Origin of the sequence: Streptomyces sp. NPDC050422 (genome assembly GCF_044458665.1) — a bacterium.
Taxonomy (GTDB): domain Bacteria; phylum Actinomycetota; class Actinomycetes; order Streptomycetales; family Streptomycetaceae; genus Streptomyces.
Window position 1 is genome coordinate 1 of record NZ_JBITIE010000018.1, and the last position, 57,405, is coordinate 57,405.

A 57,405-nucleotide genomic window follows, 5' to 3' on the forward strand; every position below is an offset into this window, starting at 1 on the left:
GGGGGGGGGGGGGGGGGGGGGGGGGGGGGCCGCGGGCCGGGGGGGGGGGGGGGGGGGGGGGGGCCGCCCCCCCCGGCCCCCCGCCCCTCCCTCGACGACGTCTATCTGCGGTACGCCGGCCGCCGCTTCTCCGAGGCGGAGGCCACGATCCCGGACAGCTTCCCCGCCCCGGCCGCCGCAGGAGGCACCCGATGAGCAGTCAGGCATTCGCCCAGACCTGGTACATGACCCAGCGCCAGCTGACGGCGATCCTCAGGCAGCCGGTCTTCCTGGTGATCTCGCTGATCCAGCCGGTGATCTGGCTGTTCCTGTTCGGCAACCTCTTCAAGAAGGTCGTCGAACTCGGCGGCTTCGGCACCACGTCCTACCTGGACTACCTGATCCCCGGCATCGTCGTGATGAGCGCTCTGGGGTCGAGCATGTGGGCCGGCATGGGCACCCTGGAGGAGATCGAGCGCGGCACGCTCAACCGCTTCCTGACGACGCCCGTCAGCCGCAACGCGCTGATGAACGCCAACGTCGTACAGAACGGCATCAGCACGGCCGTGCAGTCCGTGATCATCGTCCTGCTCGGCCGGGCCGCGGGCGCCACCTACCCGGGCGGAGCGGGCGGGCTGCTGATCCTGGTCCTCGCCTCGATCCTGCTCGGCACGGTCTTCGGCGCGCTCTCCAACGCCCTCGGCATGCTGGTCCGCCAGCGGGAGTCGATCATCGGCATCAACACCTTTCTGCTTCTGCCGCTGACCTTCCTCTCGACCTCCTTCATGGCCGCGAGCCAGATGCCGTCCTGGATGCGGCACATCGCCGACTTCAATCCGGTCAACTGGGCGATGGTGGCAGGACGCTCCGCGCTCACGGCGGATCCGGACCGGAGCCTGGTGCTCAGCCGCGGGGGAGCGCTGCTGGTGCTCGCCGTGATCGCGGTCTGGTTGTCGACCCGTACCTTCCGCTCGTACCAGAAGTCCGTCTGACGGGCGGTCCCTCAACGGTCCGCCACCGCACGGCCCGCCCGGCCCGGGAGTCCGCTCCCGCGCCGGGCTCCGCGTTCCCGGGCCGCGCGCAGCACATCGATGTCCGGGCTGCTCACCGACGGGCGACTGAGCCCACGGGCGCCGCACTTCCCGTCACGGGCCCGGGGCCCCGGAGCGCATGACGGTGCCCCGGTCCGCGGACCGGGGCACTGTGGGGTTCGTCGTCAGGAACTACGCGGCGCGCTCCTGCTCGCGCTCCACCTGCTCGTTCCATTCGCGCTTGACGGAGCGCCAGGTGTCGTCGTTCTGGCCGAGCCGCCAGTAGCCGGAGATCGACAGCTGCGGCAGTGGGATCCCGCGGTCGAGCCTCAGGTGGCGGCGGATCTCCTTGACGAAGCCCGCCTCGCCGTGGACGAACGCCTGGACGTCGCCCGCGGGGAACTCCAGCTCCTTCACCGCGGCGGTGAGCGCCTCGCCGACCGGGCGCTCGCCCCGGTGCAGCCAGGTGACCTCGACGCCGTCCGGCGACGCGATCTTCTGCTCCTCCGAGGCGTCGGCGACCTCGATGAACGCGTGCGCCACCGCGCCCGCGGGCATCTGCTCCAGCGCCGCGGCCACGGCCGGCAGGGCGCTCTCGTCGGCCACCAGGAGGTGCCAGTCGGCCGAGGCGTCGGGGCCGTAACCGCCGCCGGGGCCCAGGAAGGTCACCTGGTCGCCCGCCGCCGCACGCGCCGCCCACGGGCCGGCGAGGCCCTCGTCGCCGTGCACCACGAAGTCGATCGCCAGCTCCCGGCTCTCCGGATCCCAGGAGCGCACGGTGTACGTACGCGTCGTGGGCCAGAGCTCGCGCGGGAACTCCTCGCGGATGCGGGCCATGTCGAAGGGGTGCGCGTAGTCGGCGCCCTCGGGGGCGAAGCAGAGCTTCACGTAGTGGTCGGTGAAGCCGGACAGCGTGAAGTCGGCGAGACCGTCACCGCCGAGCACCACCCGGATCATGTGCGGGGTGATCTGCTCGGTGCGCAGGACCTGCGCACCCTGCGCCTTGGGTGCCCGCCGCGCCGGTCGTTCTGCCACGAGGTTGTCTCCCTGCTCCGGATACCGGACCGATGGCCCATACACGGGATCATTGGCCTTAGGGTCACCTAACCTAACACTTCAGGCGGTGAGTGTGGAGAGCAGGCGCTGCAGCGCCCCGCCCAGTCCCCACTGGTCCGCAAGCGCTTCGAGCGTGGCGGGATCGCGGGGTTCGCGGGGCAGCGCGGGGTCGAAGTCCGGCAGCGGTACGTCACCGGCGACCCGGACCACGGTCGGCGCGACGGCCACGTAGTCACGGGCCTCGTCGAGCCGCTTGCGCTGCGAGGGCGTCAGCTTGGCGGCAGGGTCGTCGACCGCGGCCATGATCCCGGCCAGGTCGCCGAACGCGTCCAGCAGTTTCGCCGCGGTCTTCTCGCCGATGCCGGGAACGCCCGGCAGTCCGTCGCTCGGGTCGCCGCGCAACAGGGCCAGGTCGACGTATCCGGAGCCGTCCACCCCGTACTTCTCGCGGAGCCAGGCCTCGTCCGTCATCTGGAGGGTGCCGACGCCCTTCAGCGGGTAGAGCACCCGCACCTCGCGGGCGTCGTCCACCAGCTGGTAGAGGTCGCGGTCGCCGGTGACGATGTCGACCGGGCCGGTCGCCAGGCCGGTCAGCGTGCCGATCACGTCGTCGGCCTCGTATCCCGCGACGCCGACCCGGGCGATGCCCAGGGCGTCGAGGACATCCGCGATGACCGGCACCTGCGGGGCCAGCGTGTCGGGTGTCTCCTCCTCGTCCGGCAGCCCGGCGCCCGTCTCCACCGCGACACGGTGCGCCTTGTACGAGGGGATCAGGTCGACCCGCCACTGCGGCCGCCAGTCCGCGTCCCAGCAGGCGACCAGATCGTCCGGCCGGTGGTCCTGGACCAGCCGGCCGATGAAGTCCAGCAGCCCGCGCACGGCGTTGACCGGCGTCCCGTCCGGTGCGCGCACCGAATCGGGCACCCCGAAGTAGGCGCGGAAGTAGAGGGAGGCGGTGTCGAGGAGCATCAGGCGTCGCGTCACACCCCGATGATGCCGCACCCCACCGACAGTGGCCGCCGCGGACGCGGTTCCCGAACTCCGGCCGGTCTTTTGTGAGCTGGGTCACTCTTGCGTTTGCTTCACGTAAGCGGGGGCAGGCGCGCCACCGGAGCGGACCACGTCGCATTTTCAACTAGTGCACGTGCCATGCGGACCGAATCCGCACCGCTCCACGGTCTGCCGGAGGGGGTGGCAGACCGTTTTCGGTTCAACGCGTGAGGTGTATGTGTCAAGGCTGCAAGCCGAACACTTGTACAAAGTATTTGGCAGACGACCCGATCAAGCCGTGCAGAAGCTCGAAAGCGGCACGGACCGCGAAGCGCTGCGCGCCGACGGAACGACCGCAGCGGTGATCGACGCATCGTTCACCGTGGAACCGGGCCAGATCTTCGTCGTGATGGGTCTGTCCGGGTCCGGCAAGTCCACGTTGCTGCGCATGCTCAACGGGCTGCTGGAGCCCACCGCCGGCAAGGTGCTCTTCGACGGCCAGGACCTGACCGCCCTGAGCCCCGCCGAGCTGCGCCATGTCCGCTCCACCAAGATCAGCATGGTGTTCCAGCACTTTGCGCTCTTCCCCCACAGGAGCGTCCTGGAGAACGCCGGCTACGGCCTCGAGGTGCAGGGTGTGCCGCGTGCCGAGCGCAACCGCCGCGCCACCGAAGCGCTGGAGATGACCGGCCTCGCCGGCTGGGAGAAGTCCTGGCCCGACGAGCTGTCCGGCGGGATGCAGCAGCGCGTGGGCCTCGCCCGTGCGCTCGCCACCGACGCCGACCTGCTCCTGATGGACGAGTCCTTCAGCGCGCTCGACCCGCTGATCCGCCGCGACATGCAGGACCAGCTCCTGGAACTGCAGAAGCGGCTGAAGAAGACCATCGTCTTCATCACCCACGACCTCAACGAGGCCATGCGCCTCGGCGACCGCATCGCCGTGATGCGCGACGGCGAGATAGTCCAGCTCGGCACCGCCGAGGACATCCTCGTCACGCCGGCCAACGACTACGTCGCCTCCTTCACCCAGGACGTCGACCGCTCCCGGGTGCTGACCGCGGGCGCCATCATGGCCGAGCCGCACACCGTGATGGGCACCACGACGGACGACGGCAAGGAACTGCGTACGCCCGCCGACGTCCTTCGGGAGGCACCGGCCACCGTCGTCGAGTCCACCCCGATCATCGAGCTGTTCACGCCCTGCTCGCAGAGTGGTGTCGCGGTCGCCGTGACCGACGACAAGGGCAAGCTCATCGGCGTCGTGCCCCGCGCCCGGCTGCTCGCCGTGCTCGGTGAGCCGATGACGCCCGCCGAGGCTCCTGCGGACGCCCAGACCACGCTGAAGAAGGTGGCCAGTGTTTAGGCTCCACCTCGGCGACTGGGTCGACTCAGCCGTCGACTGGCTCCAGACCCACCTGGCCTGGCTCTTCGACGCCATCAGCTCCATCGTGAGCGGCATGTTCGACGGCATCGCCGCCGTTCTCTCCGCCCCCGCCCCCCTGCTCTTCGCGGGCATTGTCGCCGTCATCGCCTGGTGGCTGCGCGGCCTGCTCGCCGGTGTGCTCGCGTTCGTCGGCTTCGCCCTCATCGACTCCGTCGAGTTGTGGGACGAAGCGATGGACACCCTCACCCTGGTGCTCGTCGCGACCATCGTGACGCTGGTCCTGGCGATCCCGCTCGGAATCTGGGCGTCCCGCTCGAAGACCGTCAGCGCGGTGACCCGGCCGGTCCTCGACTTCATGCAGACCATGCCCGCCATGGTCTACCTGATCCCCGGCGTCATCTTCTTCGGTGTCGGCGTCGTCCCCGGAATCATCGCCACCATCATCTTCGCGCTGCCCCCGGGCGTCCGGATGACCGAGCTCGGCATCCGTCAGGTCGACGGTGAACTCGTCGAGGCGGCCGAGGCGTTCGGCACGACCTCACGCAACACCCTGCTGCGGGTGCAGCTGCCGCTCGCGCTTCCCACGATCATGGCGGGCATCAACCAGGTCATCATGCTGGGCCTGTCCATGGTGGTCATCGCCGGCATGGTCGGCGGCGGCGGCCTCGGCGGCTCCGTCTACCGCGCCATCGGCAACGTCGACGTGGGCCTCGGCTTCGAGGCAGGCGTCTCCATCGTCGTCCTGGCGATGTACCTGGACCGCATGACCAGCGCCCTGGGCCGCGAGGTCTCCCCGCTCGCCCGCCGCGCACTCGCCAAGGCGCAGTCGGTGACCGGCGGACTCAAGGTGTGGAACTACCGCCCGCAGCCCGTCGTCGCCATGGTCGGCATCGTCGTCCTCGCGCTCGTCGCCGGCGGCATGGGCATGTTCGGTTCCTCGGACTCGGACGACACCGCGAGCTCCGACCCCAAGAACATCGGGGCCGGCAAGAAGATCAGCATGGGCTACATCCCGTGGGACGAAGGCATCGCCTCCACCTTCCTGTGGAAGGAGCTGCTGGAGCAGCGCGGCTTCGAGGTCGACGTCAAGCAGTACGAGGCCGGCGCGCTGTACACCGGCATGGCGGGCGGTCAGATCGACTTCGAGACCGACTCCTGGCTGCCGGTCACCCACGCCTCGTACTGGAAGAAGTACAAGGACCGCCTCGAGGACATGGGCTCCTGGTACGGCCCCACCTCGCTGGAGCTCGCCGTCCCCTCGTACGTGAAGGGCGTCGACTCCCTCGACGACCTCAAGGGCAAGGCGTCCGACTTCAAGGGCCGGATCGTCGGCATCGAGCCGAGCGCCGGTGAGACGGGCCTGCTCAAGGACAAGATCCTGCCGGGTTACGGCCTGGACAAGGAGTACAAGGTCGTCGACGGCTCCACGCCGGCCATGCTGGCCGAGCTGAAGCGCGCGTACGCCAAGAGGGAACCGATCGTCGTTCCCCTCTGGTCGCCGCACTGGGCGTACAACCAGTACGACCTCACCAAGCTCAAGGACCCCAAGAACCTCTGGGGCAAGGGCGACGGCATCCACACGCTGACCCGCAAGGGCTTCGCGGCCGACAACCCCGAGGTCGGCAACTGGCTCAAGAGCTTCAAGATGACCGAGGACCAGCTCACCAGTCTCGAGGCGCAGATCCAGAAGAGCGGCTCGGGCAAGGAGCAGGAGGCCGTCCAGACCTGGCTGAAGGCCAACCCCGGCGTCGCCGACAAGTGGACCCCGGTCAAGAAGGCCGCCTCGTCCAAGGGCGCGAACGGCAAGGACGAGCGTGACCGTGCCGTGGAGATGGCCTGGTTCCCCTGGGAGGAGGACATCGCCGCCACGTACCTGTGGAAGGCAGTCCTGGAGGACCGCGGCTACAAGATCAACCTCAAGCAGTTCGAGGTCGGCCCGATGTACGCCGCGATGTCCCGCGGCCAGATCGACGTGCAGTTCGACGGCTGGCTGCCGTACACCCAGAAGAACTACTGGGACAAGTACGGCACCAAGCTGACCGACATCGGCTCGTGGTACGGCCCGACCTCCATCGAGATCGCGGTGCCCGACTACGTCAAGGACGTGAAGTCCCTGGCGGACCTGAAGGGCAAGAGCTCGCAGTTCAAGGGCCGGATCATCGGCATCGAACCGGGCACCGCCACGATGGAGAACCTCAAGAAGAACGTGCTGCCGAGCTACGGCCTGGACAAGGAGTACGAGGTCGTCGACGGCTCCACGCCGGCCATGCTGGCCGAGCTGAAGCGCGCGTACGCCAAGAAGGAGCCCATCGCCGTCGTGCTGTGGACCCCGCACTGGGCGTACAGCGAGTACAAGATGACCAAGCTCCAGGACCCGAAGAAGGCCTTCGGTGACGGCGACCGGCTGCACACCATCGCTTCCAAGGCCTTCCCGGAGAACTACCCGCAGCTCACCAAGTGGTTCAAGGACTTCAAGCTCAGCGAGGACCAGCTCGCCGGCCTGGAGAACCAGATCCAGAAGCACGGTGCGGGGCACGAGGAGGAAGCCGTGAAGGCCTGGATGGACAAGAATCCGGGCATCGCGGACAAGATGGCGCCTCAGCAGTAACGGCGCCGGCGCCCCCGCCAGGGGGTGTGACACGCAAAGGGGTGGGCCCCGCCGACGGCGGGGCCCACCCCTTTCCGGCTGTCCGGACGACTCTTTCCCGGCCGACCTCGCGTAACGGAGTGCGTAAGGTGCTCGCAGCCGGAAGGATGGCGAGTCGGGAGGGAGCCGGACATGGACGACAAGGAAACACTCCGGGTGGGCGCCGCGGTCCGCCGACAGCGCAGATCCCTGGGACTCACCCTGGCCGCGGTCGCCGCACGCAGCGGTCTGTCCGTACCGTTCCTCAGCCAGATCGAGAACGAACGGGCCAGACCCAGCGCCCGTTCCCTGGACCGGGTCGCCGACGCCCTGGAGACCACCACCGCCCGCCTGCGCGCCGCCGCGGACTCCGCACGCGCGGTCGATGTCGTGCGCGGCGGGCAGGAGGACGGCGTACGCAGGGTGGTGCGCGGCCGCCATCAGCTCAGTGCCCTCGAGTTCACCGGGGAACTCGACCTCGGGCGCGAGTTCCAGCACCGCAACGACGAGGTGATGTACGTCGCGGAGGGCGCCGCCGAGGTGGAGGCCGAGGGACAGGCCTACCGGCTGGAGCGCGGCGACACGCTGTTCCTCTCGGGCGGGGTGCGCCACCGCTGGCGGGCCACCGTACCCGGCACCCGCCTGCTGGTGGTCGCGGTCGCCGAGCACATCGACGCCACGTTCGACCCGCGGCGCTGAGGCGTCCCCGGCGAGGCGGCGCTCAGACGGCGGGGACCGCCACCGGCGCAGGCTTCTGCGGCGCCGCGAGCAGCACCCCGCTGAGCAGCCCCCGTACCGTGCGCGCCCCGGCCACGGCCCAGGCCGCGACCAGCAGCACGTAGAGGGCGACGGTCAGCCAGGTGAACGCCGTCAGACCGGTGTGCCGGGCCAGACCGGCGGCCCCCGTCACACACGTACCGACGGGGAAGGTGAAGCCCCACCACGTCATGGAGAACGTCATCCCGCCCCGCACCGCCCGCACCACCAGGGCGACGGACAGGGCCAGCCACATCAGGGCGAACCCCATCACCGGCACCCCGTACAGCACGGCGAACGCACCGAACGCGGAGGCGTACGGGGTCTGGATCGCACCCGGTGCCACATCGGCCAGCGCGTTGACCGCGGTCGTCGACTGGCCCAGCGGGCCGAGCGCCAGGAACAGGGTGGGCGTCAGCACGAGCGGCAGCGGGCCCCGGTGGACCAGCCGGGCGAAGATCAGCGGCAGCATGACCAGCGTGGCCAGCAGGCTCAGCCCGAACATCGCGTAGCAGGCGAGCAGCAGCGCCTCCCGCCACTGTCCCTCGGGCAGCTCCGCCACCAGCAGCGGCCCGAGCGCGGCCGACACCATGGGCGCCACCACCGGCAGCAGCCACACCGGGGACGCGGTGCCCGGCTCCGGCCGGTGGCGCACGATCATCAGGTACGGAATCGCCACGGCGGCGGCCAGCCCGGTCAGCGTGCCCACGGTGAACAGCACCACGTCCAGGGCCAGGGCCGCCTGATGGCCGATCACGTCCCGGCCGACCACCATCCCGGACCCGCCGACGGCCAGCAGGGCCATCGAGAGGCAGCCGTAGAACGGCGCGACCGCCGGATCCAGGAGATGGGCGCGGGCCTGGTCGCGGTGCGCTGCCCAGTGCCCGGCACGGGCCGTCAGCACGGCGGCGAGCAGGACCGCGGAGAGCACCCACACCGCCGCGCAGGCCGCCCGCAGCCCGGGGACGTGCACGGGCAGCGCGACGCCCGCACTCGCGACGATCGCGGTGCCCATGACGGTCGCGTACCAGTTGGGACCGAAGTGCCGCAGGGCCGGCCGCCGGGCGGCGGCGTACGGGGGAGCGGTGCGGGTCTGCGGAAAGATGGCCATGCCACGATTCTCGGCGCCCGGAACGTCCCCCACCAGGGAGTCCCGGCCTATGAGGTCATAAGGTGGGCTTATGACCAGCGACGCGCCTGCACTCCTCTCCCACCGGGTACCTGATCTCGGCGCGCTGGAGCTGCTCCTCGCCGTCGCCCGGCACGGCAGCCTCGGACGTGCCGCCCGCGACGTGGGCATTACCCAGCCCGCCGCCAGCAGCCGCATCCGCTCGATGGAGCGGCAGCTCGGCCTCGCCCTCGTCGACCGCTCGCCCCGCGGCTCCCGCCTCACGGACGCGGGAGCGCTCGTCACCGACTGGGCTCGCCGGATCGTCGAGGCAGCCGAGGCGTTCGACGCGGGCGCCCAGGCGCTGCGCGACCGCCGCGACTCCCGGCTGCGGGTAGCCGCGTCCATGACCATCGCCGAGTACCTGCTCCCGGGCTGGCTGATCGCCCTGCGCGGCGCGCGGCCCGACACCGCGGTCTCGCTGCTCGCCGGCAACTCCGCGGTGGTGGCGCAGCGCCTGCTGACCGGCGAGGCGGATCTCGGCTTCGTCGAGGGCCTGTCCGTGCCGGAGGGGCTCGACGGCACGGTCATCGCGCACGACCGCCTGGTCGTCGTGGTCGCGCCTTCGCACGCGTGGGCCCGTCGCCGCACCCCGCTGACCCCGCAGGAGCTGGCCGCGACCCCGCTGATCCTGCGCGAGCACGGTTCCGGCACCCGCCAGGTCCTGGACGCCGCCCTCGCTGTGCACGGGGGACTGGCCCAGCCGCTCCTGGAGCTCTCCTCCACCACGGCGGTGAAGGGGGCGGCGGAGAGCGGCGCCGGACCCTGCGTCCTGAGCGAACTGGCCCTCGGTGAGGAACTCTCGGCCCGGCGCCTGGTCAAGGTGCCGATCGCCGGGGTCCGCCTGCGCCGCCAGCTCCGCGCCGTCTGGCCCGCGGGCCACCGCCCCACGGGCCCGGCCCGCGACCTGCTCTCCCTGACGCGGTCGAGCGCGCCCGCGGACTAGGGCGTGTTTCGAAAGTCCCGCCTGCCGGGCGGCGTCTGGCACTTCCCGGAGCTCTCGGCTTCGCTCGAGCAGGGGAGACCCCATTGCTCGCGGCGTTGCCGAAAAGCCCTGGTAGCTCCGCTACGAGGACTTCCCGGCGCCTTGCGATCGCACGCACCAGACGCCGCCCGGCCCGCCCTCCGGGCGGACGGCGCTACTTTCGAAACACGGCCTGGTACTCCAGCAGGATTTCGCTGTCTGACCTGGTCTTTCGCCGGGCGGACGGAGCGTAGCGCGGCTTCGGTCGTGGGGCGTGGTCTCACGGGGAGCGCCCCTCGATCGCGGACGTGGCAGTGCTGTCGGTGGACGGCAGACGTGAACAACAAGGCGATACGTATCGAGGTCCGCGTGACGACGATCGGCTCGGGATGTCCGGACTGCGGGAGTTGGTCGAGCCGGGTACACAGCTCCTACCTGCGGTTTTCCAGCCGACGTGCCTACTGCGGGGCGGCGGGTGGTCGTCTGTCTGCACGTCCGCCGGTTCTGCTGCCCAACGCTTCGTGCGGACGGCTGACGTTCGTCGAGCAGGTGCCGGGGCTGAACCGACGGCACAGTCGGCGGAGCGAGCGCCTGCGTCAGATGCCGGCCGCGGTCGGCCTCGCGCTCGCAGGCCGGGCCGGTGCAAGGATGGCCCGGGTCTTCGGAGTACCCGTCAGCCGCAGCGCCGTACTGCGGCTGGTCGCCGCACTGCCCGAGCCCCGCGCCCGTACGGTCAACGACGTCCGGGCGGCCGCGCTTTGCCCGGCCGCCCGGACGGCAACGGCTGACCGCGGTCAACCAGGCGGCCTTGTCGGGCATGCAGGCCGCTTGGGTTGACCGCGGCCGGCGGGACGTCACGCAGTCTGATCACACGCTGCTTCGGAGGCGGAGAGCGCAAGGGGGGACAGCAGTGGGGCGCGCCCCGGGTAGGAGACGCGCCCCTGACGTCACAGCCTCGTGAGACGTCGGCCGTGCATCAGCTGGTGAATATGAAGTACGTCCAGCTCCCGTGCGTCGTCGAGTTGATGGTGTCTCCGGAAGCGGAGTTGACGTACGAGGAGCGCACGCGGGCGCGGATGCCGGACTTGCCGGAGTGGCCCAGGTTGACGGCCGACTTTCCGTTGGTGCCGAGCTTGAAGTACTCGGAGGCCCCGTCGTACCACTTGCCCTGGTAGTACATCTGGAGTTCGAGCCGCTGCTTGCGGCCCTTGTAGTAGCTCATCGTCGTCGTGGAGATGACGTTGGTGTTCTTGTGGAAGTAGCGGTACGTCGTGGAGCCGATCTTGCCGGTCTTGTAGTGCTTGGACAGCACCGTCGAGACCTTCACCCGGGCGTACGCGGTGGACTTGGCCGATTTCGGGGCGTAGCGGGCGTCGCCCTTGAATACGGCGGTGACCGTGGTGTCCCGGGTCATGGTCAGGGTGACCGACAGGTTGCCCCTGGAGTTGACCGTGCCGGTCCTCACCCGCTTCTTCGGCTTGTCCGCCCCGAACGGGTCGGCCCAGATCTCGACCGTGCGGTTCTTGTACGTCGTGCCGAGGTGCGCCGTGAACGCGACCTTCTTGGCATAGCCGTACACCTTGCCGTTGTTGTTCAGCGTCAGTGTGGGCGTGGCGCGGGAAACGTTGACGGTGTCCGATGCGGTGGCCGAGGTGTGCGTGGCGTCACCGGCGTACCTCACCGTGTACGTGACCTTGCTGCCGGCCGGCGGGGTGTCCGTGAAGGAGAACTTGCCACCCGTGCCGAGCCGCTTGGTGCCGAGCGACTTCCCCTTCGGCGACTCCATGTCGGTGCGGGTGACGGCCAGCGGGGTCCCGGCGGGCAGCGCGAGGGCGGCGGTGAGTGAGCCCTTGACGGTGAGCGACTTCGCGCGGGTGGCGGTGGCGGGGGCATCGACCTTGAGCGTCCCGACGTACTTGCGGGGCTCGTCGATGGCATGGAACTGGGTGAACTCGGAGGACCCGGTCAGCACGAACAGCTTCCGGCCATCGGCCGACCAGTTCATCGAGTGTCCGAACCAGGGCATCCACTGGTGCGACAGGTTGCGCACGCTGGCGGGCTTGCCGCTGCCGCCGGCGAAGACGTACGTGTCCCCGAGGTCGTCGGTGTCGAGGACGGTCGCCGCGACCGTGCCGTCCGGAGCGACGCTGACCGTCTCCGGCTGGTCGGGGACGGGGTAGGTGCGCACCTGTGCCAGGTCCGAGAGCCGGTACTCGGTGAGCGCCCGATTCCCGGGCCCCGCAACGACGACGTTCTGGCCGTCCGGCGTGAGGGCCGCGTCCCTGTAGAAGCCTCCCTTCTCGGCGGACACGCGGATGACCGGGGTACCGGAGGAGGTGTCGTAGACGACGATCGGGGCGGAGCTGATGTGCGAGTCGAGGGCAAGCAGCGTGCCCGGGTTGGCGGGGTTCGCGTAGAGCTCGGGCGGGCTTGCGAAGTCGTGTCCGGCCGCCAGGTCCAGCGTCACCGTGGGCGTCTCGGCCGTCAGGTCGACGGAACCGAGCCCGGAGTCCCACTGGTCCCCGTATCCGAACCACAGCTTGCCGTCGGCATAGGCGAGCCGGGAGGGGATGGTCTTGTCGCCGGTCGGGTACTCGGCGGTCTGCGTGAGGGTCGCGGTGTCGATGGCGACGATCTTGTCGGCGCCGTAGACCGCCGCGTACAGCGTGCCCGAGTCCGGGCTCAGTTCGAGGTCACGGACCTGGGGCAGGCCGGTGAGCGTGGCGACGGCCTTGCCGGTGTAGTCAGTGACGACGATCTTGTTGTTGTACCGGTCGCTGAAGTACAGCCGCTGGTGAACGCCGTCGACGACCGTGTCGTCGGCGTCCGAGACCGCGATGGGCCTGGTGGTGTCGGCGTACGCCGGTGCGGCGGTGAGTACCGCCGAGCTGAAGAGGACCGCCAGTGCGGTGGCGGCCGGGAGAGTGCGTATACGCACGATAGTTCGAACCCCCGGAGCGAGTGTGGGGCCACTAGGTGCAGCTATCAGGTGACAGTCGATGTGTGCGACTTGTGCTGCACGTGTGACGAGTGAGCGAAGACTAGGTCATGCCACCGACAACATGCGCAGGGGCCCGCCCCAAGCGTCCGTGATCCGCTGGGCCGCACTCCGCGGGAGCGCGGTGCCCTGGGGCGGGCGGTCGCACAGCCCCGCGCCCGGGAGATCCGGAATCCGGTGACCTGTGAGGTTGGGGCGCACGGGTCACAGCCGCCGGAAATCCGCTGGCCCGCCCACCGGCCACGCCGGAAGGATGGGCGCATGACCGTGACCGCACCGCCCGCCACCGGCGTCCGCCACCACTGGGCCGACCTGCCCGACACCGTACGCAACGCCGTCCAGGACATCCTGGGCGCGCCGGTCGTCGAGGCCCGCAGCCAGAGCGGTGGCTTCTCGCCCGGGGTTGCCGCCCGGGTCCGGCTCGCGGACGGCAGCCGCGCCTTCGTGAAGGCCGTGAGCGCCGAGGTCAACCCCGACAGCCCGGACCAGCACCGCGCCGAGGCCCGGAACACGGCGGCGCTCCCGCCGCACGCGCCCGTACCGAAGCTGCTCGGCTCGTACGACGACGGCACCTGTGTCGCCCTCGTCCTGGAGGACATCGAGGGTCGCCAGCCCCGAGTCCCCTGGGATCCGGCCGAGCTGGACCGCGTCCTGGCGGCCGTCGGCGACCTGTCGCGCACCCTCACCCCCGCCCCGGTCGACGCACCCCCCGCCGCCGTGGGCAAGACCACGATGTTCACCGGCTGGCGGACCCTGCACGCGGCGGGCGACACCGCACGGCTGGACCCCTGGGCGGCCCGCCGGATGGGCGCACTCGCGGAACTGGAGTCCGGCTGGGAGGGGCCTGCCTCCGGCGACAGCCTCGTCCACGGCGACCTGCGCGCCGACAACATCCTGCTCACCGAGGACCGCGTCGTGTTCGTCGACTGGCCCCACGCGCTGCGCGCGGCGCCCTGGTTCGAACTGGTGACGATGCTGCCGTGCATCGCGGCCCAGGGTGGCCCCGACCCGGAGGCCGTCTTCACCGCGCACCCGCTCGGCCGGGACGCCGACCCCGCCGGCGTCACCGCCGTACTCGCCGCGCTGGCGGGCTACTTCGTCGCGAACTCGCTGCGCCCGGACCCGCCGGGGCTGCCGACGCTCAGGGCGTTCCAGGCGGCCCAGGGCGCGGCGGCGGTGGACTGGCTGCGGCGCCGGCCCGGCCAGGGGCTCGACGGCTGACCGCGCGGACACCGCTCAGCGCTGCGCCACGTAATACACGTTCAGGATGTCGCCCTTGACCCGCTGGGTGTCGATCCGGCCGAATCCGGCCTCACCGAGCATCTTGCGGGCCGTCTGCTCACCCCAGACGGTGCCCAGGCCCTCACCGCCCTCGCCCAGCGAGACGGACATGCAGTAGAACACCGAGAACGTGTACAGGGCCGGGCCCAGCGGGTGGTCGATGTTCTCCTCCAGACGGCTGGACGCCGCGATGTCCCCCATCAGGAACACACCGTCCTCGGCCAGCGCGGCGGCGACACAGGCCAGCGCACGCGCCGGCCGGGCCAGGTCGTGGATCACGTCGAACGCCGTGATCAGGTCGTACGAGCCCGACACCTCGGCGCAGTCGCCGATGTCGAAGGCGGTGTTGGCCAGCCCCAGCGCGGCGGCCTCGGCACGCGCGGCGGCGATGCCCTCCTCGGACATGTCGAGCCCCTGGAAACGGCTCGCCGGGAAGGCCCGGGCCAGGACGTTGACCGCGTGGCCATGACCGGTACCGATGTCCAGCACCTCGATGCCCGAGCGCAGTCGCTCCGTGAGACCGGGCACCAGTGGCACGATCCCGTTCACGAGAGCCAGGTCGAAGACCTCACCGGACTCCTCCGCCTGAAGGTCCTGGAACCGCGGGTACGCCGAGTACGGCAGCCCGCCCCCGGTACGGAACGCCTCCAGCACCTGCTGCTCGACCTCGCCCATCATGCCGAAGTCCTGCGCGATCCTCGCCAGATTGTCCGGCCCGGCCGCCCGTGTCAGCGAGGCGGCGTGCTCGGGCGGCAGCGCGTACGTGCCCTGCTCGGGCTCGTAGTCCACGAAGCCGCCGACGACCATCGCGCCCAGCCACTCCCGGACGTAACGCTCGTTCAGACCGGCGGCCCGCGCGATCTCCGCACTCGTGGCCGGCGCCATCGTGGCCATCCGGTCGAACAGACCGCTCTGGTGACCCAGGCCCGCCATCAGACCCAGGCAGGTGTCGTTCACCACCTGGACCATGCGGCCCGCGAACGCTTCCTGCTTCAACTCATCCGTTGTTGTGACAGACATCGTTCCTCCTCTCGGTACCGGGCCACGAGAAGAAGGCAGGACAGACGGCCGGCCCCGCTCAAGGCAGGTGCGGCCCGACGAGACGGCGACGAACACTCTTCTGCTCGCCACGCTACGCCGCACGGGCCCGGGCGGCCGCCCGGGCCTGAGGCCGATTCCGCGGGTCCAGCGAGCGCACACCGCCTCACCCCGACAGCGAGGCCGCCGCCACCAACGCCCGCATCACCCGCACGTCGTCACCCATCTCCGGATGCCACTGCACCCCGAGCACCCACCCCGGCCCCGGCAGCTCGACCGCCTCCACCGTGCCGTCCGCCGCATGCGCCGAGGCCACCAGCCCCGCGCCGAGCCGGTCCACGGCCTGGTGGTGATAGGTGGGTACGTCGCAGGGGCCGGGCGCCACCGAGGCGTACAGCGTCCCCGCGACCGGCGTCACCCGGTGCGTACCGAACACACCTGTCGCCCCGTCCGGCCCCGTGTGCCCGTCCAGATGCTGCGACAGCGTGCCGCCGAGCGCCACGTTCAGCACCTGCATCCCGCGGCAGATCCCGAGCAGCGGCGTGCCCGACTCCAGCGCCGCCCCGATCAGCGCCGCCTCCCAGCCGTCCCGCTCCGGCGCGGGCGGCCCCGTCCGCGGATCACGCTCCGCCCCGTACCGCGCGGGATCCACATCCGGCCCGCCCGCCACCACCACCGCGTCGAGCCGGGCCACCAGCGACGCCGCGAGCTCCGGCGCGTCCGGCGGCAGCAGCACGGCCACCCCGCCCGCCTCCCGCACCAGCCGGGCGTAACCGGCGGGCAGGAGCGTCGCCGGAAGGTCCCAGACGCCCCAGCGCGCCGAAGCCACCAGATAGGTGCTGATCCCGATCACAGGACGGTTCATCGGACGCCTCACTTCACTCGCACGGCACGCGGAACGAACCGGCACCGTATCCAAATCCCTTGCCCCGCCCGTAGATTTGGATCATCTGTCGGCCCGCGAGGAGAGGATTTACCCGTGTCCGACCGAACAGCCCCGCTCGCCGTCGAGGAACTCCGCCTCCTCGTCGACGGCGGTGAGATCGACACCGTGGTCCTGGCCTTCCCCGACATGCAGGGACGCCTCCAGGGCAAACGCTTCGCCGCCGCCTTCTTCCTCGACGAGGTCGTGGCGCACGGCACCGAGGGCTGCAACTACCTCCTTGCCGTCGACACCGACATGAACACCGTCGACGGCTACGCCATGTCCTCCTGGGACCGCGGCTACGGCGACTTCGCCATGCGCCCCGACCTCACCACCCTGCGCCGGGTGCCCTGGCACGAGGCCACCGCCATGGTCACGGCCGACCTCACCTGGGCCGACGGCTCACCCGTCACCGCCGCGCCCCGCCAGATCCTGCGCCGCCAGCTGGAGCGCCTCGCGGAGCACGGCTACACGGCCCACGTCGGCACCGAGCTCGAGTTCATCGTCTTCAAGGACACCTACGAACAGGCCTGGGACCGCGGCTACCGCGACCTCACGCCGGTCAACCAGTACAACGTCGACTACTCCCTCCTCGGCACCGGCCGAGTCGAGCCCCTGCTGCGCCGCATCCGCAACGAGATGGCGGGCGCGGGCCTCACCGTCGAGTCCGCCAAGGGCGAGTGCAACCCAGGCCAGCACGAGATCGTGTTCCGGTACGACGAGGCCCTGGTCACCTGCGACCAGCACGCCGTCTACAAGACGGGCGCCAAGGAGATCGCCGCGCAGGAGGGCGTCGCGCTCACCTTCATGGCCAAGTTCAACGAGCGCGAGGGCAACTCCTGCCACATCCACCTCTCGCTCCGGTCCACCGGCGATCCCGGCCGCAGCGTCATGGCGGACACCGACGGCACCATGTCCCCGGTCATGCGCCACTTCCTGGCCGGCCAGCTCGCCGCCCTGCGCGACTTCTCCCTCCTCCACGCGCCGAACATCAACTCCTACAAGCGCTTCCAGCCCGGCTCCTTCGCCCCGACCGCCGTCGCCTGGGGCCACGACAACCGCACCTGCGCGCTGCGCGTCGTCGGCCACGGCCAGTCCCTGCGCCTGGAGAACCGCCTCCCCGGCGGCGACGTCAACCCGTACCTCGCCGTAGCCGCACTCGTCGCCGCGGGCCTCCACGGCATCGAGCACGCGCTCGAACTCCCCGAGCCGTGCGAGGGCAACGCCTACGCAGCCGCGTACGACCACGTCCCCACCACCCTGCGCGAGGCGGCCGGACTCTGGGAGCACAGCGAGATCGCCCGCGAGGCCTTCGGCGACGACGTCGTCGCGCACTACCGCAACATGGCACGCGTCGAACTCGACGCCTTCGACGCAGCGGTGACCGACTGGGAGCTCCGACGCTCCTTCGAACGCCTGTGAGGACCCTCTTGACCCGTGAGCACCAGGTACTGAACCCGGCGACGGAGGAACTCCTCGCCACCGTCCCCGCCACCACGGCCGCCGAGGTGGACGCCGCCGTCACCCGCGCCGCCGCGGCCCAGCGGATCTGGGCGGCGCTCGCCCCCGCCGACCGGGCCCGGCTCCTGCGCCGCTTCGCCGTCGCCGTCGACTCCCACACCGAGGAGCTGGCCCGGCTGGAGGTCCGGGAGGCCGGGCACACGATCGGCAACGCGCGCTGGGAGGCGGGCAACGTCCGCGACCTGCTCGACTTCGCCGCCGGGGGAGTGGAGCGGCTCAGCGGCCGGCAGATCCCCGTCCCCGGCGGCATCGACCTCACCCTGCTCGAACCCCTCGGCGTCATCGGGGTGATCGCACCGTGGAACTTCCCCATGCCGATCGCCGCCTGGGGGACCGCCCCCGCCCTCGCGGCGGGCAACGCCGTCGTCCTGAAACCCGCCGAGACCACCCCGCTGACCGCACTGCGGCTCGCGGAACTCGCCCTGGAAGCGGGCCTCCCCGAGTACCTCTTCCAGGTGCTGCCGGGCGCGGGCGACGAGGCGGGCAACGCGCTGGTCGAGCACCCGGGAGTCGCCAAGATCGTCTTCACGGGCTCCACCCGGGTCGGCAAGCAGATCATGGCCAAGTGCGCCGAGCACGTGAAGCGGATCACCCTCGAACTCGGCGGCAAGAGCCCCAACATCGTCTTCGCCGACGCCGACATCGAAGCCGCCGCGGCCGCCGCCCCGATGTCCTTCCTGGACAACGCGGGCCAGGACTGCTGCGCCCGCACCCGGATCCTCGTCCAGCGCACCGTGTACGACCGCTTCCTGGAGCTCCTCGCCCCGGCCGTCGCCGCCGTCGTCGTCGGCGACCCGGCCGACGAGAAGACACAGATGGGCCCGCTCATCTCGCGCACGCAACGGGACCGGGTGCGTGGTTACGTCCCCGAGGACGCCACCGCGATCCGCGGCAGCGCGCCCGGGGGCCCCGGCTTCTGGTTCCCGCCGACCGTCCTCACCGGCGTACCCGACAACGCACCCGTCGCCACCGAGGAGGTCTTCGGGCCGGTCGCGGTCGTCCTGCCCTTCGAGGACGAGGCGGACGCCGTCCGGCTCGCCAACGCCACCGATTACGGCCTCGCCGGCTCGCTCTGGACCCGCGACGTGGGGCGCGCGCTGCGCGTCGCGCAGGCTGTCCGGGCGGGGAACCTCTCCGTCAACTCCCACTCCGCGGTCCGCTACTGGACCCCGTTCGGCGGGTTCAAGCAGTCCGGCCTCGGCCGGGAACTGGGCCCGGACGCCCTCGCAGCCTTCACCGAAACCAAGAACGTCTTCCTCAGTACGGAGGCCTGAACCGGTATGACCACGGACCACGGGTACATCTGCCGCCGCCTCGTCGGCCGCACCGCCGTCATCACCGGCGCCGGCAGCGGCATCGGCCTGGCCACCGCGCACCGGCTCGCCTCCGAGGGGGCGCACGTCGTCTGCGGCGACATCGACGAGACCGCGGGCAAGGCGGCCGCCGAAGCGGTCGGCGGCACCTTCGTACGCGTCGACGTCACCGATCCCGAACAGGTCGAGGCCCTGTTCAAGGCGGCGTACGACACCTACGGCTCCGTCGACATCGCCTTCAACAACGCCGGCATCTCACCGCCCGACGACGACTCCATCCTAACCACCGGGCTGGAGGCCTGGAAGCGCGTCCAGGACGTCAACCTCACCTCCGTCTACCTGTGCTGCAAGGCCGCCCTGCCCTACATGCGGCGCCAGGGCCGCGGCTCGATCATCAACACCGCCTCGTTCGTCGCCAGGATGGGAGCGGCGACCTCCCAGATCTCGTACACCGCCTCCAAGGGCGGCGTGCTGGCGATGTCGCGCGAGCTCGGGATCCAGTTCGCGCGCGAGGGCATCCGGGTCAACGCCCTGTGCCCGGGGCCGGTCAACACCCCGCTGCTCCAGGAGCTCTTCGCCAAGGACCCGGAGCGGGCGGCCCGACGGCTCGTGCACATTCCACTCGGCCGGTTCGCCGAGGCGACCGAGATCGCGGCCGCCGTGGCGTTCCTGGCGAGCGACGACTCCTCGTTCGTCAACGCCACCGACTTCCTCGTCGACGGCGGCATCTCCGGGGCGTACGTCACACCGCTGTAGGAGGCCCCGGGCCCCGGAACCTAGAGTGGGGCCATGAGCCATCCCACACCGCCCGGCTGGTACCCGGACACGGCCGCCCCCGGCTACGAGCGGTGGTGGGACGGCACGGCCTGGACCGCCCACACCCGCACGGGCGCCACCGTGATCCAGCAGTCCGGGCCCCGCCCAGGAGCCGGCGGAGGCGGCGGCACGGGAGCCAGGACCATCGCGCTCGTGGTGGCGGCCGCGGTGGTCGTCGCGGTGGCCGTGACGGGCGCGGTACTGCTCACCGGGGGAAACGACTCCGCACCCACCGCGACCCGGACGGGCAGTTCCGCCCCCAGCCCCGCAGGCACCGCCACCGACGGAGCCCCGGGTGACGCCAGCCCGTCGCCGAGCGGCTCACCGGCAGGCGAGGACCCCACCGTGCTCGTCGACCAGCTCAACGGCATCACCCTGCCGATTCCCGACGGATGGGAGCGGGTCGAGCGCCCCACCGACGAAATGCTCACGATGCGCACCGTCGACTCCGAGGCCTACTACTGCCCCGGCACCTCCTCCGCCATGTGCTACCACGGCACGGTGACCACCCGCACCGCGGGCGGTGCCGACCCCACCACGCCCGAGGCGATCGCCAGGAAGGACATCGTCGCCGCGGCGGACCGTGCGTACGACGAGGACATCATCGGCCGGCCCATCCACGGCGGCATCATGTCCCACCGTCAGATCGCCGCCGGTCCGGTCAGCGTGGCCGGGCGCACCGGGTACCAGGTGCGCTGGCGGGTCGTCACCGGCAAGGGGCCGGGCGGCTATGTGCAGTCGCTCGTCTTCCCCTCGGCCGTCGGCAGCGAGTCGCCCGTCGTCGTGCGTTACGCCTTCGACGCCGGCTCCGACGGCGTGCCGCTCGCCCTCATGGACACCCTCACCAAGGGCATCCGGCCGATCGGCGACAGCGAGACCGGCGGGGGCGTCGGCAGCTCCGTCGCCCCCTGAGCCGCTGTCGGGTGCGCGGCTGTCGGGCGGCTCAGAGGAACGCGCGGCCCTCGCCCCGGTACGTCGGCACGGTCGCCGTCACCCGGTCCCCCTCGATCAGCTGGAGCTCGTCGAACCGTTCACACAGCTCACCGGCCTTCGCGTGCCGGAACCACACCTTGTCGCCGATCAGCAGATCGTCGGCCGGGGCGCCGATCAGCGGGGTCTGCACCTCGCCGGGGCCCTCCTGCGGGTCGTAACGCAGACCCTCCGGCAGATACGGGACCGGCAGCCGGTCCGCACCCGCGGCCCCGGACGCCGGATAGCCGCCACCGAGCACCGTCACCACGCCCACCCCGGGCCGCCGCACCACGGGCTGGGCGAACAGGGCCGCCGGGCGCGCCGTGAACGAGGTGTAGTTGTCGAAGAGCCGCGGCACGTAGAGACCGGAACCGGCCGCGATCTCGGTGACGGCCGGCTCCGCAGCGGTGTGCTGCACACTGCCGGTGCCGCCGCCGTTCACGAACTCCAGATCCGGGGCCACGGCCCGGACCGCCCGGACCACCTCGGCCCGCCGGGCCGCCAGCTCCCGGCGGCCCGTGGCCTGCATCAGCCGGATCGCCCGCGAACGCAACGGCCGCCCCGCGACCGAGTCGCCCACCCCGGCGATGTGCCCCTCGTACGCCATCAGCCCCACCAGCCGGAAGCCGGGGCGGCGGGCGACGGACCTGGCCAGCTCCGCCAGCTGGGCGGGGGAGCGCAGCGGTGAGCGCAGGGCACCGATCCGGACCCGGCCGCCGAGCATCCGCAGCGAGGTGTCCAGCTCCAGACAGACCCGGATCTCCTCCGTGCCCCCCGCCCGCGCCGCGTCGATCAGCTCCAACTGCGCGTGGTCGTCCACCATCACGGTCACGGCGGCGGCCAGCTTCGGATCCGCGGCCAGTTCCGCGAACGCCGAACGGTCGGCCGACGGATAGGCCAGCAGGACGTCCTCGAACCCGGCCCGCGCCAGCCACAGCGACTCCGCGAGCGTGAACGACATGATCCCGGCGAACCCGGGACGCGCCAGCACCCGCTCCAGCAGGGCCCGGCAGCGCACCGATTTGCTCGCCACCCGGACCGGCTTCCCTGCCGCACGCCGTACGAGATCGTCGGCGTTGGCGTCGAACGCCTCCAGATCGACGACGGCGATCGGGGCGTCGAGATGGGCGGTGGCCCGGTTGTAACGGGTCCGGTCAGCGGCACGGGCAGTCATGGCCGCAGCTTGCCAGACGGCTGTACCGCTGGGTAGGGGGACGTTCTGCGCAGATCGGCCCCCAGGGCCTGTCCGGCGCGGCGGCCCGCTCCCACCACGGCCTCCCCAGCCCGTAGAGTGACGGGCACGCGGCGAGCAACGGGCCTGCCGGTGCAGCCGATCCGCGTGCGGTACGGAACGGACCAGGGGGGCGGATGAGTACCGAGGCGCAGCGCGCTCCTGTCCCGCCACGCCCGACCTCCCCGCCACCGCGTCCGCCGGAGCCCGCCGACCGGGCAACGGAGACCGCCGCCCCGCCCCGTCCCGACGCCCCGCCGCGGCCCCCCTCGCCGGCCCCGGCCGCGCCGCCCGCCGTGGAGACGACCGCCCGTCTGCGCCCCGTGCCCCCGGCCCGGCCCACCGAGGCACCCGCGTCCCCCGCAGCGCCGGCCTTCCCGCCGCGACCGCCCGGCACGCCCCCCGCGGCGACCCGGCGGCGGCCCGTGGGCGCCGTGGAACTCGGCGGCCCGCCGGTCCGCTCCGCGCCGGGCGCTCCGTACGCCCAGCGGCCCCCGCACACGCAGGTCCCGGCGGAGACACCGGCCGAGACCACCACCCGGCTCCGGCCGGTGCGGCCCCGGCACTCCTTCAAAACCGCGGCCGCCGCGGTCTGCGTCGTGCTCGGACTCGGGCTGATCGGCGGGGCCGCCACCGGCAGCTGGCTCATCAGCGACTCCTCGGCCGACCCCGCGGCCCACAACGACTACACCGTGGGCCGCGACGCCTGGCACAGCGTCCCGGTCGACACGCTCTTCCCCCGGACGCTCAAGGGCGACGGCGCGGGACCCGGCGGAGCCGACCGGGTCTGGACCAGGATCGCGGTGGCCCCGGACAGTGGCTGCACGGGCGCACTCGACCCGCTGCTGCTCAAGACCCTGCGGCCGGTCGGCTGCGCCCGCCTGCTGCGCGCCACGTACACCGACGCGACGAACAGCAGCGTCACCACCGTCGGACTGGTCTTCACCGAGGCCGACAACGAGGCGATGCGGGCCCTGAGCTCCCGGTACGCCGGTGAGCACCTCGAAGCGCGCGCCGACCTGATGCCCCGTGCTTACGCCGTGAAGAACAGCCCCGCCGCCGGATTCGGCGACCGGCAGCGGGCCAGCTGGACCGTGCACGTACTGACCGAGGTGCCCGTCGTGGTGTTCGCCGTCTCCGGGTTCGCCGACGGGCGGGGGGTCACCGACCCGCAGCCGGCCGCGAAGGCCATGGAGGCGAACGCGACGAGCGCGGCCGCGCAGGCCGGCCTCGGGCACGAGGCCAAGGGCGTGGCCGACCGGGTCGAGCGAGGACTGCGCAGAACCGTCGCCGATCTCACGGAGAAGCCCGAATGACCCGCCTCGCCCGCTCCCGCAGGCTCCTCGGCGCGGTCTGCGCCGCCACCGCGTTCGCGCTGCTGCCCGCGTCCCCGGCCGGGGCGGACACCATCCGGGCGCAGCAGTGGGGCCTGGACGCCCTCCACACGGACCGGGCCTGGCAGACCACCCGCGGCAAGGGGATCACCGTCGCCGTCGTCGACACCGGGGTCGACGGCAGCCTGCCCGACCTGACGGGTCAGGTGCTCCCCGGCAAGGACATGATCGGTTTCGGCGCCGGACGCGGCGACCGGGCATGGGCCAGGCACGGCACCGCGATGGCGGGGATCATCGCGGGCGCGGGCCATGGCAGCGGAGGCGGCGAGGGCGTCATCGGCATCGCGCCCGAGGCGAAGATCCTGCCCGTCCGGGTCATCCTCGAAGCGACCGACCCCTCCCGCGCCAAGGCCCGCAAGTCCCGCGGCACCGCCCTCGCCGACGGCATCCGCTGGGCCGCCGACCACGGCGCCGACGTCATCAACCTCTCCCTCGGCGACGACAGCGTGTCCGCGCACGCCGAGCCCGGTGAGGACGCCGCGATCCAGTACGCACTGAAGAAGGGCGCGGTCGTCGTCGCGTCGGCCGGCAACGGGGGCGAGAAGGGCGACCACATCTCGTATCCCGCCGCCTACCCGGGCGTGATAGCGGTCGCGGCGGTCGACCGGTACGGCACCCACGCCTCGTTCTCCACCCGCCGCTGGTACGCCACCGTCAGCGCGCCCGGCGTCGACATCGTCGTCCCCGCACCCGACCGCAAGTACTACGTGGAGTGGGGCACCTCCGCCGCGTCGGCGTTCGTGTCCGGCGCGGTCGCGCTGGTGCGTGCCGCGCACCCGGGCCTGACGCCCGCCCAGATCAAGAAGCTCCTCGCGGACACCGCCCGCAGTTCCCCGTCCGCCGGCCGCGACGACGCCCGGGGCTACGGCATCGTCGACCCGGCCGCGGCCATCAAGGCGGGCGGCTCACTGAGCCCCGCCGGTCTGCGCACCGACTCCGCCGCGGCCGGCTACCGAAAGCAGTACTTCGGCTCCGGCCCCACTCCGCCCCGCGCGGACGACGGCCCCGCCGGCTGGTTCGCCCCGGCGGCAGGCGGCCTCGGGGCGGTCCTGCTGGCCCTGGCCGTCGTCCTGTGGCGCGGCCGGGGCGGCCGCTCGCCCGTCCCCCGCCGCTGAAGAGCCCTCAGTCCGAGGTGCCGGTCCGCACCACCTCCACAGCGGCCTTCGCCACCGCCTCGACGAGCGCGATGCCCGTCTCCTTCGTCCGCTGGCCACCGGACAGCACCGCCACCAGATAGGTCCGCCCGTCCGCCGTCACCTGCCCGATGCTGTTGATGTTCCACAGCCCGGTGGCGGTACGCGGCATCCAGCCGTTCTTGAGCGCCCAGGCGCTGCCCGCCGCCGACACCCCCCACTGCTGGTCGGCCTCGACCTGCGCCATCAGCCCCCGCAGATACGTCCGGGACTCCTCACTCAGCTCCGTGCCCGTACCGAACACCACCTGCAGCAATGTCAGCTGATCGGCCGCCGTGGTCCGGGTCAGCCCCCACGCCTTCGCGGCCGTCGTCGCGGTGAGACCGAACCGCTCGTTGGCGGCGTCGAGACCCGCCGCCCCGCCCACGGCCGTCAGCAGCGCCGTGGCGGAGTCGTTGTCGCTCCGCTCGATCATCCGGGCGGCGTGAGCGCGCTCGGCGGCGGTCAGCTCACGGTCCTCGTCCTGGGCCCTGAGCAGCAGGGCCGCGAGAATGTCGACCTTGACGATGCTCGCGGTGTCGTACGCCGTGTCCGCGCCCCCGTACACCGCACGCGTTCCGCTGCCGCCGTCCAGGACGGCCACCGACACCGCCGCGGTGCCCGAACCGGTCAGCAGCGGTGCGACGGCCGTGGCCAGTTCCGTATCGAGATCCACCACCGGCTCCTCGCTCGTCGCCGCGACCGGAGCGGTCGCAGCCGGTGGGACGGACGATACGGAAGCCGCGGCAGCGGGCGCGTGATCCGGTGACCTGCCCGTCAGATACGCGCCACCGGCGGCCGAGCCGGCCAGCAGGACCGCGGCCGTCACGGACGCGGACAGGGCGGATCTGCGGATTCTGTGTCGGGGCATGCCCGGACGCTAGGAACCGCAGCTGAGAGGAGGCTGAGCCCGACCTGTCGGCGGGATGAGAATGCCCAGGCACTAGGCTCGCCCTGTGGCGCAGAAGAACATTCCGGACCCCGGATACTCCGACGACGACGGCACGGCCGACCCCGCCCTGACCGCGGCACTCGCCGCCTGGGCCGAGGACCGCAAGGCCGTCGGCCCGGTGCTCGAAGCCCTCAAGGGGGCCCGGCTCCTCGTTCCCGTGGTGGCCGTCCTCGGCGAGGTGGAGGAGGACGAGAAGGGGCTGCGCCGCGAGAAGACCAGCGACATGGCCGTCCCCACCCTCCAGGCCGGCGACCGCCGCGCCCTGCCCGCCTTCACCTCCACCGCGTCGCTGGCCCGCTGGGACCCGCAGGCCCGCCCCGTCGCCGTACCCCTGCACCAGGCCCTCCAGGCCGCCGTGCACGAGAAGGCCGACACGGTGGTGCTCGACCTCGCCGGGCCGGTGGCCTTCGAGCTGACCGGGTCCGCTCTGCGCGCCCTCGCCGAGGGCCGCACCAGCGCCGACCCGCTGGACGACCCCGCCGTCACCGCGGCGGTACGTGACGCCGTCGCCGCCGAGCCCGCGGTGCTCCGCGCCCACCTCGGGCCTGGCCGCGCGGACGGCATCCTCGCCCTGGTGCTGGCGGCGGACGCCGATCCCGCGCAGACGGCCGGCCGCATCGCGCGGTCGCTGGCCGCGGACGAGGTGCTGCGCGCCCGGCTGGTCCGCGGCCTGGACCTGGCGCTGCTCCCGGCCGACGCGCGCACTCCCGGTGAGGCGCTGTTCACGCGCTGATCCGGTGGGCATTCCGCCCACCGGCACGTCGGTCAACCCGGCGCGCAGTCCGGGCCGGCGCTGTTCGCCGGCGGCGCGGCGCTCTCCCCGCTCTGGCTGTTCCTGGTGGCCCCGCTCATCGGCGGGGTGATCGCGGCGCTCGCGCACCGGCTGACCCACCCCGTCGTGGGCCGGCAGGAGGAGCCCGTCCGGATCTGATCCGGCCCTGGACGCGCTGAGCCCCCTGCCGGGACGGGCAGGGGGCTCAGCGGCGGGAAGAGGTGGCAGAACGGAACGGGAGGGCTCAGCCGAAGACGGGGCCGGTGTACTTCTCACCGGGGCCCTGGCCGGGCTCGTCCGGTACCAGCGAGGCCTCGCGGAACGCGAGCTGCAGGGACTTCAGGCCGTCACGCAGCGGAGCCGCGTGGAAGGAACTGATCTCCGTGGTGCTCGCGTCCAGCAGGCCGGCCAGCGCGTGGACCAGCTTGCGGGCCTCGTCGAGGTCCTTGTGCTCGTCGCCGTCCTCGGTCAGTCCGAGCTTCACGGCGGCGGCGCTCATCAGGTTGACCGCGACCGTCACGATCACCTCGACCGCGGGCACCTCCGCGATGTCGCGGGCCATCTCGTCGAAGCCGGGGGAATCACTGGTGGGGGTCGCGTCACTCATGCGCCATACGATAGGCCCACGGCAGGGCCGCTTCTCCTGCGGGAGTGCGTACGACCACTGGTTAGCGCACGCCCGGGGGAGCTGCTAACCTTGTGTAACGACCGGCTGGGCATCTATGTGCCCGGCCCACAAGTGGAGGCTCCGATCTCCCACCTGGCCGTCCTCAGGACGGCGGGTCACCGGTCAGGTGGTGCCCATCGTTCCGTACGGACGATGGAGCCGCCCGATGCGCCCCGCGGTTGACCGCGGCGGTGTTCCGGTAGTTCAGGAGCCCCGCCTGTGTCCCGGTGGGGCTTTTTTCATGGTCCCGCACGGTTGGTCTGTCGAAACAGACGTTACGTGGCTGTCCGCCAGGCGGCCGCGTGGTGCTACCGAGGAGGATCCATCAGCGCCGAGCCCCGCATCAACGACCGGATTCGCGTACCCGAGGTGCGACTTGTCGGTCCCAGCGGCGAGCAGGTCGGGATTGTTCCGCTTGCCAAGGCCCTGGAACTCGCACAGGAGTACGACCTCGACCTGGTCGAGGTGGCGGCTACCGCCCGTCCGCCCGTGTGCAAGCTCATGGACTACGGGAAGTTCAAGTACGAGTCGGCCATGAAGGCCCGTGAGGCGCGCAAGAACCAGGCGCACACGGTCATCAAGGAGATGAAGCTCCGGCCGAAGATCGACCCGCACGACTATGACACCAAGAAGGGTCACGTCGTCCGGTTCCTCAAGCAGGGCGACAAGGTCAAGATCACGATCATGTTCCGTGGTCGTGAGCAGTCCCGCCCCGAGCTTGGCTTCCGACTGCTTCAGCGTCTGGCTTCGGACGTGGAGGAACTCGGCTTCATCGAGTCCAACCCGAAGCAGGACGGCCGGAACATGATCATGGTTCTGGGCCCGCACAAGAAGAAGACCGAAGCCATGGCCGAGGCCCGTGAGGCCCAGGCCGCCCGCAAGGCGGAGCGTCAGGGATACACCCCCGACGATGACGCCGAAGCTGCGGAAGAGGCTGTCGAGGCTCCGGCCGAGGCGACCTCCGAGGCTCCGGCCGAGACACCTTCCGAGGCGTGACCTCCGGGGGCTGCCATCCAGGCGCCCCCGGGTCCACCCCGGAATCCCACCAAGATCTGACGCCCCTGAAGTCCGGTGCCCTGCACCGAGAGGGGCGCCACTGACGAGGAGAGAACGGCGCGATGCCGAAGAACAAGACGCACAGCGGTGCCAGCAAGCGCTTCAAGATCACCGGCTCCGGCAAGGTGCTCCGCGAGAAGGCCGGCAAGCGCCACCTGCTCGAGCACAAGTCGTCCAAGAAGACCCGCTCGCTGTCCGGCACGGTCGTCGTGGCTCCGGCCGACGCCAAGAAGATCAAGAAGCTTCTCGGCAAGTGAGGCCGTCGTCCCCGGTGACCCCGGAGACGCGCCCTCGATCCGACCGGGACCAATTCGTTTCCGGGCCGTGTGAGTACGACCACGGCCCCGCTACAAGGAGTTAACAAGTGGCACGCGTCAAGCGGGCAGTCAACGCCCACAAGAAGCGCCGGGCAATTCTCGAGGCCGCCAGCGGTTACCGCGGTCAGCGCTCGCGCCTGTACCGCAAGGCCAAGGAGCAGGTCACCCACTCCCTGGTCTACAACTACAACGACCGCAAGAAGCGCAAGGGCGACTTCCGTCGGCTGTGGATCCAGCGCATCAACGCTGCGGCCCGCCAGAACGGCATGACGTACAACCGCCTCATCCAGGGTCTGAACGCCGCCAACATCGAGGTGGACCGCAAGATCCTGGCCGAGCTCGCGGTCAACGACGCCAACGCGTTCGCCGCCCTCGTCGAGGTTGCCCAGAAGGCCCTCCCGAGCGACGTCAACGCCCCGAAGGCCGCCTGATCCAGGCCGTACTTCTTGGCTTTTGAGCCGGACCCGCAGGCGCACGTCGTCTGCGGGTCCGGTGCGTTGCAGACCCAGCACCTTCGTCACCAGAGAGGCTCGCCGCCGACATGGGCACCCCCGAACTGATCTCCCCGCGATCGCCACGGGTCGCCGCCGCCCGGCGGCTGGCCAGGCGCAACTTCCGCGGCAAGGAGCGCAGGTTCATCGCCGAGGGGCCGCAGGCCGTGCGCGAGGCCGCGGACCACCGCGGCAGCGACGGCGAGCCGACCCTCATCGAGCTCTTCGTCACCGTCGAGGCCGCCGAGCGGTACGAAGCCATCGTCGACGCCGCCCACGCGGCGGGTGCCCGGGTCCACCTCGCCGACAGCGAGGTCCTGGCCGACGTGTCGCAGACCGTCACCCCGCAGGGCCTGATCGGCGTCTGCCGCTTCCTGGACACGCCCTTCGAGACGGTCATCGCCGCACGGCCGAAGCTGGTCGCCGTCCTGGCGAACGTCCGCGATCCCGGCAACGCAGGCACGGTGCTGCGCTGCGCGGATGCCGCGGGCGCCGACGCGGTCGTCCTCACCGACGCGTCCGTGGACCTGTACAACCCCAAGTCCGTGCGCGCGTCCGTCGGTTCGCTCTTCCACCTGCCGGTCGCCGTCGGCGTGCCCGTCGAGCAGGCCGTGCGGGGGCTGCGGGAAGCGGGGTCAAGGATCCTCGCCGCCGACGGCGCGGGCGAGGACGACCTCGACGACGAACTCGACGCCGGCACCATGGGCGGGCCCACCGCCTGGGTCTTCGGTAACGAGGCCTGGGGCCTGCCGGAGGAGACCCGCGCCCTGGCCGACGCCGTCGTGCGGGTGCCGATCCACGGCAGGGCGGAGAGCCTCAACCTCGCCACCGCCGCCGCCGTCTGCCTGTACGCCTCCGCGCGCGCCCAGCGCCCCCGCCGCAGCGCCGGCTGAACGACCCCGCACCACTGCTCCCGGCGCAGGACCCCCGCAGGGTGTCGCTCCGTCACCGGCGACTAGTAGGGTGACGAACTCGGGGGCCCACTGCACCGGTTCGAGAGGTGGGGTACGGGAATGGCTGTCGGCATGAGCGGACCGCGGGCGCGTGCGGAGGCCGTCGTGCGCGCCGCCGAGGACCCGGACGTCACCGTCGCGGGCGTCGGATCCGGCGATCACGCACTGGACCCGGACGACCTTCCCGACGGGCTCGTCGTCGCGGACGAGACCGGCCGGGTGATCTGCTTCAACGCCGCCGCCACACGGATCACCGCCGTCCCCAGGGCCGCCGCCCTCGGCCGCCCGCTGGAACACGCGCTGCCGCTGGAGGACCTCAAGGGCCGCCGCTGGTGGGAGCTGACCGACCCCTACGGCGGGCTCGCCACCCGCGTCGCCCAGCCCGAGCGCAACCTCCTGCTGCCCGGCGGCCGTGAGATCCTCGTCTCCGCCCGCTACGTACGCGAGAGCCCGACCGGCCCCGTACGACGGCTGGTGGTCAGCCTGCGCGGCACCGAGGCCCGCCGCCGCAACGAACGCAGCAACGCCGAACTCATCGCAACCGTCGCCCACGAACTGCGCTCGCCGCTGACGTCCGTGAAGGGCTTCACCGCCACGCTGCTGGCCAAGTGGGAGCGGTTCACCGACGACCAGAAGCGGCTGATGCTGGAGACCGTCTACGCCGACGCCAACCGGGTCACCCGTCTGATCACCGAGCTCCTGGACATCTCCCGGATCGACTCGGGGCGCCTGGAGCTGCGCCGCCAGCCCGTGGACCTCTCCGCCGCCGTCGAACGACACGTCCAGGCGCTCACCGCGTCCGGCGAGAACCCCGGCCGGTTCCTCGTCCGCACCTGCCAGCCGCTGCCCGTCGTGTGGGCCGACCCGGACAAGGTCGACCAGGTGCTCGGCAACCTGCTGGAAAACGCGGTGCGCCACGGCGAGGGAACCGTCACTATCGAGGTGGCATCCGCACCGGCGAAGAGCGACGAAATGGGAACGGCGGTCACCGTGAGCGACGAAGGCCCCGGCATCCCCGAGGAGTCGATGGGCCGTGTCTTCACCCGTTTCTGGCGGGGGAGCAAGCGCGGCGGCACCGGCCTGGGCCTCTACATCGTCAAGGGCATCGTCGAGGCGCACGGCGGCACGATCACGGTCGGCCGCGGCCCCGGGGGCGGCGCCGAGTTCCGATTTATTCTGCCCGTGAGCACGCCGGCCTACATGAAGTAGAAGTGGCCTGAGCGGATCACGGGCGCCCCATACATCCTGCGGCCCGTAGACTCGACCTTTGGCACCTTTGTGTCCTCCAGGCGTCGAGCGGGGCCACGGGGGTCCGGGAATATCCCCCGGTAAGTGCAGTACCAGCCAATCGGAAGTACGGGAAGAGATGTCGGCACCGAACAAGTCGTACGACCCAGTCGAGGTCGAGGCACTGAAACCGGAAGAGATCGAGCGCATCCGGGACGAGGCGTTCGCCGCCTTCGCCGCCGCGGGCGACCTCGACGCGCTCGCCCAGGCGAAGACCGCGCACACCGGTGGTACCTCGCCCCTGTCACTCGCCAACCGCGAGATCGGCGCGCTGCCGCCGCAGGCGAAGGCCGAGGCCGGCAAGCGCGTGGGCCAGGCCCGCGCCGCCGTCGGCAGGGCGCTCGCCGCCCGCCAGACGGAGCTGGAGGCCGAGCGGGACGCCCGGGTCCTGGTCGAGGAGGCGGTGGACGTCACGCTGCCCTACGACCGCACCCCGGCCGGTGCCCGCCACCCGCTGACGACGATCATGGAGCGCGTCGCCGACGTCTTCGTGGCCATGGGCTACGAGGTCGCCGAGGGCCCCGAGGCCGAGGCCGAGTGGTTCAACTTCGACGCCCTGAACTTCGTGCCCGACCACCCGGCGCGGCAGATGCAGGACACCTTCTTCGTCGAGGGCGCCGACGGTGCCAAGAACGACGAGTCCGGTGTCGTCCTGCGCACGCACACCTCGCCGGTCCAGGCCCGCACCCTGCTCGACCGCGAGCCCCCGGTCTACGTCGTCTGCCCCGGCCGGGTCTACCGGACCGACGAGCTCGACGCCACGCACACCCCGGTCTTCCACCAGATCGAGCTGCTCGCCGTCGACGAGGGCCTCACCATGGCCGACCTGAAGGGCACCCTCGACCACATGGTCCAGGCCCTTTTCGGCCCGGACATGAAGACCCGGCTGCGGCCGAACTTCTTCCCGTTCACCGAGCCGTCCGCCGAGATGGACATGGTCTGCTACGTCTGCCGCGGCGAGTCCGTCGGCAACCCGGACCGCCCCTGCCGCACCTGCGGCAGCGAGGGCTGGATCGAGCTCGGCGGCTGCGGCATGGTCAACCCCAAGGTGCTCATCGCCTGCGGTGTCGACCCCCAGAAGTACAGCGGATTCGCCTTCGGGTTCGGCATCGAGCGGATGCTGATGTTCCGCCACAACGTAGAAGACATGCGAGACATGGTCGAAGGCGACGTCCGGTTCACCCGGCCCTTCGGGATGGAGATCTGATGCGCGTCCCGCTTTCCTGGCTGCGGGAGTACGTCGACCTGCCTGCCACCGAGACCGGCCGTGACGTACAGGCCAAGCTCGTCGCCGTCGGCCTGGAGGTCGAGACGGTCGAGCAGATCGGCGCCGGCCTCAAGGGCCCCCTGGTCGTCGGCAAGGTGCTGACCATCGAGGAGCTGGAGGGCTTCAAGAAGCCCATCCGCTTCTGCACGGTGGACGTCGGCACGGCCAACGGCACCGGCGAGCCGCAGGAGATCGTCTGCGGCGCCCGTAACTTCGCCGTCGGCGACAAGGTCGTCGTGGTCCTGCCCGGCGCCGTGCTGCCCGGCGACTTCGCGATCGCCGCCCGCAAGACGTACGGCAAGACCTCGCACGGCATGATCTGCTCCACCGACGAGCTCGGCATGGGCGACGACGGCACGCACGGCATCATCGTGCTGCCGCCGGAGCACGAGGTCGGCACCGACGCGATCGAGCTGCTCCAGCTCGTCGACGAGGTCCTCGACATCGCCGTCACGCCCGACCGCGGCTACTGCCTGTCGATGCGCGGCGTCGCCCGTGAGACCGCCATCGCCTACGGCCTGCCGCTGCGCGACCCGGCCCTCCTGGACGTACCCGCGCCCAACGCGTACGGCTACCCGGTCAAGGTCGCGGACCCGATCGGCTGCTCCCGCTTCACCGCGCGCACCGTGGTCGGCCTCCAGCCCGAGGCCCGGTCCCCGATCTGGATGCAGCGCCGGCTCCAGAAGGCCGGCATGCGGCCGATCTCGCTCGCCGTCGACGTCACCAACTACGTGATGCTCGAACTGGGCCAGCCGCTGCACGCCTACGACCGGACCCGCATCGACGGTCCGATCGGGGTGCGCCGCGCCGAGCAGGGCGAGAAGCTCACCACGCTCGACGGCACCGTCCGCGTCCTGGACGCGGCCGACCTCGTCATCACCGACAACCGCGGGCCGATCGGCCTGGCGGGCGTCATGGGCGGTGCCAACACGGAGATCGCCGACGCCTCCGAAGGCACGCACACCACCGAGGTCGTCATCGAGGCCGCGCACTTCGACGCGATCTCGATCGCCCGGACCGCGCGCCGCCACAAGCTGGCCTCCGAGGCGTCCAAGCGCTTCGAGCGCGGCGTCGACCCGCAGGCCGCCGCCGCTGCCGCGCAGCGCACCGTCGACCTGCTGGTTCTGCTCGCCGGCGGCACCGCCGAGGCGGGCGTCACCGAGGTGAGCGCCCCGTCCGGCCCCCGCACCATCACGATGGCGGCCGACCACCCGGACAAGGTGGCCGGTGTCGCGTACGGCCGCGAGACCGTCGTACGCCGCCTCCAGGAGGTCGGCTGCGACGTCTACGGGCAGGACGAGCTCCTCGTCACCGCCCCGTCCTGGCGGCCCGACCTGAACGAGCCGAACGACCTCGCCGAAGAGGTCATCCGGCTGGAGGGTTACGAGAACCTCCCGTCCACGCTCCCGACCCCGCCGTCCGGCCGCGGGCTCACCGACCGCCAGCGGCTGCACCGCAGGATCGGCCGGGCCCTCGCCGGCGCCGGCTACGTCGAGGCGCTGAACTACCCGTTCACCGGCGAGGCGGTCCTGGACCAGCTGGGCCTGGAGGCGGACGACGCCCGCCGCCGCACAGTCAAGCTCGTCAACCCGCTCTCCGACGAGGAGCCGTCGCTGCGCACCACGCTGCTGCCGGGTCTCCTCGGCACGCTGCGGCGTAACGACGGCCGCGGCAGCCACGACCTCGCGCTCTTCGAGACGGGTCTCGTCTTCAGGCCCACCGGCCACGAGACGAAGCCGGTCCGGCTGTCCGTCGACCGGCGCCCCTCCGACGAGGAGATCGCCTCGCTCGACGCCGCGCTGCCGCGTCAGCCGCGCCGCGCCGCCGTCGTCCTCGCGGGCGCCCGCGAGCAGGCCGGCTGGTGGGGCAAGGGCCGCCCGGCCGACTGGGCGGACTCCGTCGAGGCCGCCCGCGCCATCGCCCGTGAGGCCGGTGTCGACCTCACGGTCCGCGCCGGTCAGCACGCGCCCTGGCACCCGGGCCGCTGCGCCGCGCTGTATGTGACGGTGAACGGCGAGGAGACCCTCTTCGGGCACGCCGGCGAGCTGCACCCGCGCGTCATCAAGGAGCTCCACCTGCCCGAGCGCACCTGCGCCATGGAGGTCGAGCTCGACGTCCTGGAGCAGGCCGTCGATGGCGCCCTCCAGGCGCCGCGGATCTCCACCTTCCCGGTGGCGACCCAGGACGTCGCACTCGTCGTCGACCAGGACGTGCCCGCCGCCGACGTGGAGCGGGCGCTCCGCGACGGAGCGGGCGAACTCCTGGAGTCGCTGCGGCTGTTCGACGTCTTCACGGGTGAGCAGATCGGCGAGGGCCGCAAGTCCCTGGCGTACGCGCTGCGGTTCCGTGCCGCGGACCGCACGCTGACCGTCGACGAGGCGAGCGCCGCCCGTGACACGGCGGTGGCACTGGCCGCCGAGCGCACGGGCGCGGTGCTGCGCGGCGCGTAACGGCGCATCCGCACACTGCATCCGCACACTGAGGAGGGGCGTATCCGGCCACCGGATACGCCCCTCCTGTGTGCTCGCCCAGAGGCGGAGGACCGCACACGGGCCCCGGCCCGGCCCGGGGGAACCCGGGTCCCGGCCGGCCCCGCAACAACCCTCCGATCCGTGGGCAGTGGGTCGTGCGATCCGGCGCCGTCCGCCCTGCCACGGAGTGTCGGGCAGGTCGGCAGAGCGGACGGCGCGGGAGCGGGTCGTCGTGCTGTACGAGGGGGAGCAGACGACCCGGCCGCCTCTTGCGAGGGACTCATTCAATCGATTCGCGGACCGGTGCGGCAGGGTGCGCAGCGGGACGGTTCGGGCATTCCGTTCACACCCCGTGTGAATCGTGCTCCACTGGGGCGACACGTCCTGGCGTGGAGAACCGTCGGAGGGGGCAATGGGGGCAATGGAGCCCAACACAATGCTGGAGGCTCTGATCGACGAGGCGGGTGTCTCCCGGGCCGGGCTCGCCGCACATGTGAACCGGGCCGGCCGCACCCGGGGCCTGGGTCTGCGCTACGAACACACCGCCGTCGCCCGCTGGCTGAAGGGCCAGCGGCCGCGCGGCCAGGTGCCCGACCTGATCTGCGAAGTGCTGGGAAACCGTCTGGGCCGGGCGCTCTCGCTGGACGACGTCGGCATGGCGTCCCTCGGCGGCCACCCACCTGTGCAGAGCTCCTCGCTCACCGGATTCGTCGAGCGGGCCACCGCCCTGTGGCGCTCCGACGACCAGCAGCGCCCGCATGTCGTCGCCGCCCCGGCCGTCACCGGGACCACCGCGGTGATGCCCGTCTGGGAGTGGGAGAACCCGCCCGAGGACGCCGACGTGTCCCGGGCGGGCCCGCACCGGGTCGGTCCGGCCGACATAGCGACGCTGCGGGCCGCCCGCTCCCACTACGAACTGATGTATCGCAAGGCGGGCGGAGTCGCGACGCGTTCGCGCGTCGTCGGCTTCCTCAACACCGAGACTGCTCCGCTGCTGCGCGGTGGCTACAGCGATGCGACGGGCCGTCAGCTGCACCGGGCGACGGGCGCGCTGGTAGCCGTCGCGGGCATCTGCGCGTACGACTCCGACGCCCACGGTCTCGCCCAGCGCTACTTCCACCAGGCGCTGCGGCTGGCCAAGGCGAGTGGGGACCGGGGGCTCGGCGGCTATGTGATCGCCCTGCTGGTGAACCAGTCGCTCTTCCTCGCCGACTACCGGCAGTCCGTCGCGTTCGCCGAGGCGGCGCTGCGGGCCGCCGGGAGCGACATCACCCCCGCACTGGCGGCGGACCTCCACGCGATGCAGGCCAAGGCGTACGCCCGTCTCGGGGACGCGCCGAGCGCGTTGCGGTGCATCCGGCGCGCCGAGTCCGAGGCGACGCGGATCCGGCCCGGTCAGGAGCCGGACGAGACGGGGTACGTACAGCCGGGTCTGGTCAACGTCCAGGTGGCGGAGGCCCTGCTGGGCCTCGGGGACCTGCCGGCGGCCAGGGAGCATGCCACGGCCGCGGTGCGAACCCCCGCGCACGACCGGGGCCGGGTCCACCGGCTGGCGATGCTGACCACGATCGAGCTGCGGCAGGGCGAGGCCGACCGGGCGGCGGTCACGGCGGCGGAGATGGCGGAGAGCGCCCGGGGGATGGAGTCGCAGCGACTGCGTGACCGGTTGCGGGCGGTACGGGAACACCTGGTCGCGAGCGGCAGCGCGGAGGCGGAACGGGCCGCGGATCTCGTCGACGGGGCGCTGCGCGTACCGCTGTGACCCAAGGTCTGCTGCGATATGGCCACCTACAAGTCAGAAGGTGGCAAAACTGTGCAGTGGACGAACCTGAACGAACAATCTGTGTACGAGAACCGCTGGTTCCGGGTCAATCTGGCAGATGTCGTCCTCCCCGACGGTCGCCACCTCGACCACTACGTGATCCGGCTCCGGGCCGTCGCGGCGGCCACCGTCGTCAACGAGGCCAACGAGGTCCTGCTGCTCTGGCGGCACCGGTTCATCACCGACAGCTGGGGCTGGGAGCTCGCCGCGGGTGTGGTCGAGGACGGAGAGCAGCCGGCGGCCGCGGCCGCCCGGGAGATGGAGGAGGAGACCGGCTGGCGCCCCGGCCCGCTGCATCCGCTGCTGACCGTGGAGCCGTCCAACGGGCTCACCGACGCCCGGCACCACTTCTACTGGGGCGAGGAGGCCCGCTGGACCGGTGAGCCGGTCGACGGCTTCGAGTCCTCGCGCCGCGAGTGGATACCGCTCAAGCTGGTGCCCGACATGATCGCCCGCGGTGAGGTCCCGGCCGCGGGGATGGCCGCCGGGCTGATGATGCTCCACCACTTACGGCTCGGCTGAACCGGTTCCGCCGACGTGCGAGGGGCCGCCGGGCCCCTCGCACGGGTGGGCGTGGGGCTCAGGCGTACGGGTAGAAGCCCGAGCCGGTCTTCCGGCCGAGCCGGCCCGCGTCCACCATGCGCTGGAGCAGCGGGGGCGCGGCGTACAGCGGCTCCTTGTACTCGGCGCACAACTGGTCGGTGCTGCGCAGCAGGATCCAGGACGAGCAGTCGCACCGGCCCATCGCGTCCTTGCCGTGGGAGTCGGTGCAGCTCCCGCCCCACTGGTACGGCGTGCCGAGCCGACCGAGCGCCCACCGGATTGCCGTCTGAACCTTCGGCGGAGCGTTGGCGGGGATCGTGAAGCCGGCCGGCAGCGCGCCGGCCGGGATGTTCCGAAGTCGGTCCCGTCCCCGTCCGCCGGACAGCCGCCCGGGGTGCTGGGTGGAGGGCTACCGTCGTCGGCCGAGCCGGACGGCGAAAGGACTCGGCGACGGGTCGCCGACCTTCTGCAGCAGGGGCTCGACGGCCCCCTGCAGGGCGGTCGCCCGGGCTACGACCTGCCCCGGCCGGGGATGTCCATCGCGACGCCCGTGGCCTGGATGGTCTTGGCGTTGGGCACCTGATCGGCCGGGTCCTCCAGGCCCGGTACGGAGACCGAGCCTTTGTCGCCGCCGTCCAGGATGGCCTTCACCTGCTTGGCGACGGCGGCGAGGATCGGAACGGCCAACAGCAGCGGGCCGGTTGCGCAGCGACCGAGTACGGCTCCGGTGGTCTTCTTCATCGCCGCCGCCGTTCACCGAGGCGGCGGTGCCGGCCGGGTGACGGCGACGGAGGATCAGGGCGCGGGCGTGTCAGGGCATGCTGCGTCGTAGCGGCCGACACTTGCGGCCTGTGCATGGCAATGCGGCGGGCGGCGAGGTCCCCGGCGGCACGCGGGGCCCGACTCGCGCACTCGGCCACTCGGCCACGGCCACGGACGCCAAGGGCGCGGAGCGGAGCCCGGTCATCGACCGGCTCACCGAGGGCGCGCCGAAGCCGCCAGGGTGAGTCGGCTCAGTTCGCGCTTCGCCTCGCCGAGTTCACGGTCGCGCCCGGTCTCCCCGAAGAGCGCGACGGCCTCGCGGCAGGCTGCAGCGGCCTCGGCCATGCGACCCGCGTCGCGCAAGGTGCGGGCCAGGTCTCGGCAGACGTTGCCCTCGCGGACGGGGAGACCGGCCCCGCGGAAGAGGATACGGGCGCGATCGTAAGCGGCGATGGCTTCCGGGTAGCGGCGCAGGGACCACAGAGCGGTGCCCAGGTTGCGGCTGATACGGCCTTCGCGGTCGTGGTCACCGGTTCGGCTCATGAGGGCGCGGGCCTGTTCGTTGACGGGGACGGCCTCGTCGTAGCGCCGCAGTCTGTTCAGGGCTACGCCCAGGTTGGCCCAGGCAAGGGCCTCACCCTGTCGGTCGCCGACGCGGGCCGCCGTCTGCCGTGCCATCTCCGCCAGCGGGATCAGCTCGGCGATGCGGCCTCGCGAGTCCAGGTAGCGGTCGAGGAGGCGCGGCAGTTCGATCGTGAGGCCGGGGCGCAGCGTGCTCGCGACGCGGGCGACCACGGGCAGGGTGGCCCATTCGCAGTCCAGCCAGTGCAACGCCGCCTCGCGGTCCGGGAACCCGGCCGCCGACGGGGCGTCCGCGCCGGGGCGCACGTGCGCGATGGCGGCGCGTACCTGGGTCTCGTAGCGCTCGAGAAGCGCGGGCACGGGACCTGCCTGGGGCAACTCGACGGGGTTCTCCGCGAGTTCGTAGAGCCAGGCCACGGTGGCGTCGCCCGGCTGTGGGGCGAGGAGTTCGGGCAGGGTCCCCTTGAAGGTGGGCAGCCGGTTGGCGAGGAGATGCCAGAAGCCGGGGCCGGAGCGGCTCGCGGCGTCGGTGAGCAGCTTCGCGCAGGCCGCGTTCCAGGAGTCGCGGTCGGGAGCGTCGGGGGACAGGCCGCTCCCGTAGAGCAGGACCGCGCCGGCGGGGCGTGCCGTTGCCAGTACCGTGCGGTCGTCGAGCACTCCCGTGGAACGGACCCTGTGGATCGTCGATCTCACGATGGCCGGGTTGCAGTGGACGAGATTGTGGGCCGGGTTGGGGTCCGGCAGGTTGGCGAGGGCCATGCGGGCGGCCTCGGGTCCTTGGCCTGCCAGGTTGCTCAGCGGTTCGGTCGGCAGCGCGCCGAGCAGGGCCGTGGGGAAGCCGGGGCGGGCGGCGAGCACCCACAGCACCGACTCCGGCAGCGGCTCGGCGGTGTGCGCCTCGACGAGCCGGGTCCACGGCGTGTCGTCGGCACAGGTCGCGTCGAGTACGAGCTGTGCCTGGACGGGGCCGGGGTTCGCGCGCAGTTCGGCCACCAGATCCGTGGCCGCGGGGCGCTCCGGCTGGGCGGCGGCGATCCGGCGGCGTAGGCGCGGATGGGTGCGGGCGAGCCGGTCGACGCGTCCGTCCAGCCCGTACAGCCAGGCGGCCACCGCCGGCTCGCGCTCCCACGCGTACGAGAAGGTGTGCGCCCAGTGGGCGAAGACCCGGCGCGGAGGGACCCCGGCCCGCTCGACCCTGGCCAGGGCGGCGCCGAGGAGCTCGCCGCCCATGCGTACGCCGTTGGGCCGGGTGAACGCTTCGGCCGCCCCCTCCAGGGCCTTGTCGTCGAGGCCGGCGAGGACGGCGGCGAGGGCCTTCGGCGGCGCCTGGGCCAGAACACGCAGATCCGGGCTGCGCCGCCGGGAGCCGGGCACCGGTTCGCGGAGGCCGTCGAGGAGTTGGCGCAGGCTGCCCTGATGCCTGGGCAGCCGTTCCGCGGCGGTCCTCCAGGCCGTCGGGTCCTCTTCCAGCGCGGCCCGCAGCTCGGCGCCGACCGTGTCCCAGAACGCGTGCATCTTCTCCACGTGGTTGCGGTCGCAGCGATCCACGGCTGCCACGAGGCGGTCCAGGCGGGTGGTCGCGCGCACCACCTCGCGGGTCTTGTCCGCGGTCAGCAGAAGGCGCAGCAACGGGACCCGGAGCCGGGAAAGCCACGGCAGGAGCAAGTGGCGGACCGTGTCGGGCAGTTCGTACGGAGGGGCCGGGGGCGGCGGTGCGTGCCAGCGTGCCGGGGGTCGGCCGGCTGCCGACGGCCGGGCCTTCTGGCGGGCCGCGAGACGGTTGGCGACCTGCGGATGCCAGGGGGTCAGCAGCGCGGCGGTGAGTGCGTCGGGGCAGTCCCGGCGGGCGATCAGGCCACGCGACGGCGTACGGCCGAAGGGTTCCAGCGCGTGAGCGGCTGCCACCGCGTCCCAGTCCACCGGGGCGGCGTCGAGCAGTGCGTCGCAGGCCTCCACGGTGGCTGCCGCGCGCAGGGCGGGGATCAGTTGCTCGTCGGGCAGGCGGACGGCGGGAGGTGTGTGTCTCCCCTCGCCCCCCTCGCCTTCATCGCGCTCGGCGGGGAGGCAGGGCACGGCCGCCGCGGCGAGGCCGGTGGCGGCGAGTTCGGCGGCGGCGCGCGCAGCTTCGGCAGGGGGCAGCAGCGTCGCCGCCCACTGGATCCGGCTCAGGTGCTCAGCCGCGTCGCTCGCGGTGCGGGTCCGACCGTGCCCACTGGCCGCCGCTGATCGTGTACTGCCGCTGTTCTCCGCAGGGTTGGCCATCGCCGGATCGTAGCTTTGGTTGCGCGGTACGGCGCAAGCGGCTTTCGCCGTTCGGCACCAGGCGGGAACCGCACGGCCCTGCCACGCCGTCGGAAACGGCACGGGGCTCGGCGGACCGGTGGTGCGCGTTGCTCTTGATCAGGGGCGGGCGACAGAGGCCCGCCGGCGAAGGGAGGGTACGGGGGAATGGGCGGTACGGGGGCGATGGGCGGCGTCCAGGGCTGGACCGGGGCGTCGGGGCGCTGGCAGGTCCACGACGTGATCGACGGCCAGTACGAGGTGTGGGGGGTGCACGAGCAGGGCGGGATGGGCCTCGTCTACCGGGTGCTGCACCGGCAGTGGGGAATCTTCCTGGCGGTGAAGACCCCGCGCCCCGAACTGCTCACCACGGACGGCTTCCTCGACCGATTCGTGGCCGAGGCGGAGACGTGGGTGTCGCTCGGGCTCCATCCGCATGTGTGCGCCTGCCACTACGTCCGGACGCTCGACGGCGTTCCACGGGTCTTCTCGGAGTACGTGGGCGGCGGCAGCATCGCGGACCGGATCAGGGAGGGCAGGCTGTACGAGGGCGGTGAGGCGGCTGCGCAGGCCAGGATCGTCGACTTCGCGATCCAGCTCGCGTGGGGGCTCGACCACGCCCACGGCCGGGGCCTGGTGCACCAGGACGTCAAACCGGGCAACGTGCTGGTGGGCCTCGACGGCACGGTGAAGGTCACCGACTTCGGCCTGGCCCGGGCCGGCAAGGGCACCGGCTTCGGCACGGGCACCGGCTCGCCGACGGGCGTCGACCGGCCGGGCGGGACGGTCCTCGTCACCCACGGCGGCCTCACCCTGGCATACGCCTCACCCGAGCAGGCGGCCGGGGAACGCGTGGGACGACGCAGCGACATCTACAGCTTCGCCGTCTCCGTGCTCGAGATGTTCACCGGTGAGGTGACGTGGCTGGCAGGTCCCGCCGCGGAAGAGGCGCTGGCCGAATTCCGGGCGCAGAGCGCCTCGGGCGGCCAGCACGGCCGGTCCGTCATGCCGGACGTGCTGGCAGGTCTGCTCGCGCGCTGTCTGCGCCAGGACCCGGCCCGCAGACCCGCCTCGCTGGCTGACGTCGCCGGCGTACTGGTGGATCTGTACGAGCAGCTGACCGGCACCCCGTACCCCCGCCCGGTGCCGACAGCTGCGGACCTGCGCGCCGACGAGCTGAACAACCGGGCCCTCTCCCTGCTCGACCTGGGCAGGTCGGAGGAGGCCGAGCGGGCCTTCGAGGAGTCCTTGGCCGCCGACCCGCGGCATCTGGCGGCGACGTACAACCTCGGGCTGCACCAGTGGCGCGGCGGTGTCCTCCTGGACGACGAGTTCATCGCCCGTCTGGAAAGCCTGCGCGCCGACACCGGCACCGACCCGTGGTGGGCCCGGTATCTGCTGGCCCAGGTGCATCTGGAACGCGGTGACCACGACAGCGCCCGCTCGCTCCTGGACGAGATGGACCACGACCGCCCGGGCGCGCGGGAGTCCGCAGCGCTGCGGCGCGTGCTGGAGGCCGGCCGGGGGACCACGGTTCGCACCGAAGCGCTGCCCGGAAGGGGCGGGTGGACGCGACGGCGCCTGTCCGCGGACGGGAATACGCTGCTGGCCGGCGGGAGCGACGGCCGGATCCGGTTGGGGGACCTGCCGAGCGGGGAGTGCCGGCACGCCCTGGAAGGGCATGACAAGGAGATCGTCGCCCTGGACATCGACGCCGCCGGCCGCCGGGCCGTGTCCGCCGACGCCGACGGCGTCGTACAGCAGTGGGACCTCGTGGAGGGGCGCGGTATCGGGCTGCGGGGACCCGGCGTCACCGGTCCTCGACCGCATCGCGTCAGCGAGCTGCGGCTGACTCCCGACGCACGTACCGCGGCCGCTGTGCTGAACGGACGCCTCGTCGCCTGGGACTTCCCGGACGGCCGGTGGTACAGGGCGTCCGACCCGGCGGTGCAGACGGAGGAGTTCACCGCTCTGGAGCTGAGCGCTGACGGCAGCCGCGCCCTGACCGTGGCCGGTGCGAGAACCGACACATTGGACCACATGGTCCAGGCCTGGGAACTGGCCACCGCACGGTGTCTGTGGAGGCTGCCGGAGAAGCGGCAGGTGAACGCCATGGCGCTCAGCGCCGACGGGCGTCGTGCCGTCCTCGCGGTGATCGCCGGCCCTCGGCGCCACGAGATCCAGGTGTGGGACATCGACCGCGGCCGGCTGGTGCGCAGTATGACGGGACCCGGGTGGATCGTGACGACGCTCACGCTGAGCCCCGACGGACGCTTCGCCCTCGCCGCGGTGGAGGAGGACCGCCGCCTGCGCCTCTGGGACCTGGACAAGGGCCGCTGTCTGCGGACCTTCCACGGGCGCAGGGCCGACCACAGGGGCCCGCTGATCAGCGTCGGCAATCACGCGGCGGCGGTCGTTGACGAAGACGAGGCGCGGTGGCTGAGCTGGGACCCGCCCGGGATGTTCACCGCCGCGCCGGCACTCGGCCGGCCCCGCCGACAGGTGGATCTGGACCGGCACGGCCGCTGGGCGGCGGCGCTCCTGGCGGCGGCCGAGAAGGCGCTCGCCGCAGGCCGCACCCCCGAGGCGCTGGACCTGGTCAAACGGGCCAGGGTCGTGCCCGGTCACGAACGCGATCCGCGCGCCATGGACCTGTGGCGGACGCTGGGAGCCACGGCCATCAGGGCCGGGCTGCGCTCCATCGGACCGGTGCGAACACTTCGCGCCCTCACCCCGGTGTCGTCGGTGGCGGTTTCCGCGGACGGGCGCATCGCGTGCGGGGCAGGGGGCGGGGTGGTCCGCCTGTGGGACACCGCGAGCGGCGCGCAGATCGTGGAGTGGGAGGACGACGGTTCGGGCGGAGTCGGACTGCCGGGCGGCGGACGGCGGGTGGTGGCGAGCGGAAGGCAAAAGATCGTCATGCGGTCGGCGCCGGCGGGACACTGGCCGGTGCGGCTGGACACCGACCCCCGCGACGGCCTGCGGGGCCGTCGCGGCGTCGGCGTGACAGGAGACCGCGGGACGGCGTCCGTCAGCGCGGCCGGACTCGTCCTCGCCGCCTGCATGGATACCGGGCTGCGGATGTGGGACATCACCGAGGGAGAGTGTGTGCGGACGCTGCCCGGGCACGGTGTCCAGGTCAACAGCGTGTGGCTCGACCCCGACGCGCGGCGGGCGGTGTCCGCCCACTACGACGGTTCTGTACGGGTGTGGGACATCGACGCCGGGACGCATGTCACCGTGTCGCAACCGGGCGCCTGGGTCAGTTCGGTGTGCCTCGGCGCGGACGGCCGGTACGTCTTGAACGCCGGGGAGCACGAGGGCTGGACGCTCTGGCTGACCGACGCGGTGACCGGCCGGTTCGTCCGAGGATTCGGTGAGGTGCGGGACGACGAGAAGGCCATGGACGAGGACGACGAGCCGTGCGAGGTCTGGGTGGCGCGGCTGAGTTCGGACGGACGGTTCGCGTTCTCCGGGGACGGCGAAGGGTACGTCCACATCTGGGAGACGGCCACCGGGCGCCGTATCAGGACCCTTGAGGGGCATGCCGAGGAGGTGCAGGACCTCGCTCTCACACCGGACGACCGCCTGCTGCTCTCCGGCAGCGCCGACGGGACCGTCCACCAATGGGAACTCGACTGGGAACTCGCTGCTTCGGAAGGGGAAGGGGAGGCTTCGCGATGACCACACGAGTCGAGTGGGCGGCGGTTGGCGATGAGTGAGGGAGCCAGGTATGCCGACAGCGTCGTGTTCGTCCTGGGGCGGGCGCTCGTGGAGGCGCACGCCGGTCGGGCGGCCGAGGCGGAGCCCGACCATCTGCTGGTGGGGCTCGGCTCGTTGTGCCGGCCCGACCTCGCGGAGGTTCTTGGCCGCGGACGACTGGACGCCGACGCCCGGCGTGCCGTCGAGGCCGATGCCCGACGCGTGAACCAGCACTTCGACGAGGCCGACGTCAGCCCGCGTGAGCTGCGCCGCAGCCTGCGCGACGCGCTCGCCGCCCGGGCCACGCCGGAAGCAGGGGCCGTTGGTGAACGCCGTCTCGGCCGTGCCGCGCGTCGCGTGTTCGTCCGCGCCACCGAGCTGGCCGGGCCGGGGGCGGTGGATGCCGTGAACCTGCTGCGGGCCGCACTCGAGGCGCTGTCCCCGGTGGGGCGGAAGGTGCTGGCGTCGTACGGCATTACGGACGCACTCGCGGCATTCTTCCCGGCGGGGGCCGAGCAGCCGACCGGCACCCCGTACCTCGACCACTACGGGCGGGACCTCAGTGCGCTCGCCCGCGCGGGCAAGCTGCCGCCGCTCATCGGCCGTCGGGACGAACTCCGGGCCCTCGCCCGCGTCCTGGTGCGCCGGCACAAGGCGAACGCCGTGCTCGTCGGGCACGCGGGGACCGGGAAGACCGGCATCGTCGAGGGTCTCGCCCAACGGCTGGCATCCCCCGGCGCGCCCGCCGATCTGGCCCGCGCCCGCATCGTGGAGCTGTCCATGTCCGCGCTGGTGGCGGGCACGAAGTACCGCGGCGAGTTCGAGGAACGGCTCCAGGCCGTACTGGCGGAGGCCCGCGGCGCGCCGGACGTCGTCCTGTTCATCGACGAACTCCACACCGTCCTGCACGCCGGGGGCCGCGGAGCGAGTGACGCCGCCAACATCCTCAAGCCCGCCCTGGCCCGGGGCGAGCTGCGCTGCATCGGTGCCACCACGCCCGGTGAGTACCGACGCGACATCGAGGACGACGCGGCGTTGCAGCGGCGCTTCGGCGTCATCTGGGTGGACGAGCCGGGCCGTGCGGAGTCCGTGGCGATTCTCGCCGGTGTGGCCCAGTCGTTGGCGGCACACCACGGCGTTCGGATCGAGACAGGTTCGGCCGAGGCAGCCGTCGACCTCACCGTCCGGCATCTGCCCGACCAGCGGCTGCCGGACAAGGCCATCGACGCCCTCGACCAGGCGTGCGCCGCCGCCCGTATCCGCACCCTCGGCCCCGACGGCGCGCCGGCCGGCGAGAGCCTGCGGGTCGGACGGGACGAGGTCGCCGCGGTGGTGGCCGAGCGGGCCCGGCTGCCCCTGCAGCACGTGGCGCAGGGAGAAGCGGAACGGCTCCTGGCCATGGAGGAGCATCTGGGCCGCCGCGTCGTCGGACAGGAAGAAGCGGTGCGCGCTGTGGCCGAAGCGGTACGGACCGGCCGGTCGGGGCTCGGTGACCCGCGGCGTCCGGTCGGTGTACTGCTCTTCGCCGGACCGACCGGAACCGGAAAGACCGAACTGGCCAAAGCACTGGCCGAGTTCCTCTTCACGGACGAGCGGCGTCTGGTCCGCATCGATCTGTCCGAGTACAAGGAGCGTCATGCGATCTCCCGGCTGCTCGGCGCTCCGCCCGGCTACCTCGGACACGACCGCGAGGGACAATTGAGCGGCCCGCTCCGAGACCGTCCGCACAGCGTCGTACTCTTCGACGAGGTGGAGAAGGCGCACCCGGAGATCCTCGACATCCTTCTGCAGATCTGTGACGAGGGGCAGTTGACAGACGCCCGGGGGCGTCGGGTGCCGTTCTCCGAAGCCGTGGTGATCCTCACCTCGAACCTGGGGGCCGCCCCGGCCCCCGCGTACCCCGCCGGCTTCGCACCGAACGGCGGCACCCCTCGCCGCCCTGCGAAAGAGGCGGTCATGGCCGCGCTCCGGCAGCGGCTGCGGCCCGAACTCCTCGGCCGAATCGCCCGGGTGGTGGTCTTCGCTCCGCTGTCGGACGCCTCGATGGATCCCGTGCTGGACAAGCTGCTCGCCCAGGTGGATGCCCGGCTCTCCCCCCGAGCCATCGACCTGACCGTCACTGCCGCCGCCCGTGCGCTGCTGCTCCGCCACAGCTCCGGCGCACTTGCCGGGGCCAGGAAGCTGGAACAGGCCGTCGACCGTCTACTGGTCCAACCGCTCGCCCGGGCCCTGCTGACCGGAACCGTCACCGACGGCGCCAGGGTACGCGCTGACGTCCTGGGCCAGGAGTTGGTCTTCGTGCCCGTGGATTCGCCCGCAGCGGAGGAAGAACGATGACCGCACCTGCCACCGTCACGCTCACGGTCGTCAAGGGGCGCCTGGAGCCCCCTGATTACGTCTTCGACGCCCGTACCACTTGCGTTGTCGGCCGTTCCCCGGACTGTTCGCCGCGGCTGCCGAACGACGACCACCATCGTACGGTCTCCCGCCACCACTGCCTGATCGACATCAATCCGCCCGACATCCGTGTCCGCGACTTCGGCAGTCTCAACGGCACGTTCGTCAACGGGGAGAAGATCGGGCAGCGGAGCGCCGGGCTCACCCCCGCTGAGGCGGCGGGAGATTCCTACCCGGAGCGCGACCTGACGGACGGCGACGAGATCCGGATCGGCGAGACCGTTCTGCGGGTGGGGATCACACGGCAGGTCACACGCGAGTCTGTGACCTGCGCCAAGTGCGGCCGGGACGTCGGCGAGAAGATGCACGGCCGTGACGGCGAAATGCTGTGCGCTTCCTGCCAGTCGGAGCCGGCTGCCGTACTGAAACTGTTGCTGGAGCTGGCTCGCGGCGGGCGTGGGGATCTCGCGGCGATCCGCGGCTACACCGTGATCCGCGAGCTCGGCCGGGGCGGCATGGGCGCGGTGTACCTGGCGCGGCACGAGTCCACCGCCGCGGAGGTGGCCCTGAAGGTGATGCTGCCCAGGACGGCGGCGAACGCGACCGCCCGGACTCGCTTCCTCCGCGAGGTGGCGCTCACCCGGGCGTTGACGCACCCGCACGTGGTCGCCCTGCACGACGCCGGCTTCGCGGACGGCACCTTCTACCTGACCACCGAGTTCTGCACCGGTGGCAGCCTGGACCGCCTGCTGGCCAAGCGTGGGGGGCGCCTGTCGGCCGAAGAGGTGGTGCCGCTCGCCGTGCAGGCCCTGCACGGTCTGGAGCACGCGCACCAGCAGGGCGTCGTCCACCGTGATCTGACCCCGTCCAACATCCTGCTGCACCCGCGCCCGGACGGCACGATGACGGCGAAGATCGCGGACTTCGGCATCGGGAAAGCCTTCGACCAGGCCGGACTGAGCGGTCTGACACGCACCGGGGCCACTGCGGGCAAGCCGATGTTCATGCCACGCCAGCAGGTGGTCAACTTCCGCAGGGCGGAGCCCGCCGTGGATGTGTGGGCCCTGGCCGCCTGCCTGTACAACGCCCTGACCGGGAAGACACCGAGGGAGTTCCCGCCCACGAAGGACCCGTGGCAGGTCGTACTGCAGGAGCCGGCGGTGCCGATCCGGAAACGTGAGCCCGGTGTCCCGCCGGCGCTGGCGGACATCATCGACCACGCACTCCAGGAGCGGCCACAGATCGGCTTCCTGAGCGCGGCGGAGCTGAGACGGGAACTGGAGCGGGTGTGAAGGGCTCAGTGCCGGCCGGCACGTTCGTCGGCCCGCTCGTCACCCAGCTCGGAGGCAGCGGCGTGACTCTGTCGGGGATCACGTCGGCGCTTCCGGGACCCCCGGGCACGTCGAGTTCAGAAGTACCGCATCACAGCGGCATCGAACTCGTCGGTCCAGTCGAGAGCCGTAGGCGGCCGATAGTCCCGCGCCCGTACGTGCTCGACGAACTCGGCGGGAATCTCCAACGGTTGGTACGCCAGGTACTCGATGGAGTCGACCCGCCAGATCCATTCGCCGTCGGAGTGCAGGGAGGGCCCACCCGGGATCGTCTGCCGTTCGTCGAGCAGGTGCGGAGTGGCCTCCATCACGTCGAATGCCCCGGGGCTCTCGCGGAGATACCGGACGACGGCGTCCCGGTCGGGCAGCGCCCGCGTGGCCACCGACTCGTAGATCGACGGCAGGTGGCCGTGGTCGCCCTCGTACATCTCCCGGTACATTCCCACGGTCCTCAGCTCCACCGCACTGTCCTTCGCTTCGACAACCGCTGTTCGGCACACCCGGCTTCGCGTCGAGCGTACCTGTCTGTAGCCTCACCAGGATGACGGCAGACAGGTACAAGGGCTGGGACTCGGAGACGCGGTTCCAGAGCTTGCTGGACGAGCTGATACCGCTCGACATGGGCAGCTGGCTGCTGCCGGAAGTGCGGGCCGCGGTCGCCACGCTGGGATGGCAGCTTCTCCCCGTCTCCCCTGGGCAGCACCCTCCGGACCCGGCCCGGGGGCGGCGCCCGGAGGTGGCTTGGACCCTGGGCAGTCCCCCCGAGGGCCCTCGCCAGGGCGTCGGGGTGCTGACGGTGGCGTCCGGGGACCCCGGGCAGGTGCTCGGCCTGGAAGTCAACCTCACCTATGGCATCGCCTACGACGATGACCACTCCAGCGAATGGCACTTCGCCCAGACCGCCCGCGAACTCACCGAACGCGCCCTCGGCGGACCGCCCACCTGGCTGGCCGGCCCGGGCCCCCGGGCGGTGTGGCACAGGCCGGGCGTCAGCGTGGCCGTCATGCTGGACGAGGGCTGTGTCATCCTCCAGCTGCTCCGGACCGCTAACGGCACCGAGTCCCGCCCGGGGCAGCCGGACGTGTGGCGTGGCTCGGTCCCCGCGCACCCCTGCGCACCCGAGCCTCCGCAGCCCGTGCGGAACTGGACGGACGCCCAGGCACGGCTGAGTGCCGTGATGCAGGCGCTGTGCGCCCAAGTGCCCACCTTGCCCGGCGCCTTCACCATGCACCTGTCCTCCGCCCGCGACCCGCTTCGCTTCGTCAGCGCCTGGAACGAGGAGGAGGATCTCCGGGTCGAAGCCTTCACGCACTTCGCGGACCTGGCCGGCCCCGAGCGGCTCACCCGTCTCGGCTGGCGGCGCCGCGGCGGCCTGTGGCAGCGCCGGTTCCGCGGCGCGCAGAAGCGGAGCGAGCATGCCCGCGAGGCCACGGCCCTGCTGGTGGACGCGCTCATCACCCTGGAGGTGGACACCTCCGAGTTGGTCTACTCCGGCGAGTTGTCCACTCCTCGCGGGCTCCGGCACCTGGAACTGCCGCACCTGGGTGTCCCCCGCGCCGCCCCGGGAGAGACGACCCAGGCGGGGGGGTAGGCGCGGAGGAGGCGCCACGCGGACGCGGGAGGAGCTCCTGAACGCGGGGAACCTCCGATGGGATCGGACCTGGCGCGCTCGCTGTCAATCCCGTGATTTCGTAGAGACCTTGGTTATGCAGCCTGGCCCTGGAGACGGGTGTGGCTGCGTGCTTCGCGGCTTGACGCTTAACCTCGCCGTTGTTCGTGTCCCTTGATCGTTTCGGCGCGTTTCATGGCCTTCCCGACGTTTTGGATGCGGGCCTTGTGCTGGTTGCGGCTGCCGGGCGGACGTCCGGGGCCGGGCCTGCCCGGTTTCGGTGCGGCTGTGGGACGAACCGCCTTCCGGCGGAGGTTGCGAAACCCTCGCCGGACGCGGGCCGGGGACAGCCGTTCGGTTTTCACGGCCGGTGGCCGGACGCCTGTTGACGGCGTATACGAGGTAGTACAGACCCATTAGCCGCAAGCGCTCTGAGCAGGCAGAACGTCACTCAGCAGCACGGCCGGGCACACCACGCAGCACGAACGCACACGGTCTCGTAGTGCGTAGGTCCCGGGTCCGTAGTCGCCAGGGATTTTTCAGGGACTTTCAGCTCTGTCGGAGGGAGATCCGAGGGAGTTTTCGCAGTACAAGCACGGAAGGCTGCGACAGCGTTGAAAGGCCCTGGGCTTGGGCACGTGCAGCCTCGCCGTCCCTCTGCAGCGCTCCGGCACGGCGTCGGGTCGGCAGTAGTTGACGAGGCTCTTCGGGGCCGCACGCAGTCCTGACCTCGGCTGACGTGCCCCGGCGGGCCCGGCGGCGTGAGCGCCGGGCCGCCAGTAGGACGGTCACTCGTAGGGGTAGAAGCCCGAACCTGTCTTCCGGCCGAGGCGGCCCGCGTCCACCATGCGCTGGAGCAGCGGGGGAGCGGCGTACAGCGGCTCCTTGTACTCGGCGTACATCGAGTCGGCGACCGAGGCCACCGTGTCGAGGCCGATCAGGTCGGCGAGCTTGAGCGGGCCCATCGGGTGGGCGCAGCCCATCTCCATGCCGTTGTCGATATCCTCGCGGCTGGCGATACCCGACTCGAACATCCGGATCGCGGAGAGCAGATACGGGATCAGCAGCGCGTTGACGACGAAGCCGGACCGGTCCTGGGCGCGGATCGGGTGCTTGCCCAGTATGTCCTGCACCATCGCCTCGGCGCGCTTGACCGTCTCGTCCGACGTGGTCAGCGCGGGGATCAGCTCGACGAGCTTCTGCACCGGGGCCGGGTTGAAGAAGTGGATGCCGATGACCTGGTCCGGGCGGGAGGTCGCGACGGCCAGCTTCACCAGCGGGATCGAGGAGGTGTTGGAGGCGAGGATCGCGTCCGGCCGGGTCACCACCTGGTCCAGCACCTGGAAGATCTCGGTCTTGACCTGCTCGTTCTCCACGACGGCCTCGATGACGAGGTCGCGGTCGGCGAACTCGCCGAGGTCGGTGGTGAAGCTGAGGCGGCCGAGGGTCTCGTCGCGCTCCTCCTCGGTGATCTTGCCGCGCTCGGCGGCCTTCGAGAGGGAGTTGTGGAGCCGGGTGCGGCCGATCTCCAGCGCCTCGCCGGTGGTCTCGGCCACCTTGACGTCGAGGCCGCTGCGGGCGCACACCTCCGCGATGCCTGCGCCCATCTGGCCACAGCCCACCACTCCGACGCGTGCAATGTCGGCCATAGAGTCCGTCACCTCGTGCCTTTCGCTGTTCTCCGGTCGGCGGCTTCCGTACGATTCCGGGCTCCACCACGACCCCACGACGTTACTCCGCGTCCTGCCGGGGATTGCGGGCCGGGGCGGGCATGCTCGTTTTCACGCCCGGATTCCGGGGCGTAGGGCACGTACGGGAAGGGCAGGTGCGGCGAAATGCGGCGCATGGACCGAAGGAAGTTCGTGACGGGTGCGGCCGGGACGGTCGCGGGGGTGATGGGCACGGCCGTGATGGCGGGTGACGCCGCCGCGGCCCCGCGGGGCGGCGGCCGTCCGGGCTGGCCCGGCGGGCCCCGCGACGCGCTGCGGCGTGAGCTGCGCGGCATGTGGGTGGCCACGGTCGCGAACGTCGACTGGCCGTCGAAACCGGGCCTGTCCGCCGCGGCGCAGCGGGCCGGGCTGATCGCGTACCTCGACGAGGCCGTCGCCCGGCGGCTGAACGCGGTGATCCTCCAGGTCCGCCCCTCGGCCGACGCGCTGTGGCCCTCACCGTACGAGCCGTGGGCCGAGTGCCTCACCGGCGTCCAGGGCAAGGACCCAGGTTGGGACCCGCTGGGCACGGCCGTCCAGGAGGCCCACAGCCGCGGCCTGGAGCTGCACGCCTGGTTCAACCCGTACCGGGTCGCCAACCACACCGACCCGTCCCGGCTGTCCGCCGCTCACCCCGCGCGACTGCACCCCGAGTGGGTCCTGTCGTACGGCGGGAAGCTCTACTACAACCCGGGACTGCCCGAGGTTCGCGCCTTCGTCCAGGACGCGATGCTCGACGCGGTGCGCCGCTACGACATCGACGCCGTCCACTGGGACGACTACTTCTATCCGTACCCGGTGGCGGGCCAGAGCTTCGAGGACGGTGCCGCGTACGCGAAGTACGGCGCCGGCTTCCCCGACCGGGCCGCCTGGCGGCGCTCCAACACCGACACGCTGGTGCGGGAGATGTCCGAGCGGATCAAGGCGCTCAAGCCGGCCGTGCGCTTCGGCATCAGCCCCTTCGGCGTGTGGCGCAACGCCTCCACCGACCCGCTCGGCTCGCGCACCGACGCGGGCGTGCAGACGTATGACGATCTGTACGCCGACACCCGTGGCTGGATCAAGAAGGGGTGGATCGATCATGTCTGTCCGCAGTTGTACTGGAACCTCGGCTTCGCCCCCGCCGACTACGCGGCACTGGTGCCCTGGTGGGCGGACGTGGTCCGGGGCACGGGCGTGGACCTCTTCATCGGTGAGGCCCTCTACAAAGCCGGCGACCCCGCCCAGCCGGCGGCCTGGCAGGACCCGGCCGAGCTGTCCCGCCATGTCGACTTCGCCGCCGCGTACGACCAGGTCCGCGGCCACGTCTACTTCTCGGGGAAGAGCGTGGTCACGGACCGGATCGGCGCGATGAACCGGGTGGTGGCCGACCACTACCGGTCGCGGGCCCGCCCGCCCCGCTGACCGGCATGATCCGAACGGAAGGCCCCAGGGCCTGTCCGGCGGATCAGGGTCGGACAGGCCCTAGTCCCGGCTCCGGCCGGTGGTGTGCTGGACGACGCTGTCGGGGCCGGGCGCGAGCAGGTGCTCGTGTCCGTCCTCGAAGCGGACGCGGTACGGGGGCGTGCCCGCGTCCCCGAGTACTTCGACGATCTCTGCGACCCGGTCGTGCTGCCCCACGGTCCTGCCGTGCGTCAGCAGCCGGTCGCCCGTGTGTGCCTCCATCGGGAGTGACCTCCTCACGGGTGGCGTTCCATGTCGACAAGTCTATGACCGGCCGGATCCGGCGCGCTGGGTGGCGGCGATGCAGACGAGGACCGCGACCGCCGCCACCGGGGCCGCGGGAGTGACCTCCTCGCCGAGCAGCAGGAACGACCAGATGAGCGTCAGCAGGGGCTGTGCGAGCTGGAGCTGGCTGGCCCGCGCCACGCCGATCTCGGCCATACCGCGGTACCAGACGTACAGGCCGAAGAAGGTCGAGGCCACCGCCACCCAGGCCAGTCCGATCACTCCGTGCGCGGTCCACCGCACCGGCTCGTACGGCAACGCCACCGCGGCGCCCGCGACCGCGAGCGGCACGGTGAGGATCAGGGCCCAGCCGGTCACCTGCCAGCCCGGCATCACCTTCGCCAGCCTGCCGCCCTCGGTGTACCCGGCCGCGCAGACCAGCAGCGCGCAGAACAGGTAGAGGTCCCCGGCCGAAAGGCCGCCGCCGCTCTGCAGCACGGTGAAGGCGATCACCACCGCCGCCCCGGCGAGTGCCGCGGCCCAGAACGCGCGGGCCGGCCGCGTACCGGTGCGGACCGAGGAGAACATCGCGGTGGTCAGCGGCAGGAGGCCGACCACCACCGCCGCGTGCGAGGTCGTCGACGTCTGCAGGGCCAGCGTGGTCAGCAGCGGGAACCCCACCACCACGCCGCCCGCCACGACCGCGAGCCCGGCCCAGTGCTGCCGCTCGGGCACCCTCACCCGGGCCGCGAGCAGCACGGCGCCCGCGATCGCGGCGGCCAGCAGGCTGCGCAGCGCGACCAGGGACCAGGGGCCGAAGCTCTCCAGGCCCCACGCGGTGGAGGGGAAGGTCAGCGAGAAGGAGGCCACTCCGAGCAGGGCGGGCAACGTGCCGTTCCGGCCTGCCGGGAGGGGTCCGGACGCGGGGGCTGCCGCGGGGCCGGGCTGTGCGGAGCCGTCCGCGGTCGGGCCGACCGCTATCGCGGGCCCAGTAGTAGCGCTATCCTTTGCTGTCATGCAAGAGCGTAGCAGTGTCGCGGAGTTGGCCGAAGTCCTCCGGGGTGAGCTGAACCGCTACTCACCCGGAGAGAAGCTGCCGTCCAGCCGCGCCCTCGTCGAACGGTTCAGGGCCGGCCCCGTGACCGTCTCCCGGGCCGTCGCGCAGCTTGCCGCGGAGGGTCTCGTCGTCACCCGTCCCGGATCCGGGGCGTTCCGGGCGCAGCCCCGTACCGACGTGACTCCGCCCGCCGACACCTCCTGGCAGGAGGTGTCGCTCAACGGCGACGGCGGACCCGAAGTGGTGCCCCGTACGGTCGACGCGTCCGGCCTGCTGGTCACTCTGACGCCCCCGCCCACGGGGGTCGTCGAGTTCAACGGCGGCTATCTGCACAGCTCGCTCCAGCCCGAGCGGGCCTTGGCGGCAGCCCTCGCCAGGGCCGGCCGCCGCCCCGGAGCCTGGAGCCGCCCGCCCACCGACGGGCTCACCGAACTGCGTGCCTGGTTCGCCCGCGAGATCGGCCCCACCCTCACCGCGGCCGATGTGCTGATCACCGCGGGTGGCCAGAGCGCCCTGGCCACCGCCCTGCGCGCCCTCGCCCAGCCCGGGGCGCCCGTCCTCGTCGAATCACCCACCTACCCCGGCATGCTGGCGGCCGCACGGGCCGCCGGTCTGCGCCCCGTGCCCGTGCCCATGGACGCCGACGGCGTGCGGCCCGAACTGCTGGCCGCGGCCTTCCGGGCCACCGGCGCCCGCGTCCTGGTGTGCCAGCCCCTCTTCCAGAACCCGACGGGCACAGTCCTCGCCGACAGCCGGCGTGGCGAGGTCGTCCGGATCGCCCGGGAGGCGGGCGCGTTCGTCGTCGAGGACGACTTCGCCCGCAACCTCGTCCATGACGACGCCGGCCCGCTCCCCGCGTCGCTGGCCGCCGACGACCCCGACGGAGTCGTCGTCCATGTCTGTTCGCTGACCAAGGCCACCTCGCCCAGCTTCCGGGTGGGCGCCCTCGCCGCCCGGGGGCCGGTCCTGGAAAGGCTGCGGGCGATCCAGGTCGTCGACAGCCTCTTCGTTCCCCGGCCGCTCCAGGAGGCCGCGCTGGAGCTCGTCGGCTCTCCCGCCTGGGGGCGACACCTGCGCTCCGTCTCCACGGAGCTGCGCATCCGCCGCACCGCCATGATCACCGCGCTGCGCCGGGAACTGCCCGGCCTCGCACTCCCGCACATCCCCGCAGGCGGTGGCAACCTCTGGCTGCGCCTGCCCGAATCCGGCGCCGGCGCGGACGAGTCCGCCATGGTCGCCGCGGCCCTGCGCGCCGGTGTCGCCATCGCACCGGGACGGCCCTACTTCTGTGCCGAATCCCCTTCGCCGCAGGTCAGGTTGAGCTTCGTCGCGGTCGCGGGCCTCGCCGAGATCGCCGAAGGGGTGCGGCGGCTGTGCACCGCCTGGGAAGGGGTGCTCGACACCCCGGCCGATAGGGTCCGGCCATGACCGAAACGCCTCAGGAACGCTACGAGATCTCGTCCGACCCCGCCCGCCTGGACGCCGTCCGGATCCACAACTGGATGTCCACCGACGCTTATTGGGCCACGGGGCGAACCCGGGAGCACCAGGACCGGGCCATCGCCGGGTCGCTCAACTTCGGGGCCTACGACCTCGCCTCCGGCGAACAGGCCGGTTATGCCCGCGTGGTGAGCGATCTCGCGACGTTCGCGTGGCTCTGTGACGTGTACGTCGACCCCGCGGCCCGCGGGCAGGGCCTGGGCGGCAAGCTCGTCGCGGCGGCGCGCGACCACCTCGCCCCGACCGGTGTCCGAAGGTTCCTGCTCGCCACGGCCGATGCGCACGGTGTGTACGAGAAGGTTGGTTTCCAGCCGCTGGACAACCCGGACCAATGGATGTGCCTGCGGTTCGCCTGAACCGGAACCGCTGTGGCGGCGCTCTTGACCTGCGCGGCGATCGGCTCCACGATCGCGCCCATGAGTGTTCGAGTCTCGCTCGTCGCCGCGGCCCGCAGTTCCTCCCTGCTCGGTGAGCGCTTCGACGACGACCGGCCGCTCGACCAGGCGGGCTGGCACGAGGTGCAGTTCGCCGCCCCGGCCCTGGTGCCCCTGGGCGCGGCCGAACTGCGCTACTGCTCGCCGACCGCCCGCAGCCGCGCCACCGGCGATGCGCTCGGCTTCGCGCCGCTGGTCCAGCCCGCCCTGCGCGACTGCGACATGGGGCGCTGGCGTGGCTGCACGCTCTCCGACGTCACCGCGCGCGAACCGGCCGCCGTGGACGCCTGGCTCGCGGATCCCCGCTCGGCGCCGCACGGCGGCGAACCCCTGCTCGCGTTCATCTCCCGGATCGGCAACTGGCTGGACACCCGCCCCGCCTGCGACGGCTCCATCGTCGCCGTCACCGAACCAGCCGTCGTCCGGGCCGCCCTCGTCTACGCGCTGAAGGCCCCGCCGTCGACGTACTGGAACGTCGACGTCCGCCCGCTCTCCACCGTCACGCTCACCGGACTGCCGCGCCGCTGGAGCCTGCGCCTGGAGACCGGGGTCCGCTGACCGAGGCCGCCAGGGTGCGGAAGTTTCGGTGCGTGCCGCGTCTTCCCGCCAGTCCGACCAGTCGGTATGTTGTCCGGGAATCGAGTCCGCCCAGGCGTGTCCCAGGTGAGGGAGGCCACCGTGCCGCAGATCCACGGCCACTGCGACGAACGATTCTCCGCGGTGCGCAACGCGTTCGAGGCGAATTTCCGCGAGCGTGACGAGCTGGGCGCGGCCGTCACCGTCCTGGTCGACGGCCGGCCCGTCGCCGACCTCTGGGGAGGGTGGGCGGACGGCGGCCGCACCCGTCCCTGGGAACAGGACACCCTGGTCAACGTCTGGTCCACCACCAAGGGGCCGGTCGCGCTCTGCGCGCACATCCTCGTCGACCGTGGCCTGCTCGACCTCGACGCCCCGGTCGCCGTGTACTGGCCGGAATTCGCCGCAGCGGGCAAGGAGGCCGTTCTCGTACGGCATCTGCTCTCCCACCGCGCCGGCCTTGCCGGCCTACGCGCACCGCACACCCTGGCGGAGCTCTACGACTGGGAGGTCACGACCTCCCGGCTCGCGGCGACCGAGCCGTGGTGGGAGCCCGGTACCCGGTCCGGCTACCACGCCCTGACG

General features: G+C 72.0%; 45 protein-coding genes and 5 pseudogenes (1 of these 50 only partly in view). 33 read left to right on the forward strand and 17 right to left on the reverse strand.

Annotated elements, in window-relative coordinates:
* Positions 1-81 precede the first annotated feature (81 nt).
* A pseudogene (locus ACIBJG_RS27000) lies at positions 82-195 on the forward strand (ABC transporter); the annotation flags it as partial.
* On the forward strand, positions 192-971 hold the full coding sequence (locus tag ACIBJG_RS27005; protein ID WP_399311188.1) for an ABC transporter permease: 780 nt from the start codon (positions 192-194) through the stop codon (positions 969-971). The pseudogene ACIBJG_RS27000 and the gene ACIBJG_RS27005, both read left to right, overlap by 4 nt.
* A gap of 231 nt (positions 972-1,202) precedes the next feature.
* Here ACIBJG_RS27005 and ACIBJG_RS27010 read toward each other — a convergent pair whose 3' ends face one another.
* Both ACIBJG_RS27010 and ACIBJG_RS27015 read right to left on the reverse strand, forming a co-directional pair.
* Entirely contained in the window at positions 1,203-2,045 is an 843-nt protein-coding gene (locus ACIBJG_RS27010) for a siderophore-interacting protein (protein ID WP_399311190.1), read from the reverse strand.
* 81 nt (positions 2,046-2,126) lie between these two features.
* Positions 2,127-3,035, reverse strand: coding sequence for a 5'-3' exonuclease H3TH domain-containing protein (locus ACIBJG_RS27015; protein ID WP_399311486.1), 909 nt, complete (start codon positions 3,033-3,035; stop codon positions 2,127-2,129).
* A gap of 319 nt (positions 3,036-3,354) precedes the next feature.
* Between ACIBJG_RS27015 and ACIBJG_RS27020 the strand changes: the two genes are divergently transcribed.
* The 3 genes from ACIBJG_RS27020 to ACIBJG_RS27030 all read left to right on the forward strand — a co-directional run bounded on the left by ACIBJG_RS27020 (position 3,355) and on the right by ACIBJG_RS27030 (position 7,765).
* Entirely contained in the window at positions 3,355-4,419 is a 1,065-nt protein-coding gene (locus ACIBJG_RS27020; protein ID WP_399311191.1) for a glycine betaine/L-proline ABC transporter ATP-binding protein, read from the forward strand.
* Positions 4,412-7,048 carry an ABC transporter permease/substrate binding protein gene (locus ACIBJG_RS27025; RefSeq protein ID WP_399311193.1) on the forward strand — a complete coding sequence of 879 codons (2,637 nt, stop codon included), beginning with the start codon at positions 4,412-4,414 and terminating at the stop codon, positions 7,046-7,048. The genes ACIBJG_RS27020 and ACIBJG_RS27025 overlap by 8 nt, the downstream gene beginning before the upstream one ends.
* Before the next feature lie 171 nt (positions 7,049-7,219).
* On the forward strand, positions 7,220-7,765 hold the full coding sequence (locus ACIBJG_RS27030) for a helix-turn-helix domain-containing protein (RefSeq protein WP_399311195.1): 546 nt from the start codon (positions 7,220-7,222) through the stop codon (positions 7,763-7,765).
* 22 nt (positions 7,766-7,787) lie between these two features.
* Here ACIBJG_RS27030 and ACIBJG_RS27035 read toward each other — a convergent pair whose 3' ends face one another.
* A complete protein-coding gene (locus tag ACIBJG_RS27035; protein WP_399311197.1) occupies positions 7,788-8,933 on the reverse strand; it encodes a TDT family transporter in 1,146 nt (381 codons plus the stop codon).
* A 70-nt stretch (positions 8,934-9,003) separates the two neighbouring features.
* On the opposite strand from ACIBJG_RS27035, the gene ACIBJG_RS27040 reads away from it, so the two are divergent.
* Positions 9,004-9,936, forward strand: coding sequence for a LysR family transcriptional regulator (locus tag ACIBJG_RS27040; protein ID WP_399311198.1), 933 nt, complete (start codon positions 9,004-9,006; stop codon positions 9,934-9,936).
* Between the two features lie 994 nt (positions 9,937-10,930).
* On the opposite strand, the gene ACIBJG_RS27045 is transcribed toward ACIBJG_RS27040, so the two are convergent.
* A complete protein-coding gene (locus tag ACIBJG_RS27045) occupies positions 10,931-12,892 on the reverse strand; it encodes a YncE family protein (protein ID WP_399311199.1) in 1,962 nt (653 codons plus the stop codon).
* Positions 12,893-13,213: 321 nt separating this feature from the next.
* On the opposite strand from ACIBJG_RS27045, the gene ACIBJG_RS27050 reads away from it, so the two are divergent.
* Positions 13,214-14,173, forward strand: coding sequence for a phosphotransferase family protein (locus tag ACIBJG_RS27050; RefSeq protein ID WP_399311202.1), 960 nt, complete (start codon positions 13,214-13,216; stop codon positions 14,171-14,173).
* 15 nt (positions 14,174-14,188) lie between these two features.
* Here the strand turns inward: ACIBJG_RS27050 and ACIBJG_RS27055 are convergent, their stop codons facing one another.
* Positions 14,189-15,253 carry a methyltransferase domain-containing protein gene (locus ACIBJG_RS27055; RefSeq protein WP_399311204.1) on the reverse strand — a complete coding sequence of 355 codons (1,065 nt, stop codon included), beginning with the start codon at positions 15,251-15,253 and terminating at the stop codon, positions 14,189-14,191.
* 184 nt (positions 15,254-15,437) lie between these two features.
* Entirely contained in the window at positions 15,438-16,136 is a 699-nt protein-coding gene (locus ACIBJG_RS27060) for a gamma-glutamyl-gamma-aminobutyrate hydrolase family protein (RefSeq protein WP_399311206.1), read from the reverse strand.
* 114 nt (positions 16,137-16,250) lie between these two features.
* Here ACIBJG_RS27060 and ACIBJG_RS27065 point away from each other — a divergent pair, with 114 nt between their 5' ends.
* Genes ACIBJG_RS27065 through ACIBJG_RS27080 form a run of 4 tightly spaced genes read left to right on the forward strand, consistent with a single transcriptional unit; the run spans position 16,251 to position 20,758 of the window.
* Positions 16,251-17,618, forward strand: a complete 1,368-nt coding sequence (locus ACIBJG_RS27065) for a glutamine synthetase family protein (protein WP_399311207.1) — start codon at positions 16,251-16,253, stop codon at positions 17,616-17,618.
* A gap of 8 nt (positions 17,619-17,626) precedes the next feature.
* Positions 17,627-18,991, forward strand: a complete 1,365-nt coding sequence (locus ACIBJG_RS27070; RefSeq protein WP_399311209.1) for an aldehyde dehydrogenase family protein — start codon at positions 17,627-17,629, stop codon at positions 18,989-18,991.
* 6 nt (positions 18,992-18,997) lie between these two features.
* Positions 18,998-19,786 (forward strand): 3-oxoacyl-ACP reductase, encoded by a 789-nt coding sequence (locus ACIBJG_RS27075; RefSeq protein ID WP_399311211.1) that lies wholly within the window; start codon positions 18,998-19,000, stop codon positions 19,784-19,786.
* Between the two features lie 33 nt (positions 19,787-19,819).
* Positions 19,820-20,758, forward strand: coding sequence for a DUF2510 domain-containing protein (locus ACIBJG_RS27080; RefSeq protein ID WP_399311213.1), 939 nt, complete (start codon positions 19,820-19,822; stop codon positions 20,756-20,758).
* Positions 20,759-20,789: 31 nt separating this feature from the next.
* Here ACIBJG_RS27080 and ACIBJG_RS27085 read toward each other — a convergent pair whose 3' ends face one another.
* Positions 20,790-21,992 carry an amino acid deaminase/aldolase gene (locus tag ACIBJG_RS27085; protein WP_399311215.1) on the reverse strand — a complete coding sequence of 401 codons (1,203 nt, stop codon included), beginning with the start codon at positions 21,990-21,992 and terminating at the stop codon, positions 20,790-20,792.
* 491 nt (positions 21,993-22,483) lie between these two features.
* Here ACIBJG_RS27085 and ACIBJG_RS27090 point away from each other — a divergent pair, with 491 nt between their 5' ends.
* Both ACIBJG_RS27090 and mycP read left to right on the forward strand, forming a co-directional pair.
* On the forward strand, positions 22,484-23,365 hold the full coding sequence (locus ACIBJG_RS27090; RefSeq protein WP_399311488.1) for a hypothetical protein: 882 nt from the start codon (positions 22,484-22,486) through the stop codon (positions 23,363-23,365).
* Positions 23,362-24,558: a type VII secretion-associated serine protease mycosin gene (gene mycP, locus ACIBJG_RS27095; protein ID WP_399311217.1), complete on the forward strand. Its 1,197-nt coding sequence runs from the start codon at positions 23,362-23,364 to the stop codon at positions 24,556-24,558. Before ACIBJG_RS27090 ends, mycP begins: the two co-directional genes overlap by 4 nt.
* 7 nt (positions 24,559-24,565) lie before the next feature.
* On the opposite strand, the gene ACIBJG_RS27100 is transcribed toward mycP, so the two are convergent.
* Positions 24,566-25,486, reverse strand: coding sequence for a serine hydrolase (locus tag ACIBJG_RS27100; RefSeq protein ID WP_399311219.1), 921 nt, complete (start codon positions 25,484-25,486; stop codon positions 24,566-24,568).
* An 85-nt stretch (positions 25,487-25,571) separates the two neighbouring features.
* Here ACIBJG_RS27100 and ACIBJG_RS27105 point away from each other — a divergent pair, with 85 nt between their 5' ends.
* Positions 25,572-26,300 (forward strand): SseB family protein, encoded by a 729-nt coding sequence (locus ACIBJG_RS27105; RefSeq protein ID WP_399311220.1) that lies wholly within the window; start codon positions 25,572-25,574, stop codon positions 26,298-26,300.
* Between the two features lie 4 nt (positions 26,301-26,304).
* A pseudogene (locus ACIBJG_RS27110) lies at positions 26,305-26,498 on the forward strand (aquaporin); the annotation flags it as partial.
* 85 nt (positions 26,499-26,583) lie between these two features.
* On the opposite strand, the gene ACIBJG_RS27115 reads toward ACIBJG_RS27110, so the two are convergent.
* Complete coding sequence (locus ACIBJG_RS27115) at positions 26,584-26,946, reverse strand: DUF1844 domain-containing protein (RefSeq protein WP_136327541.1); 363 nt, start codon at positions 26,944-26,946, stop codon at positions 26,584-26,586.
* Positions 26,947-27,285: 339 nt separating this feature from the next.
* Here ACIBJG_RS27115 and infC point away from each other — a divergent pair, with 339 nt between their 5' ends.
* The 9 genes from infC to ACIBJG_RS27160 all read left to right on the forward strand — a co-directional run bounded on the left by infC (position 27,286) and on the right by ACIBJG_RS27160 (position 37,192).
* Positions 27,286-28,002 carry a translation initiation factor IF-3 gene (gene infC, locus ACIBJG_RS27120; protein ID WP_399311222.1) on the forward strand — a complete coding sequence of 239 codons (717 nt, stop codon included), beginning with the start codon at positions 27,286-27,288 and terminating at the stop codon, positions 28,000-28,002.
* Positions 28,003-28,124: 122 nt separating this feature from the next.
* Positions 28,125-28,319 carry a 50S ribosomal protein L35 gene (gene rpmI, locus ACIBJG_RS27125; RefSeq protein ID WP_173311612.1) on the forward strand — a complete coding sequence of 65 codons (195 nt, stop codon included), beginning with the start codon at positions 28,125-28,127 and terminating at the stop codon, positions 28,317-28,319.
* 107 nt (positions 28,320-28,426) lie between these two features.
* Positions 28,427-28,810 carry a 50S ribosomal protein L20 gene (gene rplT / locus ACIBJG_RS27130; protein WP_024494113.1) on the forward strand — a complete coding sequence of 128 codons (384 nt, stop codon included), beginning with the start codon at positions 28,427-28,429 and terminating at the stop codon, positions 28,808-28,810.
* A 110-nt stretch (positions 28,811-28,920) separates the two neighbouring features.
* On the forward strand, positions 28,921-29,763 hold the full coding sequence (locus ACIBJG_RS27135) for a TrmH family RNA methyltransferase (protein WP_399311224.1): 843 nt from the start codon (positions 28,921-28,923) through the stop codon (positions 29,761-29,763).
* A 120-nt stretch (positions 29,764-29,883) separates the two neighbouring features.
* Positions 29,884-31,032 carry an ATP-binding protein gene (locus ACIBJG_RS27140; RefSeq protein ID WP_399311226.1) on the forward strand — a complete coding sequence of 383 codons (1,149 nt, stop codon included), beginning with the start codon at positions 29,884-29,886 and terminating at the stop codon, positions 31,030-31,032.
* 157 nt (positions 31,033-31,189) lie between these two features.
* Positions 31,190-32,317, forward strand: a complete 1,128-nt coding sequence (gene pheS / locus ACIBJG_RS27145; protein ID WP_145762505.1) for a phenylalanine--tRNA ligase subunit alpha — start codon at positions 31,190-31,192, stop codon at positions 32,315-32,317.
* Complete coding sequence (pheT, locus tag ACIBJG_RS27150; protein WP_399311228.1) at positions 32,317-34,827, forward strand: phenylalanine--tRNA ligase subunit beta; 2,511 nt, start codon at positions 32,317-32,319, stop codon at positions 34,825-34,827. The genes pheS and pheT overlap by 1 nt, the downstream gene beginning before the upstream one ends.
* Positions 34,828-35,269: 442 nt before the next feature.
* Positions 35,270-36,610 (forward strand): transcriptional regulator, encoded by a 1,341-nt coding sequence (locus ACIBJG_RS27155; RefSeq protein ID WP_399311230.1) that lies wholly within the window; start codon positions 35,270-35,272, stop codon positions 36,608-36,610.
* 51 nt (positions 36,611-36,661) lie between these two features.
* Positions 36,662-37,192, forward strand: coding sequence for an NUDIX domain-containing protein (locus tag ACIBJG_RS27160; RefSeq protein WP_399311232.1), 531 nt, complete (start codon positions 36,662-36,664; stop codon positions 37,190-37,192).
* Between the two features lie 58 nt (positions 37,193-37,250).
* Here the strand turns inward: ACIBJG_RS27160 and ACIBJG_RS27165 are convergent.
* The 3 genes and pseudogenes from ACIBJG_RS27165 to ACIBJG_RS27175 form a co-directional block, all read right to left on the reverse strand.
* Positions 37,251-37,370 (reverse strand): annotated as a pseudogene (locus ACIBJG_RS27165) (3-hydroxyacyl-CoA dehydrogenase family protein); the annotation flags it as partial.
* Positions 37,371-37,391: 21 nt separating this feature from the next.
* A pseudogene (locus ACIBJG_RS27170) lies at positions 37,392-37,954 on the reverse strand (hypothetical protein); the annotation flags it as partial.
* 234 nt (positions 37,955-38,188) lie between these two features.
* Complete coding sequence (locus tag ACIBJG_RS27175) at positions 38,189-40,819, reverse strand: tetratricopeptide repeat protein (RefSeq protein WP_399311234.1); 2,631 nt, start codon at positions 40,817-40,819, stop codon at positions 38,189-38,191.
* 186 nt (positions 40,820-41,005) lie between these two features.
* Between ACIBJG_RS27175 and ACIBJG_RS27180 the strand changes: the two genes are divergently transcribed.
* The 3 genes from ACIBJG_RS27180 to ACIBJG_RS27190 are packed head-to-tail and all read left to right on the forward strand — an operon-like array spanning position 41,006 to position 48,228.
* The gene (locus ACIBJG_RS27180; protein WP_399311238.1) at positions 41,006-44,521 is read left to right on the forward strand and encodes a protein kinase; all 3,516 of its coding nucleotides are present in this window, start codon (positions 41,006-41,008) and stop codon (positions 44,519-44,521) included.
* Between the two features lie 30 nt (positions 44,522-44,551).
* The gene (locus tag ACIBJG_RS27185; RefSeq protein ID WP_399311240.1) at positions 44,552-46,876 is read left to right on the forward strand and encodes an AAA family ATPase; all 2,325 of its coding nucleotides are present in this window, start codon (positions 44,552-44,554) and stop codon (positions 46,874-46,876) included.
* Complete coding sequence (locus tag ACIBJG_RS27190) at positions 46,873-48,228, forward strand: protein kinase (RefSeq protein ID WP_399311241.1); 1,356 nt, start codon at positions 46,873-46,875, stop codon at positions 48,226-48,228. Before ACIBJG_RS27185 ends, ACIBJG_RS27190 begins: the two co-directional genes overlap by 4 nt.
* Positions 48,229-48,344: 116 nt before the next feature.
* Here ACIBJG_RS27190 and ACIBJG_RS27195 read toward each other — a convergent pair whose 3' ends face one another.
* A complete protein-coding gene (locus ACIBJG_RS27195) occupies positions 48,345-48,728 on the reverse strand; it encodes a hypothetical protein (protein ID WP_399311242.1) in 384 nt (127 codons plus the stop codon).
* Positions 48,729-48,808: 80 nt separating this feature from the next.
* Here ACIBJG_RS27195 and ACIBJG_RS27200 point away from each other — a divergent pair, with 80 nt between their 5' ends.
* On the forward strand, positions 48,809-49,858 hold the full coding sequence (locus ACIBJG_RS27200) for a hypothetical protein (RefSeq protein ID WP_399311244.1): 1,050 nt from the start codon (positions 48,809-48,811) through the stop codon (positions 49,856-49,858).
* 167 nt (positions 49,859-50,025) lie between these two features.
* On the opposite strand, the pseudogene ACIBJG_RS27205 reads toward ACIBJG_RS27200, so the two are convergent.
* A pseudogene (locus tag ACIBJG_RS27205) lies at positions 50,026-50,229 on the reverse strand (transposase); the annotation flags it as partial.
* A gap of 435 nt (positions 50,230-50,664) precedes the next feature.
* Positions 50,665-51,525: a 3-hydroxybutyryl-CoA dehydrogenase gene (locus tag ACIBJG_RS27210; RefSeq protein WP_399311246.1), complete on the reverse strand. Its 861-nt coding sequence runs from the start codon at positions 51,523-51,525 to the stop codon at positions 50,665-50,667.
* A 186-nt stretch (positions 51,526-51,711) separates the two neighbouring features.
* Between ACIBJG_RS27210 and ACIBJG_RS27215 the strand changes: the two genes are divergently transcribed.
* Complete coding sequence (locus ACIBJG_RS27215) at positions 51,712-52,989, forward strand: glycoside hydrolase family 10 protein (protein ID WP_399311248.1); 1,278 nt, start codon at positions 51,712-51,714, stop codon at positions 52,987-52,989.
* A gap of 60 nt (positions 52,990-53,049) precedes the next feature.
* On the opposite strand, the gene ACIBJG_RS27220 is transcribed toward ACIBJG_RS27215, so the two are convergent.
* Together ACIBJG_RS27220 and ACIBJG_RS27225 are read right to left on the reverse strand one after the other, a co-directional pair.
* Complete coding sequence (locus ACIBJG_RS27220; protein WP_399311250.1) at positions 53,050-53,250, reverse strand: DUF1918 domain-containing protein; 201 nt, start codon at positions 53,248-53,250, stop codon at positions 53,050-53,052.
* Between the two features lie 42 nt (positions 53,251-53,292).
* A complete protein-coding gene (locus ACIBJG_RS27225; RefSeq protein ID WP_399311252.1) occupies positions 53,293-54,270 on the reverse strand; it encodes a DMT family transporter in 978 nt (325 codons plus the stop codon).
* On the opposite strand from ACIBJG_RS27225, the gene ACIBJG_RS27230 reads away from it, so the two are divergent.
* The 4 genes from ACIBJG_RS27230 to ACIBJG_RS27245 all read left to right on the forward strand — a co-directional run.
* Positions 54,269-55,738, forward strand: coding sequence for a PLP-dependent aminotransferase family protein (locus ACIBJG_RS27230; protein ID WP_399311255.1), 1,470 nt, complete (start codon positions 54,269-54,271; stop codon positions 55,736-55,738). The two genes, ACIBJG_RS27225 and ACIBJG_RS27230, sit on opposite strands and share 2 nt — an antisense overlap.
* Positions 55,735-56,166: a GNAT family N-acetyltransferase gene (locus ACIBJG_RS27235; protein ID WP_399311257.1), complete on the forward strand. Its 432-nt coding sequence runs from the start codon at positions 55,735-55,737 to the stop codon at positions 56,164-56,166. Before ACIBJG_RS27230 ends, ACIBJG_RS27235 begins: the two co-directional genes overlap by 4 nt.
* A gap of 60 nt (positions 56,167-56,226) precedes the next feature.
* On the forward strand, positions 56,227-56,802 hold the full coding sequence (locus ACIBJG_RS27240; RefSeq protein WP_399311259.1) for a histidine phosphatase family protein: 576 nt from the start codon (positions 56,227-56,229) through the stop codon (positions 56,800-56,802).
* A gap of 66 nt (positions 56,803-56,868) precedes the next feature.
* Positions 56,869-57,405, forward strand: the 5' portion of a protein-coding gene (locus tag ACIBJG_RS27245; protein ID WP_399311261.1) for a serine hydrolase domain-containing protein. Its footprint extends 669 nt past the window's final position; only the first 537 of its 1,206 coding nucleotides appear in the window; its start codon is at positions 56,869-56,871; the stop codon falls past the right edge of the window.

Bases quoted from the DNA above. Each gene is read 5' to 3' on its own strand.
- ACIBJG_RS27005 (WP_399311188.1), top strand. From the start codon at position 192: ATGAGCAGTCAGGCATTCGCCCAGACCTGGTACATGACCCAGCGCCAG.
- ACIBJG_RS27015 (WP_399311486.1), bottom strand. From the start codon at position 3,035: ATGCTCCTCGACACCGCCTCCCTCTACTTCCGCGCCTACTTCGGGGTG.
- ACIBJG_RS27030 (WP_399311195.1), top strand. From the start codon at position 7,220: ATGGACGACAAGGAAACACTCCGGGTGGGCGCCGCGGTCCGCCGACAG.
- ACIBJG_RS27035 (WP_399311197.1), bottom strand. From the start codon at position 8,933: ATGGCCATCTTTCCGCAGACCCGCACCGCTCCCCCGTACGCCGCCGCC.
- ACIBJG_RS27040 (WP_399311198.1), top strand. From the start codon at position 9,004: ATGACCAGCGACGCGCCTGCACTCCTCTCCCACCGGGTACCTGATCTC.
- ACIBJG_RS27050 (WP_399311202.1), top strand. From the start codon at position 13,214: ATGACCGTGACCGCACCGCCCGCCACCGGCGTCCGCCACCACTGGGCC.
- ACIBJG_RS27055 (WP_399311204.1), bottom strand. From the start codon at position 15,253: ATGTCTGTCACAACAACGGATGAGTTGAAGCAGGAAGCGTTCGCGGGC.
- ACIBJG_RS27060 (WP_399311206.1), bottom strand. From the start codon at position 16,136: ATGAACCGTCCTGTGATCGGGATCAGCACCTATCTGGTGGCTTCGGCG.
- ACIBJG_RS27075 (WP_399311211.1), top strand. From the start codon at position 18,998: ATGACCACGGACCACGGGTACATCTGCCGCCGCCTCGTCGGCCGCACC.
- ACIBJG_RS27080 (WP_399311213.1), top strand. From the start codon at position 19,820: ATGAGCCATCCCACACCGCCCGGCTGGTACCCGGACACGGCCGCCCCC.
- ACIBJG_RS27085 (WP_399311215.1), bottom strand. From the start codon at position 21,992: ATGACTGCCCGTGCCGCTGACCGGACCCGTTACAACCGGGCCACCGCC.
- mycP (WP_399311217.1), top strand. From the start codon at position 23,362: ATGACCCGCCTCGCCCGCTCCCGCAGGCTCCTCGGCGCGGTCTGCGCC.
- ACIBJG_RS27100 (WP_399311219.1), bottom strand. From the start codon at position 25,486: ATGCCCCGACACAGAATCCGCAGATCCGCCCTGTCCGCGTCCGTGACG.
- ACIBJG_RS27115 (WP_136327541.1), bottom strand. From the start codon at position 26,946: ATGAGTGACGCGACCCCCACCAGTGATTCCCCCGGCTTCGACGAGATG.
- rpmI (WP_173311612.1), top strand. From the start codon at position 28,125: ATGCCGAAGAACAAGACGCACAGCGGTGCCAGCAAGCGCTTCAAGATC.
- ACIBJG_RS27135 (WP_399311224.1), top strand. From the start codon at position 28,921: ATGGGCACCCCCGAACTGATCTCCCCGCGATCGCCACGGGTCGCCGCC.
- ACIBJG_RS27140 (WP_399311226.1), top strand. From the start codon at position 29,884: ATGGCTGTCGGCATGAGCGGACCGCGGGCGCGTGCGGAGGCCGTCGTG.
- pheS (WP_145762505.1), top strand. From the start codon at position 31,190: ATGTCGGCACCGAACAAGTCGTACGACCCAGTCGAGGTCGAGGCACTG.
- pheT (WP_399311228.1), top strand. From the start codon at position 32,317: ATGCGCGTCCCGCTTTCCTGGCTGCGGGAGTACGTCGACCTGCCTGCC.
- ACIBJG_RS27155 (WP_399311230.1), top strand. From the start codon at position 35,270: ATGGAGCCCAACACAATGCTGGAGGCTCTGATCGACGAGGCGGGTGTC.
- ACIBJG_RS27175 (WP_399311234.1), bottom strand. From the start codon at position 40,819: ATGGCCAACCCTGCGGAGAACAGCGGCAGTACACGATCAGCGGCGGCC.
- ACIBJG_RS27180 (WP_399311238.1), top strand. From the start codon at position 41,006: ATGGGCGGTACGGGGGCGATGGGCGGCGTCCAGGGCTGGACCGGGGCG.
- ACIBJG_RS27185 (WP_399311240.1), top strand. From the start codon at position 44,552: ATGAGTGAGGGAGCCAGGTATGCCGACAGCGTCGTGTTCGTCCTGGGG.
- ACIBJG_RS27190 (WP_399311241.1), top strand. From the start codon at position 46,873: ATGACCGCACCTGCCACCGTCACGCTCACGGTCGTCAAGGGGCGCCTG.
- ACIBJG_RS27200 (WP_399311244.1), top strand. From the start codon at position 48,809: ATGACGGCAGACAGGTACAAGGGCTGGGACTCGGAGACGCGGTTCCAG.
- ACIBJG_RS27210 (WP_399311246.1), bottom strand. From the start codon at position 51,525: ATGGCCGACATTGCACGCGTCGGAGTGGTGGGCTGTGGCCAGATGGGC.
- ACIBJG_RS27215 (WP_399311248.1), top strand. From the start codon at position 51,712: ATGCGGCGCATGGACCGAAGGAAGTTCGTGACGGGTGCGGCCGGGACG.
- ACIBJG_RS27220 (WP_399311250.1), bottom strand. From the start codon at position 53,250: ATGGAGGCACACACGGGCGACCGGCTGCTGACGCACGGCAGGACCGTG.
- ACIBJG_RS27230 (WP_399311255.1), top strand. From the start codon at position 54,269: ATGCAAGAGCGTAGCAGTGTCGCGGAGTTGGCCGAAGTCCTCCGGGGT.
- ACIBJG_RS27225 (WP_399311252.1), bottom strand. From the start codon at position 54,270: ATGACAGCAAAGGATAGCGCTACTACTGGGCCCGCGATAGCGGTCGGC.
- ACIBJG_RS27235 (WP_399311257.1), top strand. From the start codon at position 55,735: ATGACCGAAACGCCTCAGGAACGCTACGAGATCTCGTCCGACCCCGCC.
- ACIBJG_RS27240 (WP_399311259.1), top strand. From the start codon at position 56,227: ATGAGTGTTCGAGTCTCGCTCGTCGCCGCGGCCCGCAGTTCCTCCCTG.